This is a genomic window from Neobacillus vireti, from assembly GCF_001026695.1.
Lineage (GTDB): Bacteria > Bacillota > Bacilli > Bacillales > Cytobacillaceae > Neobacillus > Neobacillus vireti.
The window spans coordinates 286,560-344,230 of sequence record NZ_LDNB01000010.1 but is presented as its reverse complement, the minus strand read 5'-3'; the positions used below and the strand labels follow the sequence as shown (position 1 = coordinate 344,230).

Below are 57,671 nucleotides of genomic sequence, written 5' to 3'. Positions count from 1 at the left end.
TTAACAGCCATTCGGAGAAAGCTTCATAGTGAGCCTGAGTTATCCTGGGAAGAAGAAAACACAACCGCTTTTGTCTGCGACTATCTTGAAAATCTAGGAATCTCTTATCGAAGTGCTGTGCCCACAGGTGTCATTGCCACAATCGAAGGAGGAAAGTCAGGGAAAACAGTAGCCTTAAGAGGAGATATGGATGCCTTATCAGTGGAAGAATTGAATAAGGATCTGCCATATGCATCAAAAACTGAAGGGAAAATGCATGCATGCGGCCATGACGCCCATACAGCGATGCTCTTGATTGCTGCCAAAGCATTAAATGAAAGCAAGGAAGATCTACCCGGCAATGTCCGGTTATTGTTCCAGCCTGCTGAAGAGGTAGCAGAAGGAGCGAAAGCGTTCGTAAAGCAAGGGGCTGTTGAAGGGGTAGATAACGTCTTCGGTATTCATATTTGGTCGCAAATGCCGACAAACAAGGTTTCTTGTCCAGCGGGGCCATCCTTTGCGTCAGCTGATCTCTTTACGGTAACCTTCAAAGGAAGAGGCGGCCATGGAGCACTGCCGCATGCTTGTATTGATGCAGCGATTGTAGCCTCATCGTTTGTGATGAATGTGCAAACAATTGTTTCGAGAACGGTTGATACCCTTAATCCTGCTGTTCTAACCGTTGGAAAAATGACAGTCGGTACCCGCTTCAATGTTATTGCTGAAAATGCGGTAATTGAGGGAACTGTCCGCTGCTTTGACCCTGAAACAAGAGATCATATTGAAACACAGCTCAAGCATTATGCAGAACAGGTCGCGGCTATGTACGGTGCAACAGCAAAAGTGGACTATATCCGTGGTACCCAGGCTGTTAATAACGATGAGTACAGTGCTAAATTGGTTCAAAAGGTGGCTGCAGAGGCATTCGGCGCAGATGCTGTCTATTTTGAAAAGCCGACAATGGGCGGCGAGGATTTCAGCGAATATATGGCTGAAGTACCCGGTAGTTTCGCACTTGTGGGCAGCGGTAATCCTGAAAAGGATACAGAGTGGGCACACCATCATGGTAAATTCAACATCGACGAAGACGCACTCGTTACCGGTGCGGAATTATACGCACAATATGCTTGGGCTTATTTACATGAATAAGGCTGGTGCCTGACCCCAAGGCTTTAAACTATATGGAATCAGGCGGATATTTCCAAATCCGGGACGTGACTGGGCATTGGAACCCATTTTTAAAAGAGAAGTTAAAAGAAAACTTCTCTTTGTTTGGCAGATAGGAAAGTAAACTTTCCTATCTGGCATAAGTGCAACTGCGCCTTTGTTAAAATGCCTCCAAGAATGAGAAGAACCTTCAAGTGCTTACATTTAGAACCGTCCCCATGGGTCTATTTTGGGTGCTTATTAATATAAGTATCTCCAACTTTAAGTAATTTTTTTGTTCTTTGGTTGCCTTGCACCCTGAAAGATGTTGCCTGACCCTAGTGACTCAAAATCATTATTCAAAAAGGTACCTTATTACATCCAAGGCTTGATCAACCGTTTCGACAGTTACATTCGCTTTATTGGAAAGTTCTTTTAATGGATGAATTAATGATTCAGGTCTGATGATTATGGTAGGTTTATTCATTGCAATTGCTGTGCTAGCATCCATTGCTGTATTCCATTGCTTATATTTTTCGCCAAATAGGGCAATGACTATATCTGATTTTTGCATTAATACCTGTGTTCTGAAATTGTTAATATCGGAGGCGGCACCATCCTTATATAAATTTCCTGGTTGCTTCCCCAGAATTTCTTCGCCGATATTGTCTGAGCGTTCATGGTTTGTTTGAGGTGCGACAAATACTAACGGAAGATTTTTTTCCTTTGCCTTTTTCTTTACGTCTTCTCTCCAAGTATCGTGAATTTGTCCGGCTAAATAAACTGTTAATTCCATCATGATTCCTCCAAAATTAATTTGTTCTCACTCTATATTATAAAATTTTATAAGACTTTCAAAGGGAGCATTTGGTGGAGGATGCGGTTGAACTGGTGATTCATCGTTCGATCCATGCTGGCGGCCTGGCACCATTTAATTATGAAACCGTATATTTTGGCTGCAATCGAATCGTTCCTTGTCATTCACCTGTAGCAAAAAAAGGGCTGTTCTGAATCCAGTGAAAACTGGAATCAGGACAGCCCCGATATATAATTATTGAAAATTCTTCATCCAAGTCGTGAAGTTGTCAATCACAGTGTCTAAAAACTTCACTGTTCCTTCGTCTGTTAGGTTGCCTTCACTATCGAATTTCGTATGTGCCGCACCTACATATACTTCGTTGCCAATGAGTACAGGAGAAGCAACTCCGCCAGCAAATAAAATATCACGTAAATGCATTTGCGCTTTCACCGTTCCTAAATTTCCCATTGAAGCACCCATCACAATCGATGGTTTCCCAATCATCACTTTATCTACTCGAGATAACCAATCAATTGCGTTTACTAAAACGCCCGGAACTGTTCCGTTATATTCAGGTGTTACCCATAAAACAGCGTCCGCTGCTTTTACTTGTGCCTTGAAATCAACAACCTCTTGTGGTGGTTCATTTTCGATATCTTGATTGTACATAGGAATCTCATTTAAAGATAAAATTTCAAGATCGAATTTGTTAATATAGCGAGATTTAATATACTCAGCTAATTTTTTGTTTAATGATTCCTTGCGAATACTACCAATAATTGCTACCACTTTCATATATACTGCCTCCAAATGTTTTTGTTGAATTGCTTGGAATAATTTTTTTATTCTTTAAAGTAACACAGTATTTATAGTATCTCAAACGAATGAAATTATAAATTAATTTGCTCTTCCAATGCGTACCATGAAAAAAATTGAAGTAAAAGAGCAAAAAGTTATTAGGGTTAGGAGACGAATCCAATGAAAATTGTTATGCAGGAAGGGTTTACCAATTGTGACCAGGATGAGGAATCAGCATGGTTTGATAAATAAGCGGAGAAATTTCTCTTATTTAGGAAAAAGCACTGAAAATAGCTAAAATAGACGGAAGGATTCCGACTATTGACTTGAAAAACGTGAAAATGGGTAATTTTGCTTTGCTTAATCGGAAAACCTCCGCTTATTTTAAATATCACTGGTTACAAAATTAAGAATAAGACTTTATCTTAACGCATAACTCGCTATGCTTCATTATATAAAAAAACTGAAAAGGTAACAAAAAACTGGAGGTTCAGAATTACGATTTGAAGGATTTTGAAAAATAATAAAGCCTAATCCCACCGTACTTTTGGCAAGAAATTAGGCTTATGATCTTCCACATTCACCCCGATTACAATATAAAATTCCTGAAAGTAAAGCCCCAACATGTCAATAATTTACAATCATTGTCAATCCATGTTCCGTTAGTAATGTCCGATGTTTCAATTCATCTATTAGCCATAATTCCCGTACCTAATAACACCAAAAATTAATAACACCACTAATGCAAAAATGCATATTGTTCCGATTGAAGCTAAAATATTTAGGATTTTATTTGCTTTTGTACTAAACAGCTTACAAAATACAATATAAACCCCAACTCCAATCATTCCACCTAATGTATTTCCCATAAGGTCAGTAATATCGCTAGCTCCTATAGCAAAGATAAATTGCAATACTTCAAATAACAAACTAACTCCCGCTATCGGTATAATCTTTTTCAAGAAAGACTTACTTGGTTTAAGCATACTGATATAAATTCCAAATGGGATAAATGCAAATACGTTTAAGATAATTTCGCCAATATCTATTTGATCGTTTTTAATAACTGGACCAGCAAAAGGGATTAAGTTGATTTCCCTAAAATCCGCGAAATGACGCAAGTCTTGAAGTGAAAATTGCATTTTAAAGAGTATAATCCATGTTAATACAACTAAATATACGATCAACAAGCCAGCAGTTATTTTATTTTGATTATTTTTTGATCTTTCCATATAAATCCACCTACTTACAATCTAAGCTTTTATCCTACTTTACAATTGAATCCTAACATTTTTCTAGAAATAATAATATTTATTAGTGAATGTTTCTTTAAAAGAGAGATCGCTAATATTGTTCAATTCATATCAAATTAGAAAAATAAATGCTATTACACAAAAAGTGTTCTCTGAAGCAATGCTTCTTAACACGTTCAGTAATTAGCTGGTTTATTGTTATTAAAAACTAATTGACGGGTAGTTGGATGTCGCTCCAGCTGCTTACATCGCATTGGCCATATTCATTATCACCCACTGCAACTACCGTGCCGTCCGATTTGAGCCCGACAGTGTGGGCACACCCTGCTGCAATCGCCACGATATCGCCCCAACCATTTACATTACACTGGCCATACTTATTATCACCCACCGCAGCCACGGTACCATCCGATTTAAGACCGATTGTATGATAACTACCCGCCGCAATCGCCACAATACCGCGCCAGCCGCTTACATCACATTGGCCATGTTTATTCAAACCCACAGCAGTCACAGTACCGTCCGATTTAAGGGCAATTGTATGGAGGTAACCTGCTGCGACCCCTACAATATCGAACCAGCCGCTTACATTGCATTGGCGATATCGATTATTACCCACAGCCGTCACCGTGCCGTCTGATTTAAGGCCAATGGTATGCCAGTCACCCGCTGCGACCGCCACAATATCATGCCAGCCGCTTACATTGCATTGACCTTCATTATTTCGCCCCACTGCTACCACTGTGTCATCCGATTTAAGCCCAATGGTATGACGCCAACCCGCTGCAACTCCCACAATATCGCACCAGTCGTTTACATCGCATTGGTTATGCTTATTCCACCCCACTGCCGCCACAGTACTGTCAGATTTTAGTCCAATTGTATGAGCATTACCCGTGTTTGTTGCCATATGAACATTACCAGCTGCGACCGCCACCATATCACGCCAGCCGTTTACATCACATTGGCCATATTTATTATCACCCACAGCCGTTACCGTGCCGTTCGATTTAAGCCCAACTGTATGACGACGACCCGCCGCAATGGTATCTTTAGGCCACCGTTTCAACTCTAACACCCCGTCTTTCGGTGAATAGAAATCCATGTTTTACCTCCTTGAATATAAGCTTCTTTCCATTTATCTGACAAGTATATGCAACTTAATGATTGCTCGTCAAATGGAAGAACTGTATGGTTGTGATAAAGGAAGTTATTAAATTTTTCCTTTTAGTTTATTCCATATAATGAGTTAATCCAAAAATTGAATGAATTTCAACAATAGAAATGAGAGTGGAAGAAATGGCTATTTTGAAAAATGATTGGGCACCATTGCTTGAAGAAGAATTTGAGAAACCCTATTACCAGCGATTAAGGAAAATACTGCTCGAAGAATACCAAACAAAAGTGGTTTTTCCGGAGCAAAATGATATCTATAATGCACTGCATTTTACTTCATATAACGAAACCAAAGTAGTCATTATTGGTCAAGACCCTTATCATGGACCAGGACAGGCCCATGGATTAAGTTTTTCAGTTAAACCAGGTGTACGGATTCCTCCATCATTGAAAAATATTTTTAAGGAGCTGCAAACAGATTTGGGATGCCAGGTCCCTAATAATGGGTACCTGGTAAAATGGGCGAAGCAGGGAGTCATGATGTTGAATGCGGTTTTAACCGTGCGTGCAGGAAGTCCAAACTCACATAAAGGCCTCGGTTGGGAAGAGTTTACTGATAAAGTCATTGAAGAATTGAATCAAAGAGAGAAACCAGTTGTTTTTATCCTTTGGGGAAATTTCGCACAACAAAAACAACAACTCATCACTTCATCAAGGCATTTCATCATAAAGTCGCCACATCCCAGCCCATTTTCCGCCAATAAGGGCTTTTTTGGGAGTAAACCATTTTCCCGAACCAATGCGATTTTACGCGATTTAGGGATGGAGGAAATTGATTGGCAGATACCAAATTTATAGAATGGGCTTCATTCAACTTTCTTGATACTGGCTGCAACGATAAAACGTATCAGATAAAGTTTGAATACGATGGAAAAAAGGCAGAATCAGAGATTGCCATTTTTATAGGTGATCCTACTTGAATTACAACCATGCAGCTGAAGTAGGGACAGTTTCTTCTTTGTTGTTGTAGATAACGGACTTACAGTAAATAAAGTGTAGGTACAAAAACTGGGGGAATGCAGCCTCCAGTTTTTTTATATTTACTTTTATCTGCTCGATTAAACCTACTGTTCACATTTTAATCATATTTTTAACATTAATATGTAAAAAAACTGTGAAAGTCGTTGCCATTTGAATACAAACTGAGTATATTTAAAGTGTAGAGAAGATAGTGAAAAAGATCACAAACTTCACTACAAAAACCAGCTGGCTGATTATCCCCTCAACGAAAGGGAACACAAAAATTTTTTTCAATAAACTTGTGAAATATTTCACAAGTACTAATAGGAGATGATTGTGATGAGATGGTACAAAACCCCTCTAGCAGCAGTTGTGTGGACAGTTTTACGTATATGGCTTGGCTTACAATGGATTGAGGCAGGTATTCATAAAATAACAGGCGGATTTGATGCTGCTGGATTCCTAAAAGGTGCTCTTGCAAATGCAACAGGTGATCATCCAGCAGTACAAGGATGGTATGCTGAGTTCTTACAACAATTTGCAATGCCAAACGTTCATATCTTCAACGTATTAATACCTTGGGGAGAGTTGCTTGTTGGTATTGGTTTAATCGTCGGTCTAGCAACAATTCCAGCTTTAATTGCCGGAGCCTTCATGAACTTAAACTTTATGCTAGCAGGTACAACAAGCACTAATCCAATACTTTATACAGCAGCAATAATTCTCTTATTCGCAGGAGCCGGTGCTTATTACTTTGGACTTGACCGATTTACAGTTCCTTTTATCAAAGGCTATTTCAGAAAGGGTCATGGTAAAACTGCTGGAATTACTCGATAGCCGTTATGATTTCAAATAGCGTAACTTAATAATCATGAAAAATCAGGCAATCACTTAGACTGCCTGATTTTTATTTTACTATTATATAGACATCAGAAGAAAACCTCTTAGAAAATCAAGATAATGTAATTACTTCATATTTTGAGGCTAACTCAATAAATTGCGCCATCCCGCTGATTTTCCCAGCTGTGAGCTTATCATTTAGCTCATAATAGTCTACACATGTTTTACAAGCAAGAACATCAATACCCTTTTCTTCCAGTTCTTTTAATTGGAGAGAAACAAGCGAGTTTTCCGTTAATGTAAACACACCACGGTTCATGCAAAAAACAGCCACAGGCAGTTCTTCCTTTTGCTTAAGAATAGTAAAGAAGGTTTCTAATATTCCTTCTCCTAGTTCTGTGTCACCTTTGCCAAGCTGATCTGAAGCAAGTAAAATTACCTTGTTTTTCAATTACTCCACCTCACTGATTTCATAATGCTATTTAATAACCTTAATATAAAAATAAATATCCTGCCCGACTTTTTGTGGTTCTGTCAGAAGCTGGTAGCCATGTTTGACGGCTTCTTCCGGAACACTTCGAAAGGATTGCGGACAATCTGCGATGACTTGTAAGACTTCCCCGATTTTCATGGTTTTTAGCGCATCCAGCGCAAAAATGACAGGGTATGGTCATGGCTCGCCGCGAATATCCAGAGTGTAGTTGACATCGATCACCTGGGACATGTATTAAGCCTCCTTTGTAACGTGAGAAATTCGTTCCGTTTTTTGAAGATGAATTCCCTTTCCGTAACGGAACCGCTTTTGCCACCAATTTGATAGGAGGAACCAAGCAGCTAGCATGGCCAGCGTTCCGAACAGAGCTCCCATAGGCCCCCATTGTTCGATTAGGTTCACTTTTGGCCAATTCTCGACAAGGGCATGATAGATACCGAGATGATCCCAGCCATAGGCGAGAGCTGTAGCACCGACGATATTACCAGCGCCTACTACCCAGTATAGCAATTGGCCTTCCATTGCCCGATACATCATGCCCGTCTCACAGCCGCCGGCAAGGACAATGCCAAACCCGAATAGGAGTCCGCCGATTGCTGTGCTAGGAGCAGCCATTTTGATTATGGAGACAGAGCCATTTTGAATATAAATAAAGGTTACGATAACACTGATCATCATTCCAACAGCAATCGCTTTGGACATGACAGCCCTCCCGCTGACCCATAAATCGCGGAAAGCTGAAGTGAAACAAATTTGTCCTCGTTCAATTAGAATTCCAAACAGGGCTCCTGCTATACAGGCAACTGCTAGGAGTGATTTTCCTGTTGCGAAAAAGTAGAGAATAAGTGCAAGATACAAACAGGCAAAAATAAGACCTAACACCGGCTGAATATTCCTTTTTTTGATAGGCTGGGTGTTGACCGGTTTCATCGGGCCTCTCGTCAAGGTTGGTTTTCCCCGCCACCATTTGGTGTTCACGATTTTGACGCCAAAATAGGTTCCTATGGCAGTGGTCAACATAAAGATCCAGGAATGGAATGAGAACTGAGGCACACCCGTAAAAAAGGCCGCCAAATTGCATCCTAGAGCAAGGCGTGCACCAAATCCTGCAATGATTCCGCCAATAAATCCCTGAACTAAACGCCGTTTTTGTTTTGGTACGCGGATCTTAAAACTGTTGCTTAGTAAAATCGTAATCAGTGCGCCAACGAGCATTCCAATGACAATCCAGCCATCGGTCCTGCTGATGGGAGTCCCTTCGATGCCCACCAGTTGAAAATACGCCCAATGTGACACATCAACGCCAAACCATTGTAACATATGTCCGCCTAATCTGGTGAATTCCCCCGTAACCGCCCAAACTGTACCTGTAATTCCGAAGTACAAGGCACTGATCAGACCTGCAATACTGATGGCAATGTAGGGATTCCAGTATTCCTTGAAGATTTTACGGTAAACATTCATTTAAATAAATCTCCTCCTTTTTTTTCGCATAGCATCGGCCATGGTGGCCTGCCCTTTTTGCCAATAACTTGTAAAATACGCTTTAGAAAAAGTCCAAGAATGCTGTTGCATACAAAAATGCCCGGAGATATCCAGGGCATTCTTAGGGCTTCAATTACTCTCTAATATAGCGGTAAGCATGGCTATAACGCAATTCAAATTATCAATATAATAGATTAATAAATATCGAAATATTAGATAATGTGGATTATAGAGTAAAAGTCTCCTTCAATTTTTTTAATACTCTACATAACTTGGTATAAATCGTGCCAAAAGTCTTAGAAACCGAACGTCCCTTATAACGTATAGAAAATAACGGTATTTTTCTAGAAAGAGGGGAAGAGATGAATATTTTAAAAAGGGGCGCAATACTAGTGTGTATTTTGTCCTTAGTAGTAATCGCAGCTTGTGCAAAGGATCAAACACAAACGGAGAATCGAAAGTCCGCTAAAGCAACGAAAGCCGAGGAAACAGCGGAGGATAGGATTCCGACTGCCGCGAGAACAGTCGAAGAAATGGTTGATCAAAAAGCTGGTGTGTTGGTCGAAAAGCATATGGACCAGAAGTTGGAAACACTTGGGGGCTGGGACGGTCAGCAATACCTGGATTTTCTGGAGAATACGTTCAATCCCATTGCCGATAAGGAGTTTAAAGCTTATTTTACTAAGCATAAAAACCTAAGCGGTGAGCAAGTATATGATTTCCTTGTTCATAAGCTCGGTTCAGGAAATTATAAAAATTATTATGAGCAATTAGTTGCCTATGAACATGGGTTCGTGATGCCGGAATTGCCAAATGGTGAGGATGAGGTAACCACAAAACAAAAGAAAATGAATGTTCTAGTCTTAATGGATGCAAGCGGCAGTATGAAAGGGAGAATAGCCGGCAAAACAAAAATGGAGCTGGCGAAAGAGGCGATTGCCAAGTTCGTGGAGCAAATTCCCGATGACGCCAATGTCGCGTTGATCTCATATGGACATGTCGGTTCATCTGCCGATTCAGAAAGAATGGCATCCTGTTCGTCCGTGGACTCGGTGTACCCGCTATCAGCCTATCAAGCTGAAAACTTCACAAACTCGTTACGTTCTTTTCAGGCGAGCGGCTGGACTCCATTAGCCGGGGCAATCAATAAAGCGGGAGAAATCCTGCAGGCCTATCCTTCAGATGACTACTCGAATCTAGTTTATATAGTGAGTGACGGAGTGGAAACCTGTGATGGAGACCCCGTTGCTGCGGCGGCGCAGCTTCAAAGTCAAAATATCAAAGCAAAGGTCAATATTATTGGATTCAACGTAGATAACGAAGGTCAGCAACAACTAAAACAAGTGGCCGATTCGGGTGGGGGAGAGTATGTCACGGTAGAGGATCCCGCTGAACTTGAAGTTCAAATTACGAAAAAATGGCAGCCGACAATTGGACAGCTTGTTTGGACGCAGGGGGTGACGATGCAGCAAATGATCAAGGCGATGGAGCGAATGAATCAGATTTATAATCCTTTATTCACTGCCTCCGATGCAGAATGGAATCGCATCAAACATGCCGCCTATTTCTTGCATGATGAGAAATTGATAGCAGATGACGTCGAGAAACAAGTCCTGCAATTAGCGGATTCGCGCCATGAGTTGCGTAATCAACACTTCAAAGAAATAAAGAAGGACAAGGAGTCGGAAAGAGAGCAAACGGAGAAGGAAATTAATGCAAAGGTCGAAGAATGGCGTCAGCAATGGAAAAAGGAGTAAAGGAAAAGTCACTTTGTTCAAGGTGTGGTGCCCGGTCAGTTTTCTTCCCCAGCCGGGCCGCCATTTTTGCTTGATGTTCACGATGAATTTCGAGAATTTTTAGAAGGGGGAGCAGTAAATGTCGATAAAGCTAGAAAAGAAAAAGAAGAGAAAGCGCGGTTTCCGTCAGTGGAGAATAAAAGGGAAGCCATTGCTGTCGTAATCCTATTCATTGGCGTATTTTTTTTAATTTTAACGTTCATTTTGTGGGGTGTATCCAAGCTAACCGAAGGAAACTTCATTCTGTCGGAAATGATGGGTGCTTACTGTGCTGCCAGCATGTGTCTCTGCTTTGGGCTTATTTTTTTGGGGATGATGGTTGGCACAAGAAACTGGTTTGGCAAGATTGTTTGTTTACTCGTCGCAGCTGTGATGATGTCAGCGAGCTATCACTTTTTGGAAACCTCGATCCTTCTCTATAAAGATAAAGCGGCTTTTGAAAACAAGCAGTTTGAAAAGCTGGTCGCAATCCCAACCGGGGTGGAGTACGATGACCCCGATTACGGAACTGAATATGTAATGGAATTGGAATTTGACGATCTCACCATTGATATTTATAATTTGAATATTTCAAGAAACTATTATGCAGCCAACTTTTCCGGAAAACCGCTCGAAATTGCCTATCTCCCGAACAGCCACTTTGCTGTTAGTGTGAAGGAATATCTTGGGGAAGCGATGGAATAAGTTTTAATTCTATTTTCATGAATGAATAAGGCTTTCTTGAAAAACGAATCTTCGAAGATTGAACCGTGTTAAAGACCAAAAATGTAAAGAAAGAAGTTTTCCACTTTTTGATTCTTCTTATCATTTTGTTTGCATATGCAATTATTTCTTGAAATGAGTAAATACTTTGTATTCTATCAATCTATTTGATATAATGGGAACATGTGTTCCTTTTCGAGGAGGTGAAAAGATTGTATAGCACCTATAAAATACAAATCCATTCAGATCATAAATTATTCGATTATTGTGATTCTCTCTGTTTCAAAGCGAAAAATTTGTATAATATTACGAATTACTATGTTCGACAGGTATATACTGCTCTGAAGGCAGAAAAGAAAAATGAAAATCAGCTACAAGTACTGATGGATATAGAAACACATCTACCTATAATGAATGAAATTCGACTGAAACACTATGAAAAGGAAATGGAAAAGCCTAAGAAAGTAGATAAAAAGGGCAAGGAACTGGAACCGAAGCTAAAACTCTTTAATATGCCAACCAAAGAACAATCATTCATTGGGTATAGTTTTGTAGAGGCTCTATTTAAAGTCATGAAGCAGATTGATTACATTTCCATGCCGTCTCAGTCTAATCAACAAACGATGAAAAAAGTATTTGATGATTGGAAGAGTTTTTTCGAAGCGTCCAAAAAATACAAAATCAATCCAGGCTGCTTTTCGGGTAAACCAAAGATTCCTAAATATAAAACAAAAACAGGCAGAACAACGTGTTATTTAACGAATCAAATCACAGCAATCAAGGAAGGAAATGTACTTAAGTTGCCGGGAACTAGCCTTCAACTGAAATTAGGAAAGATAGACCTTTCTGAAGGGAAGCTGCAACAAGTCAGGATTGTACCTTTTTATGGTCGATATGTGGTGGAAATCGTTTTTAAAGCTGAACAGCAAGAAAAGGCGATTGTAAGAACAGCAGAACAAAACAATCATTTTATTTTCAAACCGAAAAAAGTAATGGGTATTGATTTAGGAGTAGATAACCTGGCAACTATTGTCGATAACTTAGGGCTTAAACCTCTGCTTATCAAGGGTACATGGTTAAAATCCATCAATCAATACTATAATAAATTACGAGCCAATTACATGGGTATCATTCGACACGGAAAGAGTCCAAAAGAAGGCGTATTTATGACGAACCGTTTGGTTGCGTTGGACCGAAAAAGAAACAATCGAGTGATGGATTTCTTACACAAGGCAAGTGTCAAAGTGGTAACTATTGCCGTAGAAAGAGACATTGACACCATCATTATTGGTAAAAACTCGGGGTGGAAATTAGACGTTAACATGAGAAAGTCAGCAAAACAAACCTTCATCCAAATCCCCTACACAACATTCATTGACATGATTCGCTACAAAGCCGAACGCAAAGGAATTCAGGTCATTATCCGCGAAGAAAGCTACACATCCAAGTCATGTTTTATAACAAAGGACCCGATTCCGACATTTGGTGAGGAACACCAAACAACTTTTAGCGGACAAAGAGTGAAAAGAGCCTTTTACAAAATCACAGGGTCAAAGATTCAAATACACGCTGATGTCAATGGGGCGTTCAATATTGTTAGGAAACATGTTGGTGGCGCCTTTGAAGGACTTGATAAAAAACAATTCCTTCAATCTCCTAAGAAAATCATCATCTTGAAAAGTAAGAAAAAAGCAAAACGGAAGAAAAAAGCAAAGCTGAAGGCTTCGGCCTGATGTATTAGCGGGACCTGTGGTGGCCCACGTAAAGACAATGGGGCTTTTTAGCCTATTCTTTCGAAACCCCTAGCTTTAGCTATGGGGATACTCATTCATACTCCTGGATGGTTCCCAGTGGTGGATTAATTGCAATGGGGGATTTAACACTAGAGTGCAAGCATCAAATAACATATTTACCTTCAAGGAATTATTGGAACCATAAATGTGGATAAGAAAAGGTTGGGTAAATCCCAACCTTTTCTTAAGATTACTTAAACATATTGGCCGTTAGGTCCGTTCACGTCCGACCTTTTTATAATTAGTGAAAGAGGAGGCAAAGAATCCTGTTGGCTTTTCCCAATGATAAGGAAGATTTGGTGTCTTTTGATTAAAAATTTGAATCAATTCATCAAAATCTTTCATTTGCCAAAGATCAAATGCAACACCTTCAGTTGTTGTCACTTTAAAATAACTGTTCGTGGTTTCGTTATCTATACCGGAATATCTTTCATAATAATGCGTGCTTGCCACGTCTTCCCATTTATATTCTTTAACAGAAGTGCTTTTTTGCTTGTTTGTCACTTTGACAGTAAAACCATTTTGGCTGCAGACAACTGTCGTGTCATATCTCACATTGCGCTTGAAAAAGAGTAAAAGGACTCCGACCATAACAGCCAGTATCCCCAATAGACCATTAACGAATAAAAGCACGATTCCGATTACAATAAAGATACCGCCAGTCATAAATGAGCTAGAAGAGGATGTCCTGTTTGAAAACTCTTTCCCCATCGAAAAATATCCCCTCTTTCATAATTTATTTAAGGAAAATACTCTCCCCACATTCCAATGTATTACTTTCGGCCTATTTTAGAACCTTGGTATAGGCGTACATAACCTCTTTTTTTGGGGGAGGAAAATCAGCTTGTTTATACGCAATAAACGTTGAATTCCATCATAGAAATAGACGTAGGCTATTTGGCTCATTCAGCTTTGGAAGGGGTGATTTGGTGGTATTGGCGGGTAAACAGGGTGACAAATTTCAAACGATCCAGCAGGTATTGGACGTCATGACAGAGAAACTTCTGGCTCTCCAGAGGAATGAAGATCACCGGGTGGTATTTCATCATGTCTATCTTTTAATGACAAAAGAAATGCAAAAACGTCTTTCATCCGGATTTTTCTTGGATTCAGATTGGATGGAACGTGTTCTAGTTGGATTTGCAAATTTTTATTTTCATGCTATCGATGCCTACGAGGCGGGATTACCCTGCCCTCCAGCATGGGATCTTGCCTTTCGTATCACATCTGAAAATAAAGGTTTAGTCTTGCTGGACGCATTACTGGGCATTAATGCTCATATCAACAGTGATTTGCCCGTGGTGATGTATGAGATTCTTAAAGAGGATCAGGCGTGGCCGGATGCTCGGATAATGCTGCGGCGCCATCAAGACCATAATCGAATAAACGACGTACTGAAGGATTTAATTGATATTGTTCAAGACGAGTTAGCCCTTCATTACGACCGTTTTATTCATCTGATTGACTTATTGATGGGGCGGCGAGATGAATCTTTTGCTTCCTTCGTTCTGAATCACTGCAGGACAAATGTTTGGTACAATACGGAGCTGTTACTTGATGCATCTGATGAGGATCAAAGGAATTTTCTAAGGCAGCAAATTGAAAACGATGCCCACACGATTGGTTTAAAGATTGCCGACTCCCGTCCCTTAAAATTTACAAAATACCTTTCATTTTTTACAAAAAAGAAGCGATGGCTCTAACCCAGTCCTATTCTAGTTCAAACGTTTATTAATAAATGATTTGAGATTCATTGGGGAGGATTACATGATAATGGGTGAAACACAAGTTTCTAAAAAAAGGTTACAATCCAATTTTCTTTTACTATTGAATCGACATCATCAATCTCTCTTTTTATATGGACTTATTCAGATTGCCGCAGCTGTGATCATTTCTTCTTTGTCATGGACAACAAAAGAACAGCTGATCCTTCCGGAAACGAAAGAAGTTTTTAGCCATCCTACTCTGATTGTTTTATTTATTGCACTGCTATTAATCAATGCAATGGTCTTTGCCTTAATCGGTGCTACTTACGGTGCCTTTTGGTTTCGGTTAGGCATTACTAGTATTGTTGCGATTCTCCTCCTAGTATTTGGTTGGAGAATCGGGGCATTTTCCTTCATAGTACTTCCAGTTTTATTCATTGTGGGGTATGTCATGTGGAGGGGTTCACGGCCGATCCCTGATCATCATACGGTAAAAGATCTTGTAATCCTCTATTCGATCATGATCATAGGGTGGTTTCTGGTTGTTGTCTTTGGAATTCGTGTCAAAGATATGTCCATTTTCGTTACCTTGTACTTTGGCATTTCTCAGTTACTAGTATTCGCTTCTATTCTTCCTATTCCCCAAATATTAATGTCTGGTGTGGATTTGGCGGATTTAACGCATACGGTTGTAGAAAGGATTACTTCCCTATGTGCCCGAATGGGGAACCATGGGGTTATTGTTGCTCTTCTTGCTACTTCAATGGTGAAAGTAGGTTTCATTGTTTGGAATGGCGGATTGAATTCGTTCAGCAGTTGGATTATGCCCGGCATATTTTTACTATGCTTCGTGTGTTTAGTCTTATTTTGTCCAAAACGATTACTCGATTTCAAACCTCAATTTAAACATTGGTTGTTTTTGACTGGATTTATTTTTCCGATTCCAATTGGATTCTTCCTTATCTTTGTTATGCTTGGCGGGAATGTATCCACCGATTCAGTTGGTTCAGTTCTAATTGCTGGAATCGGACCAATCGGTCTGATTTTATCTGGAGTGCTTGCCTTCTTTCCTAAAAAGCGCCCTTTTTCCATTTTTATTACGCTAATGGCTATATGGGCATTGCTTACTTTCAGTTTTGATCCACTTTGTAAATTTATTTTCGGTACAGGAATGAAAGGTTTGAATCTTTGGGATCTAGATGGAATTGCCGCGACTTTCTTCATTTTATGGAGCATTTGGCTGCTTTACCAGCGGAAATCATCAACTCTGCTTACAACTTCATTGAAATTTTCCCTGTTCTTAAGCGGCTGTTTTTTGCTTGACCAAATGTTGAACCAGCAATTTGCCATTGCTGAACTCTATTCGCTCTTCCAAATATTGACCTATCTTGCCATTTATCAGTTTATTGCGAGTCCCAAGCACCTAAGGTGGTCCCAGGTACTCTTGTGGTTCGTATCCATTGTCCTGTTGATTCATTGTATATGGATCAAGATTTTTCCGGATGGGCTAATCAATATAATTATGATTATGATCTTAATTATCTCCATGCTCTGGGATGTCCTCATAGCTGATGAAAAAATAACTGGAAATAGGGTCAATGGACCTAATCGTCCAGGTCTTCTTTTCCTTTATCTAGGAGTAGCCACCTGGACAATTGCTCAGATTGTATTTGCCAAAACAGGTAAAGGGACTGCTGTGTTGGAATGGGAGCCTCTTTTACTTTTGGGACTTTTTGTTGTTGGAATGCCGTGGGTTTTTTATAACTTTTTAATTGAAATCAAGACGAAACTGGGGGCAGATCCCCAATAAATTTAAAGATAAAGTGTGGGACGAGGGGACAGGAATGAACCTTGTCCCAATTACATATATTCTTGTACAGTTATATTAAGCAAATCCCAAAGGGGGCTTTTTGCAATTTTTTTCTAGAATGGTCAGTATTATTTAGAAGAAGTTTCTTCTATAATAGAATGTGTTTCAGCAGGGCGAGGGATATCCTTTACCCCTGATTTTAATTTGTTAAATATATCAAAAATAAAACTAGTTAAGATAATCAATCCTTATTGTTTTCGCACAATTGGAGTGGTTTTGAGAGAGAATAGTTATTTATCACCATCATCCAAAAAGTTCATATCTTATATTCGGAATTTCTATCTTCCAAAAAAATAAGAAAGACACGTATGCGATAATCAAGTATGGAAATGGAAGCTTTAATGAGTAGGAATGGGGAAAGAACCTTGAAAAAAAATGTACTGTTTATCAGCAGTTCCATAGGCCTTGGTCATGCAGCGAGGGATTTGGCAATTGCGAGAGAAATGAAAAAGAGAAACCCTGACATAGAAATTTCCTGGTTGGCCGGAGATCCAGCACTTACAGTGATAAAAGAGGCAGGCGAGAAACTGCTGCCGGAATGCGAGCTGCTGGGAAAGGACAGTTATTTAGCAGAAAAGGTGTCCAAAGGGTTTGGATTGAATGTAAATAAGTATTTGTTCACGGTACTATTAGAGTGGAGAAAAAGCATAATGGCCATAAGAAGGCTGACAAAAGAGAAAAAATTCGATTTAATTATTGCTGATGAAGCCTATGAATTGATATTAGCATTCTTATTCTTTCCAGGTATCAAGAGGAAAGCTCCTTTCGTGATGATTTATGATTTTTTTGGCTTCGATGCTACAACCAAAAGTCCCTTTGAGAAACTTGGTACCTATTTTTGGAATTTCGCCTGGATTACAGGGAATCGTACTCCATGGGTGGAAAATTTGTCTCTGTTTGTTGGGAATGCAGAGGATATTGCGGATAAATCCTATGGATTATTCTTGCCAAACGCCAGAAGACACGCTGAAAAGCATTATAAGTTTTTGGGTAACATTTTACCCTTTAACCCGCAGGATTATAGTAATACGGCAGAAGTTAAAAGCCGGCTGGGGTATGGAGCAGGCCCTCTTATTATATGTTCTGTAGGTGGAACTTCTATTGGAGCGGACCTTTTAAATCTATGCTCTCGCACCTACAGGATTTTAAAGGATAAGCTGCCTATGTTACAGATGGTGTTGATTTGCGGGCCAAGAATTGATCCTAAATCAATTACAGTTACTGAAGGAATTCAGATAAAGGGCTATGTGCCCAAATTATACGAGCATTTTGCCGCATGTGACCTTGCGATTGTCCAAGGTGGGGGAACGACAACGACAGAGTTAGTCGCTTTAAATAAGAACTTCCTGTACTTTCCTTTAGAAGAGCATTTTGAACAAAAGCTTGTCTCTGATAAACTGAAAAGGCTCGGTGCAGGAGTTAAAATGAGTTTTTCCGAAACAGACGAAATCACACTTTCAAAGGCTGTGTTAGAAAACTTGGGGAAGACAGTTGATTATCAGAAGTTGGATATTGACGGAGCAGTGAAAGCTGCAGAGATAATACAGCCATTCCTTTAAAATAAAGTAAATATAAGTATTTACTCTTTTTGAAATAACTTCATTTAGATTTATCGCGGTGAACCGTACCATAAATAGAGGCAAAAAAAGTCGAAGATAAGTTGGTGTTTTATCCCTTGAATCAGAAGTTGGAGCGGGAATTTCATTTGTATGTTCCGAATCAAGATACAGCATGTTGATAAGTGTAAATGTCTTGGACTGGTTTACTGCTGAAAAGTCAAAATCAAGTTCTATTTTATCAACGGTACGAGAACTACCGGCTGATTGTTTAATCGTTATCTTGTTTAGCAAAAGCTGAAAAAGTTGTTTTTTCTTTTCTCTTGAAGATTGTTGGAATACATGAACAAACCTTTCTAATAATTGTCCCACAACATCTGGAGGAATGACTTTTGCATCCGATGAACTTAGTTGAAGGCTAAGTTCATTTTTCTTTTGTTCTAAGTCGCTTTTCCACTTAGATACCTTCTGCAATCGTTCCTGTAATAATGAAACAGGGAAGAGATTTTGTTCATATGCCTCCATGTATTTTTCTTGTTTAGCAATGGTATCATTTAGTTCTGTTTCAATAATCCCTAACTGATCTTTTAATTGCACATTTGATTGAACCGTATCCTTATTAATATTTTCTATTGTTTGAATAAAGTTGGCTGAATCATATAAAAACTTTATTAAGCGGTTAATGACTGCATCTTCTGCATCGTAAGCCTTAATTGAATTCGCCTTACAGGCAGCAGATCCTTTGTTGTGGAAAACACCACATACATAATAGCGATGTTTTCGTTTGATGCCATCTTTTCGGGTATAGGTAGTGATGGACGGAACCATACCCTGACCACAATCGGGACATCGCATGAGGCTACTAATTAGGAAAGGATCTTGCGATTGACGTTGTTTAAATGACTTACTCTGTCTTCGGGCTTGTGTAAGATTCCAAAGCTCGTCTGAGATAATTGCTTTGTGTTTTCCATCAACTACAATGGGGTTCGGATTTTTGCCGCGCCTTCGCTTTATATCCCAGTTCTCAACTTGTAACCAACGAATTTTCCCTGCATAAACCTGGTTATCTAATATTGTAGCAATACCGTTGATTGAAAAGTGTTTATTACGCTTTGTCCTATAGCCTGCTTTGTTTAAATAATTAGTAATAGCTTTAAGTCCTTTACCTTCTACATATAAGGTAAAGACAAGTTGAACAATTTCTGCTTCTTGGGGGTTAATAACAAGCTCCTTTTCTACGGAATCATATCCGAAAATCACTCCACCATTCCAGTTGCCTTCCTTCGCTCTCTGTGTCATTCCTAGCTTCACATTTTCAGATAAAGTATTTCTCTCCATTTCGGCAATGGATGCTAGCAGCTGGATGACAAGTTTTCCGATTGGACTCGATGTATCAAAATTCTCAGAGTAGGAAATAAACTTTACATCATATTCCTCGAATTTGTCTAGCAGCATAAGGGTATCCAACATGTTACGTGAAAGACGTGATATTTTCCAGACAAGGATCGCTTGAAATTTTCCTTTTTCAACATCTGCAATAAGTCTTTGCATGGCATGCCGGCCTTTAATATCTTTACCACTTATACCCTCATCAACATATTCTTCTGAAATCTGCCATCCATAAAGGTTTGCATATTGACGTAAAGTTTGTAACTGGGCAGAAATACTGTAGCCTTCAGTGGCTTGAAAAAACAAATTATTTATATGGTTCAGTACCTAGATATTGAAGACCAGAATCTTTATAGTTAATACGATATTTGTACCTGATGAAAATCATGCAATTATCTCTTCTTTTTTTACTAAATTACATGTAGTTCTTGTTGCTTCTTTAAAGGGTAATATGAATGCAGCTTCTATAAGTCATTCGATCCTTCCCTACTGGAACGTGGTGTCCACCATCGGTAGGCTCAATATCAAATGTAGCTTCTAATATAAAGCCACGGAAGCCATTTACTCTTCTTGTTTCAATCACTTCAATTTTCCATGGATCTACTGCAGGTGAAAAGTCTTTTAAAATCTTCGGATAATAATAGTTATCCAAAACTTCGCTAATATAAGGAGCAAGCATGTTCATAAGCATGTCCTGTAATCTAAGTTCTTCAGAGTCTTGAGTTGGTTTAATTGATAAAACAGTTGTTGTTTGAAAGGAAACAATAAGAACAAGGGATAGTATAAAGTAAGCCCGAACTCAAACATTTTCATTCTTTGTGGTGAAGAGCTGTTTTTTAGCGACTCATGGGTGCTAACGGGGTGCTTTAACACTAAGAAATAAAATTAAAAGAGCCAAAAATATGCAAGTATTTATACACTACTTGCGTATTTTTGGCTTTTCCTGCATTTACAACAAATGTTGCCGTCAAAAAGAGGACATCTAATTTATCATCATTAGGACCAATTAACCTATCAGACTCACAATACTAAGCACTGTCTGGGTGCTCCCACATCATTAATGAATATCTTGAATGACTTTCTCCAGGAATTCGCCCATTCGCTTAACGGCTGGCTCTGAAAAATCAAAGCTGACCCCAGTTTCTTTATAAACCGCTGCGATGGATTGATTGTAGTTCGCACTGGCACCTTTTTTAAAGGATACGACGGCTTGCTCTGGGTTGTTTCGGTAATTTTCAAGAATTTGCAATGCACCAAGCATCGACATGGAGTATTCAATATTATAGAAAGGAACTTGGAAATAGTGAAGGGTGTCTGCCCAGCTCATCCCAATTTCTTTCTCAAGCCCAGACGTATCGACAGGGTTTAAGCCATACCGTTTTGAGATTTCAAAGAATTTTTCATCACGCTCTTTGGCCGTGTGTTGAGGATTCGTATACATCCAATGCTGAAAGAGGTCGCCTGATAATGGGCCAAATAACATTTTAAATGCCCGTCTCAGCTCTTCTCGCTGTGCACTCTTAAAATCTTCTTCTTCTGGATAAAAACGATCCAGCTTGTCTAATAAGAGCAATTCCATTCCATGAGAATACAGTTCACCAATTTCCATTCGGAGGTGATATTCTTCAGAAGGACCTTGCTCGGAAAACTCGAGGTACCCATTCACGGCATGGCCCATTTCATGAATTAGTGCGATAAGAGAGAAAAAGGATGGACTAAAGTTCGCGAAGACAAAGGTGTCCCCTGAAACAGGTAAGGAGGTACAGAAACCGCCGGGGCTTTTTCCTTTCCGATCTCCAAGATCTATTAACCCATGCTCTCTCATGTAATCAAAACGGTCTGCAAAGTATGGATCGGTTTTCCCTAACATCTCAGAAACGCCATTCATAAGATCTGACACATCGGAGTATGGCGGGTTTTTCATCAACTTAGCGGTGTTATCCCAAGGACGAAAGGTATCGACACCAAGCTCAGACTTAAAGACATTTGCCAGTCGGTTCCAAGCTGGGATAATATGTTTCTCTACATTTTCATGAAAGTCGTAACAATCTTGGACGCTATATTCACGATTTTTGACTACAAACATATAATCACGATAATTTTCAAAGCCTGCATTTAATGCAATTTGATGGCGAAGTTGAACCAGCTCATCCATGATGGCATCCATATCAGGCTTAATTTGACGGTGGGCTGACATCATTGCGCGATAAGCTTTTTCACGCACGGCTCTGTCTAGATGATCGAGTTGGGATTGGATAAATGGATAAGGCTTTTCTTCGTCATCCCATTCAACAGTTAATCCTCCCATAATTTCACTATACTTTGTATTAAGCTCTTGTTCTTTTACCATTAATGGAATGTTTTCTTCTCTGAACAGTTTCACCTTGGATTCGCGAAAGCGTCGCATTAAGCCATAACGGTTTTCATCTAATTTATTGAAATAAGGAGACTCACAGACTTTCTGATTCAATTTTGCTTCATATTTCATTAAAAGCGGCTGGATGACTTGCTGGTCATGTAGATACGTAGACTTGATATCCGCATCCTCTGTGTTCCGGTAGAAATCGACTTGGTGACCCGTCATTGCCTCCGCGATTTTCATCATTAAATCCTTTTCAGCTTGTAACCATTTTTCTAGGTCAGAAACGGATTCAATTTGAACATCAAGTAAACTTTGAATTTGAGCTTCGACCCCATCTACATCTTGTAAATCAATTAATTCTTTATAATAGTTCTGATTTAAATCCTGTGTCACAGATAACTCCCCTTTTTTTAATTATTTCAATTATCCCAATAGTTATATTATAGATTTCTAGGTAATAAATCTAGTTTTTTCATATGGTTCAACAAGTGATTACATTTTAATCGATAATAAAAATATGAGGAGGTCACGGAATCCCTCTCGGCTCCCGGATCGTTATTAATAATACGGCTTCCACAATGCTAAGACCACATTAACAAGAGCACCTATATGGACGATATCCAATCCGGTATAAAACTTAAATAAATACTTCCGGCTTTCTTCGATTAATAGCTCTTCCTTTACGAGGGAAGGGGTTAGTTTAGCTTTAAATCTATTCAATCTCGGAACAATATAACCTGCAAACAAGACAAGCATAACCGCAGCCAGTATTTGCTTAAGCACCAGCTTAAATTAGAGATTAATTTAAATCAGTAAACCCAATCTCCCACCTTTAAATGCACTATAACCAAAGAATTTACACTTAAATGAGAAAGTCTAGGGACGATTTACGAAGGAAAATTGCAGAGATATTGAAAGAAAGCAGGTGGATCGTGTATATTAACATGTTGTAAAATTACCTCTTTCTTATAATTATAAAAAAATAAGCGTACCTTAGGGTACGCATTACAAATAGCCGTAAATCTTGACTTTTTTAATCAAAATTACGGCTTATTACAGTTATTTGCTACATTCTGCCTTAATCATTTTTGACCAGGGCATGTATTGATCTAAAATTTCAGGGTTTTGATGGATTTCGAGATTCGGTAGATCCGTCAAAAGTTTCTTTAAATATGGATAGAAATCAACACCGTTACTTTTGGCAGTATCTGCGATACTCAAACAAATGGCATTCGCTTTTGCGCCGGCTGCACTAACACTAAAGAGCGAATTTTTTCTACCTAGCGTAACAAGATTATAAAACATTGCCATTTTCACGGATTCAAATGTCTATTGATAATGAACATAGCGACTCTTCTTATGGCGTCATAGAACAATTACTATGCTTTAGTTGAATAACATACTCCACAATCGGTCCCATTCTAGAATAAGCGTCTCTTTTCTTCTCAACTAATGAGCGTTTTAATCAACAAGGGTTTCGATAATAATGGTATCAAAAATAGAAAAAATCCACTTTTAGCTATTAGAGTGGATTTTTTCTATTGCCTCTATTTCTCAGCGGTTCCATTCAGCTGATGTAAAAGGCGCATGATTGTTTCGTTTATTTCATCCAATTCCTTTTTATTCATGCCAGTTGCGTCGAATAAGGATTGTGGAACACACGATGCCTTTTCCTGTAGGGCTTTACCAGCTTGCGTTATAAAAATGTTCATGACGCGTTCGTCCACTGTGTCACGGCGACGCTCGATGAGACCGGCAGCTTCCATACGTTTGAGTAGGGGAGTCAGTGTACCTGTATCAAGATTAAGCACTTCACCCAGCTCTTTAATTGTTCTTTGTGGCTTTTCCCACAAGGTAACTAAGACTAGATACTGAGGATAAGTGAGCTGAAGTTCATCTAGGTAAGGGCGATAAAGTCGTAAGATGGCCCGTGAACAGGCATACAATGAGAAACATAAGTGGTCCTCTAATTTAAGATTATGTGGGTTAGTTTCCATGGTTACACCTCTAATAATTAGTATTTCTCTCATTAATAATTTAACATACCTTCTGAATAAGAAAAAGTATTTTGCAAAATTTAATTGTTGACAACATTTTAAAATGAAGGTAAGATGAACTCGCAAATTAAGTTTTGCACAATACAATTTTGCGAAACTTAAAATAATAATAATGGAGGAATTTAAAATGAGTAAACTTACAGTAGGATTTGAAAATGGTGCACCGATTGAGCTTCACATTGAGGATGTAGGATCTGGAAAACCAGTAGTGTTAATCCATGGTTGGCCACTTAGTGGGGGATCTTGGGAAAAACAAGTACCAGCATTAGTTGAGGCTGGTTACCGAGTCATTACGTATGATCGTCGTGGATTCGGTCAGTCTTCACAGCCATGGAATGGGTATGAATATGATACATTTGCGGCAGACCTACACAAAATACTGGAGCATCTTGATCTTCGTGACGTAACATTGGTTGGCTTCTCGATGGGTGGAGGCGAGGTTTCTCGTTACATTGGTACTTACGGAACAGAGCGTGTATCAAGAGCTATACTAGCAGGGGCAGTACCTCCGTATCTTTACAAAACTGAGGATAATCCGGACGGCGGATTTGACGATGCATTAATCAAAGGCTTACAAGATGGAGTAAAGGCAGATCGAATTGCATTCCTCGATAACTTTACGACGAACTTCTTCGCATCTGGGGACAGAACGGATCTAGTGAGCGAAGAATTCCGATTATATAATCGTGACATTGCAGCATTTGCTTCACCAAAGGGCACACTTGACTGTATCGCAGCGTTTAGTAAAACAGACTTCCGTGGTGATTTAGATAAGTTCAACATACCAACACTAGTTATTCACGGTGATTCAGATGCCGTCGTTCCATTGGAAGTCAGCGGGCAAAAGGCGCATGAACGCATTCCGAACAGTCAGCTTGTGGTAATTAAAGGTGGTCCTCATGGGTTTAACGTGACGCACGCCAAGGAGTTCAACGCGGAACTGATTCAATTTTTGAATGCTACTGAATCAGATTCTATATAATAAATTTTAATATAAATAATGAAGGCATCAAATTGCGTGCCTTCATTTATATCAAAATCAGTGTTAACATACCTACTAAGTGGAGGTGAATGTAACATGAACTTGAATACTATTTTACTCATTACTTTAATGATATTGGTAATTCCCTTTATTATTTACTTTAAAAATACTGATAAGAAAGGGAAAATGCCTTTTATCTTCGCATGCTTTATTTATTTAATTATCGCTAGTCCTGTTATTTATGGAGTAATTAATCATAAAATAGTTCAATATGAAGATGCGGATATTGGTTTGGGTCTTTCATTTTTTACAACATGGTTTCTTACAATCTGTGCATTTTTAATCTCGATATATTTCTTAATTAAAGAGAGAAGTAAATAATATAGTTTGGAGGTTTCATGGTAAGTGGAATACATTCTCATAATCATAGCTTTTCTTATTATAATAAAATTATTGGCTAAGGTGGATAAATTAGAAGGTAGTATAAAAAGAATGCAATACACCTTAGACCAATTAACCCAACAATCGGGACTACCTAAAAATCCAATAAATGATGAACTACGTAAGCTAATAAAAGAGGGCGAAGACATAAAAGCAGTTAAAAAAGCAAGAGAAACTTTAGGTCTTTCACTGTTAGAAGGAAAAGAATATATTGATAGGTTAAAATCCGATAACAGATAATGCTTAGCTTATGCAAAAAGCACAAAACGAGAGACCTAATTAGAAAGATTGAGAAATGTGGTGCAGCTGCACTGCCTTAATAAAAAAGTCATTTGATGAACGTTTACGGCAAATGTTAAATGAGATGGAAGACATAGGTAGAGTAATTGGTGCCTATGCCTTCTTTTTGTTTTGAAAATGTACTTTATTACTCATTTTTCCTTCCTGTTATTCAATTTGGAAAATAAAGGACGTTGACAACTCTGTCCTACAAGCGTAGTCTTTATTGTAGATTACACTTGTAGGATGGAGGAGAAAGATGAAGAAAGCAGAGTGCAATATATCTGATGCAGAGTGGATTGTAATGAAGGTGCTATGGGAAGAAACTCCATCTCCATTAACTTCTGCGAAGATAGTAGAGGCTGTAAGTTCTAATAAGAAATGGAGTCCCAAAACAATTCATTCATTAATAAGTAGACTGGTAAAGAAAGGTGCTATAGGTGTAAATAAGGAGATGCCTCTTTATAAGTATTATCCTTTGGTAGATAAAAGAGACTGTGTACTGGAAGAAACAAGGTCGTTTATTCAAAAGGTATACGATGGTTCTATCCACCTTATGCTCGCCAATTTTATAAAAGAAGAGAAGATTTCTGAGAAGGAAATAGAAGAACTGGAAAGATTGCTTCATAAAAAAAATAACGATTAAAAGGCAGGTAATGGGACATGGTTTTATCTGCAGTATTTAAAGAAGTCTTATTACTGTCACTTATGGGTAGTATTCTAGCAGTGGGGATACTTGCCGTAAAGGCGATTTTTAGACAAAAGCTTAGTGCAAAGCTTCATTATTATATTTGGATTTTGCTTGTACTTAGGCTAATACTCCCCATAGACATTCAAAGTCATATAAGCTTTATGAATTTTATTACAATTGAACAGAAGGAACTTGATCCTCATTTTATAGCAGAGCAATATGTTCCTAACATAATAACAAACAGTACGATCGCAACCGGAAATATACCCTCTATAGAAGATCGTAACGTATTAAGTGATCCGGGTATTATAGGCGTTATTTTTAATTATGATACTGCAGCGGTGCTGTGGATAATAGGTGTTTCATCAATTTTACTGTATATTCTATGCGTAAATATCTTGATGATGGCTAAATTGAAAAAGTGTTCAGCCTGTGATAGAGAAGACCTACTTGAAATTTTAGAAGCAGAAAAAACAAGACTTAAAATAAATTCAAAGATAAAAATTATTTATAGTAATTACTCGAAATCACCTGCAGTTTTCGGGATCATCCGTCCTAAAATATTAATTTCAGAGGAGCTTATAGATAAATTAACCCTGGAAGAGTTTAGGTTTGTTTTCAGTCATGAGTTAAATCATATTAAGAACAAGGATTTAGTGGTAAACAACTTACTTATGATTGTTAAAGCAATTTATTGGTTCAATCCTTTAATCTGGTATTCACTTAATCAGGTAAAACAAGACTGTGAAGTTGCATGTGATGCTTCAGTCATCAACACTTTGAAGAAAGAAGAAGAAGTCAAAAAATACGGTCAGACTATGATCAATATGCTTAGATTATTCTCAGAGAAAAGAAGTACTACTGGGACATTAGGATATGCAAATAAATACAATAAACGGAGAATTGTTATGATTACACAATTTAAAAAAAGTTCGGCAATATGTGCAGTATTAGCTCTATCTCTTACAATTATGGTAGGGTGCTCAAGCACCATAAAACCAGGTAGTTCAGATGTTAGCCCAAATGAAACCAGTGATACAAATAGTTCTACTCTGTCAGTGGAAAAAAAATCTCAAGATGAACCATCACAAAGTAATACAACGCAAGGCAATATAAGCCAAGCATCACAAAGCAATACAACGCAAGGCAATATAAGCCAAGCATCACAAAGCAACACAACACAAGACAAAACAAGCAATGTATCACAAAGCAACACAACACAAGACAAAACAAGCAAAGCGACAGCATCGAATAACAATACCGCTGCTTCATCATCTAATGGGGATACTCAGAGAAAGCTTCTGTCAAGTATCATGCAATTGGCAAAGCAGGGTAAAATCATAAACTCAGAGTTTCCTGTTAAAACTACTGTTATAGAAGACGTAGAGAAAAAGCTAGGAAATCCGGATAAGGTTGATTGGGTACCTAATGCTAAGGGGAATTATGCTGTATTTTCGAAAGACAATGTGGTATTTGGATTCAATAAAGGGTCACGGATTTTTGAGGCGAGATCCTTTGATAAGAAATTAAATGAATTATCACTCTCTATGGTAAAGAAAGTATTTGGAACTCCGGCATATGACGTGAAAAGTAAGGATGAGGAAATTATAGGGTATGTTGCAAATTCGGAATACAAAATTTTGTTAGTATTTCCTAAGACTTCAAATAGTAATCCGGACCCGGTAATGGACCACTACTCCGTGCTTTACCCTAAGGGTACCGTTAATAATATGTCAAATGATCCGGGAAGACAATGGTGATAAAATATGAAACAAAAAAGCAACGACTGCGGATGAACTCTGTTATAGGTGCAAACATTATAATTAACAACTTAAATAGAGGATGAAATGATCATGATTTCATCCTCTTGATTGTTAAAGACTTTCAAGAATGGTTTAAAAACAAGAAATAAATAGCGGATGATGAACTCGAAAAAAACGTCATAAAAGCTAAAAACGAAATGTTAGAAAGGGGAATTGGAATATGAAAAGACAAAGGAAATCTCGAAGTAAATTACTTATTCTTACGATTCCACTTTTAATTTTAGCCTTAATCATTGGCGTTTATTATTATGCAATCAAAGAAAATAGCAGCGAACAGACTACCCAAGGTAAAGAAAGTCCAATTATTACTCAACCTTCCGGTAAAAATACAGTGGATTCGAAGAATAATCAGAATTCAAATCTTGAGAAATTAGTAGAAGAAACTTTTTCCTTATCTAAGGAAGGTAAGGTTCCGAATATTCCCTTTGTTTCCGGTAAAACAGAATGGAAGGAAGTAAACAAAGAGTGGGGAAAATCAGACCATATTTCGAAAACTGCTAAAGGCAGGTATGAGGAATACAAAAGTCATCATTCTACAATCGGCTATGCCGATCAGACTGTTAATGATATACGATCTTATGATTCTGAACTGCAAAATATCTCGTTAAATGAAATTGAGAAAACTGGTGGACAACCCGATGCCATTCGATACTATAAAGATTCAACTGTTGACCAAATGATACTTGTCTATCATGCAACGTCTTCTACGGATTTATTATGGGTTTTACCAGTAAAAACAGAGCAGGAGCCCAATCCTAAAGTTGACCATATTTCACTCTTTACACAGTTTGAAAAAACACCAAATCAACAAGCAAAAAAGCCGAATCATCAAGAAAACCAAACCATTTCAGAAGTAATTTCAAAAATGAGTTTAGACGATAAAATTGGGCAAATGATTCTTGCTGGGGTTTCCGGGACTACAATGGATGCAAGCGCAAAAAAATTAATAAGCCAAATCCATGTCGGAGGAATTATTTTTTACAAAAATAATTTTGAAACCTCTGCACAAGCCGTTCAATTTGTGAATCAACTGAAAGCTGGAAATAGTTCAAGTCTACCGCTTTTACTAGGTGTTGACCAAGAGGGTGGACGTGTGACAAGATTGCCGGGTGGACTTGTTAACTTTCCTCCAAATAAACAGATTGGACAAGTAAACAATCCTGATTTTTCTTTTAAAGTCGGTACACTTTTAGGGCGAGAATTAAAAGAATTTGGTTTAAATCTCGATTTTGCCCCTGTTCTCGATATTAACAGCAATCCAAATAACCCAGTAATCGGGGATCGATCATTTGGGAACAATGCGGAAATAGTAAGTAAACTTGGGGTTCAAACGATGAGAGGGATACAGTCTCAAAACGTCATCACGACAATTAAGCATTTTCCAGGTCACGGAGATACATCGGTTGATTCCCATCTGGACCTTCCAATTGTAAATAAAAGCCTTAAGGAACTTAAAGAACTAGAAATAATACCGTTTGAACGTGCGATTAATCAAGGTGCAGATGTTGTGATGGTCGCGCATATCTTATTGCCTCAATTAGATAAAACGAATCCAGGGACCATGTCAAAAGCTGTCATGACGGATCTTCTTAGAAAACAACTTGGTTTTACAGGAGTCATCATAACGGACGATATGACGATGGGAGCCATAACAGAACATTTTGATATTGGTAAAGCAGCCGTTGAATCAGTTAAGGCAGGAAGCGATATAATTTTAGTAGGACATGACTATAATAATGTTGTAAAGATTATCTCCTCTTTAAAAACAGCTGTTCAAAATGGGGAAATTTCAGAACAAAGATTAAATGAAAGTATAGAAAGAATTATACAACTAAAAAGAAACTATAGCATTAACGATACGAAAGTAGAAAGTCCTAAGATAAATGAAATAAATCACTCAATCAATAGTCTTATGAATAATTATTTACATTAATTATTCATATTGGTTTGTGGTTAACCTTATAATACGAAACCAGCTAATAGAAGTTACTCAGTTATTCCGTTATAGGGCGCTTTAATGGAGCCATGAAAATCCTAATTTCTCATTTTATGCTGAGAAATTAGGCAGTTTAATAACGTTGTTAATCTTTCCTGACCTATCCCTATAAGAGTTTATTGCGATGTACACTGAAAACTACAATACTAGGAGTAGATTTAATGAAGAAATGTTTTACCCTGATACCGATTTTGCTAATAATAGTTTTTATGGTAGGCTGTCAGGATCATACATCAACAACGAATATAGCGAAAATACACCCTCATTCTAGCCAAAAGGAACACCATGACAAAAAATCAAAGCCTAACAAGATACAGGAAGAGAAAAATCAAAAAGAACAACTGTTAGCACAGGCCAAGTTTTCAGCTAAACAATATGATTACCAAAAATCTATAACCCTATTAAAACAATCAGATATTTCTAAGGATGTAGACATTCTAAGTGCCATTGATACATACGAACGACAAATGAAAAATCTTGTGACATGGCCAGACAATAGCCAGATCTCTCATTTATTTTTTCACTCATTAATTGTCGATCCATCCAAGGCATTTGATGGAGATAATATGACTCAAGGTTATGAAGATTACATGGTGACTATCAATGAATTTAAAAAAATTATAAATCAATTATACGAGAGAGGATATGTCCTTTTGAATCTTCAGGACATTGCAAAACTCGATAAAAAGGGGAAAATGGTTTACCAGGACATTAAATTGCCGCCTGGTAAAAAACCATTGGTATTGTCGCAGGATGATGTTAGCTATTATGAATACATGAAAAATGATGGATTTGCCAAAAACCTAGCACTTGATGCCAATGGAAATGTCACAAATACCTATGTAAATGAGAAGGGAAAAGTCGTACAAGGAGCTTATGATCTAGTTCCTATCGTAGATAACTTTGTTAAAAAACATCCGGATTTTTCTTACAAGGGAGCCAAAGGGATTATTTCGTTAACCGGATATAACGGAGTACTAGGATATCGAACCTCAGAGAGTAGCTATGGTCCAAATAGTAATAAGCCTGATCCAAATTTCAAAAAGGATCAACAGCAAGCGAAAAAAGTAGCTAATGCGCTGAAAAAAGAGGGATGGATGTTTGCCTCTCATACTTGGGGACATCTTAATGCAAAGGATGTATCTTTGGATCTCTTAAAAAAAGATACATCTAAATGGAAAAAAGAAGTGGAACCAATTGTCGGACCAACAGACACAATTATTTTCGCTTTCGGTAGTGATATTGGACACTGGAAACAGTATTCCAATGATAAATATCACTATTTGAAAAGCCAGGGCTTTAATTACTATGCCAATGTGGACGCATCAAAGGCTTACTGGTCTCAATTAGGTCCAGATTACTTCCGACAAGCTCGTATTAATGTAGATGGTTTACGGATGCGCGAAGCATTAACCGGAGAAAACAATGTATTAAAACAATTTTTCGATGTTAAACAGACTTTTGACTCCTTACGACCAACTGCCAAGAAACTTATTCTGAAGGGGAGCAGAAACAACTCGTGATATATATGGCCATTTTGGCAATTCAGCTAATAATGTGCAATGATCTTCCACAATCGGGCGCAATCCTAGAATAAGGATAAGCGCTCATTTGGCAAGAAACAAGGAATTTGATACCATCCAAGTATTGCATAAGGCCATGGAGGTATTCGGTCATTATGGGTATGAAGGGACTTCACTGCCACTACTAATTAAAGGACTTGGGATTGGTCGGCAAAGTCTTTATGATACTTATGGTACAAAAAGGGATCTTTTCATTTCTGCAGTAAAACATTATATAAATGAAAAAACTGCTACGGTAATATCTTATTTGGAACGTCCAGGATCAGTTAAAGAAGCAATAAGTAAAGTTTTTTATGAGGTGTTAAACGTTTTAAAGGATGATGAAAAACGTAAAGAGTGCTTTATTTTGGATAGTGCAATCTCTCAAGTACCTCATGATACGGAAATTGCAGAGTTTTTCAATAGGGATATAAAAAGGTTAGAAGAAGCTTTTTATAATACACTAGTACGTGCGCAAGAAGAAGGGGAAATTGGGATGCAAAAAGATATAGATGCTCTAGCCAAGTATCAGAACCATTCTCGATATTCACTTACACAAGTTGCGAAATTATCATCTGATCCAAAGGTTTTAGATGATTTTGTTTATTGTATTATCCACATTGGACTAAGGTGAAGCATTTGTAAAAAAACAAAGAAACCCTCACTTAGATAGTGAGGGTTAACGTGGAAAGGAACAAATTTCAATCAAACCTTTTATAACTTACCCCACCGGTTCTGAATTATTTTAGAAGCAGGAGTAAGCTGATGAATACGAAAAATCGTCCTTATGGTGGAAGATCGGCAGTTTAGCAAAAGAAGGTATTTTATTCTCTACAATTAATGTAATAAAACAGGAGTGTTGACATGGGTAATACAAACTTTTTAATGTTTAAGCATAGTCAGATGGAAGGGGAGCGTATCATATTACGTCCGGTTTCACTTGACGATGTTGATGATATGTATGAGTATACATCTGATGAAGAAACTACACGTTACATTTATGACCAACATACAGATGTAAACCAAACGAAGAAAATGATAGCAAACTATTATATGAAAGAACCAATGGGTATGTATGCAATCGTGTTAAAAGATAGCAACAAAATGATTGGGACAATTGAGTTTAGAATACATGAATGGAATAATAGTGGAGAACTAGGCTTTACATTGAATAGACATTTTTGGGGTAAGGGCTACATGACGGAAGCAGGGAAATTAATACTCGAATTAGCCTTTCATAAACTAGGTTTAGACCGAGTGTTTGCGGGACATGATGTAAGGAATGGTGTTTCAGGAAAAGTATTGAGCCGCTTAGGTATGACATATGAAGGAACTCTTCGTAGAGACCAAATGGTAAAAGGTGTCCTAACAGATACTGCACATTACTCTATATTAAAAGAGGAATATTTAAATTCTGAAACAAGGTAGAATAATAGGGTAATTAATTAGCTTATTGGACGTGGAATTTAAGTGAAAGCCTATCATATTGAACAATATAAAAAAGTGAAGAACATTCTTTTGCTGAATTATACATTAATGATTTCAAAGACTTCGGATTAAAATTAATGGTTCAAAAATGTGATTTCTTAGAGGCCAGTTGGAAATAAAGTCTTTATGAATTTTGAAATATTATACTTAACTATCCAGGGCATTCCTTTAATATTAAGGGATGCTCTCTTCTTATTGAAGTAAAGGGGCAGCATTCCTGTTACAAAGAAAAGTTTGTGAATTAATACACTTAAACTCCCTCAGTTTAATACGATTTTCTTCCGAATACTCGCTTATTCGCAGGATTTCATACAACTTGATAACCGGTAATGATTAAATAATGGGAGGACAGATCCGTTACAGGCAAGTGAAGACATAGTTAAATAAAGGAGTGTTAATAAACTCCTTTATTTACCATATGATGTACATTCTCCACGCCGCCCTTGGAGGCTTTCCTTCCCTTGTCTCAACGGGTCATTTGCCCTTTCATTCCTTCGTCATGCCTATCCAAGAGGTGGAGCCCAGTTTTCTGTAACGGGATTAATATACATTTGTGATGCAGTAAAATCATCAATAAAATTAGGAACAGGGATGGCAAATTCAGAGGATGTCTTAACAAACTCTTGCCATGTACCTTCCCCACGTAGAGGTAACACACGTTTACCGATAAGATTTGTAGAAACGAAAGGACCTACTTCTTCTACAATACCTACTCCTTCATACCCTGGTATATTAGGTAAAGAAATTCGGTGAGAATAAGATCCCCTAATCGGTATTAAGTCAGAGGGATTGATAGGGCGAGCTAACATTCGAACAAGGACTTCATTATCTTTTGGTGGTTCAATACTTTTAGACTCAACGCTTAAAACATCTGTAGGACTACCGAATTCATAGAATTTAATACATTTTGCTTCCAAAATTATAAGTCTCCTTGGAATAAGTTAGATTTATTTATTTGTATCACTGGAATAAAGGGACATATTATTTAAAAGTCTCCTCGGAGGAATCATGGAGAAAAGAATAGCAAGGTCTACAGTGATGATTTTCGAAAAGTTGGTGGCTGCCAAAGTAAAGGGAAGCGGGCTCCTTCCCTCAAAGTTATCCGGTAGCAATGAAACGATGCTTGATTTATTTCGTGAATGGGTACCAAGCCCCCACAGGTTAATTGCAAACGATCACTTCTCTACTAAATAATCCTTTTTTAGCAACTCCCCGGTCAATAATCGAAAAACCCGCTTTTAATAGGATTTCATCGATGGGTTCAACGGTCACCACGACCACTTTGTCTGCGAACCCACGTGCACTTTGAAGCATTTCTAGTTGTTCCTCAGGGGTGATTACCGAACACAAATTATATGGCAAATCAATAATGGCTACATCATAATGATTGCTGATATCGCGAAGATCAGCTAATTTTATTTCCCCAGTAAGACCAAAGTGTGCCATGTTTTCCCGTGCTCCAGGGAGAATTAGCTGATTTCGGTCGCTTCCGACTATATCAATGCCCATTGACCGCGCTTCAATGAGGACAGTGCCAATTCCGCAGCAAGGATCAATGGCTTTAATCCCGTTTGGCTTGGGGATAGCGATATTCACCACCGCTCTAGCAACACGTGTGCTGAGGGCAGTGGAGTATCCATTAGGCTTCTTCTGATGTCGAAACCAAACCGACTCACTATTCACATACTCACCAAATACCCATCTTCCGTTTACATGCATGATGCCAAAAGATTGGTCTGGGAAACGAAGATCTGCTTTTCCGTTGATGTGTAATCCAATCGCTCGTTCAATGGCACGTCGTTTTTCGAATCCCTCGTCTTCACGTTTCGTCTGACCACTATTTTTTACATAAGTGACTTTAAATGTTTCACCGCTTAGTTGTAAAGCTTTCACCTGCTGATAAAGGTTGTCCAGGCTTTCCGCTTCATATATCACACTCATTCTTTCTTTAATAAAAGGGCTGCGACTTGGATCAATTTTTACGAAGCTTTCCAAGACCTTAGATTGGGACACCTTGCTGAATAATGAACGCATTTCCAACGCGCATAAAGAGCGTTCATCCTCAGAGCAGGCATAGGTATATATATAGGGCGATCCTTTTTGTGGAGAAAAATCTATGGTGGGATCAATCATTAATTTTTCTATTTTGTCTTCACCTCGGGAGTTATCTGAAAAACATTAAAATGATCAAATCAATTATGTCTCTGCTTAACTTACGGCTTTATTATACCAAGAAATGACCTACTGTTTAAGATGACCGATAAGTGGGTGCCTGACACCGATTCTCTTATTAAAAAATCGCATGGTTTCTTTTGAAAATCATTTTCAGAACAAATATTTAAAAGGACATATGCGATTATGGCCTTTATACATACATTTATTTCATGAAATCGCTAAGACTGTGGAGCTTGGGTTTAATAAGCAGTATGGGCGGTTTGTCTGTATAGGGAAGGGCACCTGAGCATGAGAAAATGGGAAAATGTGTTACATTGAGCGTTGAGGAGCTAAAGATATTTAGAGATTTGTTGAGTGGGATGGGACTGTAATGAGGAAAGGAGCTGATCACATAATCCATCAGCTCCTTTTTAATATACTGCAACTCTAACAGATAGAATTAAGCGCTCAATATATCAATAACGGATTCTCTTTTACTCCACAGAACTGGTTTAATTTCTTCAATATGAAAGGCATTTAGGATATTTTTATCAACTTCTTTTTCTTGATCATTAATAAAAACGTACAATTCGGTGTTGTAATTCTGTTTAATTCTTGCTTCCCTCGTATCGCTCCAAGAGAAAATAATATTAGATAATGTTCCTTTAGAAGGCACGTTCATTGTATGAATAACTCTTTCAGGAATATTTTTAAAATGTGGAACGAGGTAATGATAGTGGTGATTATAACCGCTTTTTCCCCCTAAGATGATATTTTCAGAAAAACGAATGTTATTTGATTCTAAAAAGGCCCCAACATCTTCAGTAAATAAACTCGTAACAGTTGACTTCGTCGTCATGAACATATCATTTACTGTCATCATAGCCTGTAAAAGCATATGCTTTTTTGTGGGGAAATTACTCGAATCAGCTATAACAAAAAGTTCATCCGAATCAGAATTGGAGGAAACGCCGTATCCGTTAATAATAGTCCTAAATAATTGTTTTCTTTTAGCTGAGCTGTTTAAATCTAATCCACTCATTTGAAGATCTGTAATTATATAGCCATCATCTGTAAGTTTAAAGTCCCCATTTTCTAGGGGTACCGCGTATATTTGTAAACGGTCATTGTGCCGATCAAGAAACGGTGTGGTAATTTCAATGGTTCCAGCATCTAAATCCTTATAAGCTAACTTTTTATTGATCCAATCTAAATATAACTTTTTTAAATTTTCCTTAGCTACCGTCAAGTAGATCACCACCTTGTATTATTAGTTCATGTCGGTTACTAATATGGTTATATGAAAAATAGTCTATTAATACTTGGATTAAATCTTCAGTATTCGTCGTTATTTCTTGCTCTAAAGGGAATGCCCATTTATCATCAAAACCTTCGCGATAGATATGAATGTGCGGACAAGGAATTTCCTCACCATCTGGATTGTCATGTGGCGGCCCCTCTATGTCAACACGTAATAAAATAGTAGATTTATGATGTCGTGTTTGATACGTTGCTTTTTGGGGCTTTTGCCGTCCCCGCGCAACATCTATAATATAGTTATTATTATTACCATCCTTGCATTGTAATACCATTTTTTCGCCCGGTTTTGGAAAATTTATTAGATTTTTCTTTACCAGTAGTTGTTTAAGTGAGGAAATTAACTGATCTGCTTCATATTGAGACAACATTATACAACCCCTTTAATCTTAAGAAGAGTATAACAATCTGCTTTATTTAATAATGTAGAATAATGTCGAAAATTTAAACTATTTATTTGCCTTTTATTATTTATCGTGGAGGGAAGAAGAGAGGAGGTCCCCACATGATTAAACAAGGTTTCTAAGAAGAAATCGGGAGGTACGGAATCTTTCTACGAAATCAGGTGCCTGACCCCCGGTGCGGTAAAGCTTTAATACATCGGGGGTCAGGCACCACTTTTGGTACCACTATTCAACTACCGTTTCCATACCTCTACAAGAGTATGCCTGAAAAGTAAATCTAGTTTGGGGGTAAAGTCGGGGATATCTATATTAAGCATGTTAGCATATTCTCGGAGACGTTCTATTTCCTCATTTAGAAATTTATTGATTAATTGGATTTTGGGTTCCTTATCCAGTTCTTCACCATCCAATTTTCTTTTTAATAGTGTGTTTATTTCATTCTTTAGTGAACCTTCTGGAACTAAATGATTCACTAATGTTGAAAATTCTAATGGAGGAAACTCATTATATTTTTCAATCCATCCTGCAGCCAAAACGGGCCTAAGTACATAAAAATATTTTTTGATTCTCACTTCTTCCCCTTGTAAATATTCTCTGAAATTATTGGTTTCCATATTAAGGTGATGATGTGAACAAGAGTTGGGAGCGAAAATGCTTTTGCTTAGCTCTTGCATCTGCTCAATGGTTGAAAAAGCTTGATAGTATACGATTCCTGATCGCAGCCATTCCATTAATGGGGGATTGGACTTTCTAAATAATCGTAAGGCTTTAGTCAATTCCCAACCTGAAATATCAAGTAAGTCATTTATCGGTAATTCAATTACATCCCGTTTCGATCCAATACCGATTGGGTCGATGGCTAGATACTCTTTCTTTTTATGCACATAGATAAATCGGACATCATAGTCACTATCTTTTGATGGGAACTGCCAAGCCCTGCTCCCAGATTCACAAGCAAAAAGAATTTTAATGTGAAAGTCTTCTTCAATTTTTTTAAATGCTGTTAATATGGTATCTCTCAATTGTTATCCCACCTTTTACCTTTAGTAAATTACAGCTTCTTTTTAGAAAGGAAGTTCATTGTCTGTAATAATTGCTACTGGCTTCGAAACTTCGATTGTTCCTTCGTCAACACTAAGTGCCACATTTTTCACAGCTGATAAAAGAATCAATTTAATAATACCATACATACCGTGGGTGCCTTCACGTGTCAATGTTGTGTAAACCAGTCAATTTGAATCTAACAAATGAGGAAGATAGAACCTTTTACTTTAAGCATTTGGACATTTGGACGGCAAGAAATGTCCAAGTTTCTACCATGCTTGCAATGAAATCAAATCTTTCAAAATTTCCACTTGACTTCCATTTCTAAAAAGGAGATTCTTGAAAAAAAGGGGAATTTTTGAGGTGACTAAATTTTGAGAGAAGCACTACATGTGATTGATAATGAAATAACTAGTCTCCCAGATTCAGCAACCAGAGAAGAAATAGATAACTTTAAGAAATTGGCGGAGAAAGGCCTTTTTCAATGCCCTTACTGTAAAGCAAAATTAATCATCAAGTATGGTGAAGAAAGAGGACAATATTTTTCCCATCAACACTCTGAAGCCTGTGAAGTGTCCAAGAAGATTGATCAGGCAGAAAAAAGGTATAGAAAACAGCTTGTTAGAGAAACAACGAATCATCATGCAATGCTTGCAATACTCCATGATGAACTGGCTAACCAGGCTAAAATCAATTCAATGATTCAGCTAGATTACGGCTATAAAGCAAAACCGGAGTTAAAAGAGTACCCGGATATTTGGATGAAGATTGGTGAAAAAGAGTATGGGCTGTCTATCGTCACGAGTGTTACATCTGCCGTGGATAGCAAACTAGCCGGTCAAATCACTAAAAGACAGCGATATTTCCTTGAGCACGGGATGGAACCGATTTGGTTTATCGAAAAAGAAGAACAATCAATTGAAATAAGTAAAAATGCCTTAGTACTGTGGGATGCAGAATTATCGATTTCTTCTAAAACCGATGAAGATAAAAAGTGGGATGCCATGCTTACTGAACTGGTCAAGGATAAGGACTTTTTTGCTTATTTCAATTACCCTGTTTCAATGGACTCACCAACGGTAGATGTAAGAAGTATGTATTACATTTATTCCAATGAGGACAGGACTGTTGTGAAGGTCATGCGGTTCTTAAAGGATGGGGAGGTAAAACCATACCGTGCCTTTCTATTAAATGAGGGCTATGAGATTCCTTTTGCTGATGCTTTAGTGGTGAAAAACGAAATCTTGTTGAGCCAGCCAAAGGTGGAAGAGGAAAATCGGAAGGAATTCATCAAGAAATTTCAGCGACTTCGAATCCAATTTCATGAGCAGCGAAGAATGCTAGAAGAGCAAAGGCGATTAGAGGCACAGAAGAGAGAACAATTAATGAAGGAAAAGATTGAACTGGAGCAGGAACGAAAAAAGTTATTATTGCAGCAAATGCTAGAACAAAAGCAACAAGCCAGCAATCATGCAGCAAGAAATATAAGCTACGGTGAACTCAAAACGCTTTTGCGGGAGAGAATCCATTTAACCCAGAAGGAGCAGATGGAATTATGGACACGGTTTATGCCACAGCTTGGTTTGGGTAATTCAAGCAGTGTAAGTGATGAGGAAGTTTTTGTTATGAAAAAAATTGACTTGGACTTCTTTGAAGAATAAAACCTACTTACACTATTACGGTAAACGGTATCGAATGTAATTTTAAAATTAAACGAAAGCTTTTATCATTTTGGTGATATTGATGCGGTAGTTTCAATATTTTAGACCATTTAAAGCATAGTAACTCTTATATTACATAGTAGACGTATACTCTGCAATAGAAAACGAAACTCCTCAATCGGGTACTATTGTAGAAGATTCTACCGGCTTAATCCACACTCTTTTGACGTTAATTGGCGAACACGTTGAACAAGGTTTGCATATCCAGAAAAAACTGGAATAAGTGGTGTACTCTTATGGCTGTAATTAATAGTTGCTTTCCTTTCTACAATTAATGGTTCACCGTCTGCATTGAATCAATCTATCGGAAATACACCAATCAAAACAAGTAAAGTTCAAATAATAACATTATTGATTTTGCTGTTACTGGTATTTGAAACCGTTTATTTGTTGAAAAGTTTCATTCAATTCACTTGACTATTCCCTCAGTGGATAGTTTATCATCTAGGTCAGGAGGCGATACAATATGAAAATAAGTGAAGTTATGAGAGAAACTAATCTTACAAAGAAAGCGATTTATTATTATGAAGAAGAAGGATTAATTACTCCTTGGAAAGACTCAGAAAATGGTTATCGCACATATTCTGAAGAAGATGTGAAAAAGCTGAATATAATCTATGGGCTGAGAAAACTAGATTTTTCGTTAAAAGATATTCAAGCTATTCTGTCACAGGGTAAAAATACAAAGGAAATCATAAACAAACAGTTAGACAGTATTAATAACGAAATTACATGTTTATTAAAGAACAAAGCTGTTTTAGAGCGTTTAAGTCAAAAAGATTCTGAATCCATTATTGGGGAATTTAAATCAGTCATAGCAGATTTGGATAAGGAATCTAAAAATATTGCAGGATATATGCTTAAAGAGTTAAATAGAGTTTTACCTGGTAATTTAGGTAAGATGTTTGCCATTCAGTATGGGCAGTTTTTAGATGAACCGTTAGATTCCCCAGAAAAAGAATTGGCATGGCAAAATATGATTTACATGCTGGATTCTTTGGAAGAAATTAATTATCCCGATGATATAAAAGACATCATTAATGAGAAATTTGAACGGCTTACAGATGATGATTTGGAAAAATTTAAAGAGAAGTTTATCAGCGAAACCAATAAAATATTAGCTCGGACAGAAGGACCCAGTAAAGAGGAACAAGACGAGATTCGGAAAAGGATTGAAGAGGTTGAAAAAAATCCTGCTTTTCAAAAAGAAAAGGAACTACAGCAATTTATGATAAACCATCTAAAGCCGATATTTCATGATGTTAATAAATATATGTACATTTTGAGCAGTAGATTCGAAAAGTTCAACCAGCTAATGCGTGAAATACTGAGTAATTAGGTCTCATTATCATTTAGTTCAGAAGTAGTAAACTAATATCAGTTTTCTTCATTGTGTTAGAGATCTGTCATTCCATAAAAATACCTCTCTTCTGGTTATTTAATAATCAAAAGGAGAATCCACCCATGAAACTTTATTAAAACAAATGTTCTAAACAAGAATAAGAAACCGAAAGTGCAATCATTGATGGAAGAAGACTGGAAAGGACTATCAAGGATTTATTATAAAGAAATTTATTAATTAGCAAATGAAATCTTCGAAAAAACCTTGAACCTCAACAACCCTGAACAATACTTTATTGTAAATGAGTAAACAGTAATTTGATAATTAGATACTGGTAAGAGCAACACTTTATTGTAATTTTCGTCAGAGGGAGTATTGAAAAAAGTCAGTATCATCAAGATATTTGAAAACAGTACTTTTTATAGTAATGTATCACTTATGTTCAGTGACATTATTGTTGGTTGCTGGACTATAAAGTTCGTAACTCTACACAATGAGTCTAGAATTGGTGGGGAAAATGCTGAGTCAGTCCCGATGAAACATCTTTATCGGGACTTTTTTTCAAATAGCTGGTGATCAAATGTCAACATTAGGGGAAAGAATTAAGGGAATAGAAAGACCAATCAATTAAACAAATTGACTTCGCGAATATGATCGAAAAAACATCATATCTAGTTACTGCACAGTACAACGATACTATTCAATAGAAAAATTGTATTTAATAAACGGGAGCAATTTTTGATTAATTATTAAATAAATAGGTAAACACCACTACATCAATATGTCTGGGACCAACACTCAAGCCATTTAGAGTATGGAAACACCTAAAAAAAGGCATTGATAAAGATCGGTGTTACCAATGCCATTTTTGCCGCTTAAATAACTACGGTGAACCGTTCCAAAAATAATACATAGGCAAGCTTTTTTCATCCAAACATACTTGGAAAAAATTCAACCCTCTATTTATTAAAATAGAGGATCTTTTTATTTCCCACCAACTATAGTACAATTTTACATATCCAATAAATAACAGTTCAGAGATAGATAGCTATAGTTAGGGGAAAACCAATGGAAGCAGTAGAAAAAAAACTAATCGTCAATTCCGATAAAGGCAACTTATTACGAGAACTAGTAAAATCGATGAATGAGTGCGTACGGTTTTATTTTAGCGTCGCATTTATTAACTTCAGCGGCTTACAGCTTCTGCTTGATTCTTTAAAGGAAGCGGAGCAAAAGGGCATCAAAGGGAAGATCATCACGTCAACCTATCTCAACTTTACCGATGCCAAGGCTTTGGAAAAAATTAAAGAGTTTCATAATGTTGACCTAAAGGTTTTTGTTACTGATAAAGAAATTGGCTTTCATACGAAGGCGTACATATTTGAGTACCAGGATAGCTATAAGGTCATTATCGGCTCGTCCAATATTACTCAAAGTGCACTGAAAAGTAATATTGAATGGAATGTCGAAATTATTACCAAAGAACATGGCCGCTTTATTCAGGATGTTTTAAAGGAATATGATGGGCTTTGGGATATGAGTACAGAAGCCGATCAGGATTTTATTAGTAGATATGAAGAGTTCCTGAAGAGTCTAAAGAATACGCAAAAAACACATCAATTGATTTACGAAAATAAGCAATATATTGTCCAAAATCGGATGCAGAAACGAGCAACCGAGAATCTAGAAAGGCTGAGAGGCTTTGGTGAGAAAAAGGCATTGGTCATTGCCGCTACTGGGACAGGAAAAACCTATATGTCGGCCTTTGATGTAAAAAATGTAAAGCCAAGGCGACTCCTGTTCATTGTCCATCGCGAAGAGATTCTCAAAAAAGCGAAGGATACCTTTGAGATGCTGTTTCCGAATGAAGGGATAACATTTGGTTTATTGACAGGGAACCATAAGCAGAAACAGGTTGATTATGTGTTTGCCACCATCCAAACTATCTCGAAGTGTTTCCATGAATTTGAAAGAGATGAATTTGATTATTTAATTATCGATGAGGCCCATCATGCCACAAGTCCAACCTATCAGACTATATTAGATTATTTTGAGCCTCTGTTTACTTTAGGGATGACGGCCACTCCTGAACGAAGTGACGGATATAATGTGTTTGATCTGTTTGATAATAATGTGGCCTTAGAGGTGCGCTTACATGAAGCGCTAGAGGATGAGCTTGTGATTCCCTTTCATTATTTTGGAATTACCGATATCGAAGGCATTGATTTAAGCAATGTGGATATTGACGATATCACTGAAATAACTAAACGGTTAAAGGTCAATGAACGAGTTGACTTTATTATTGAAAAAATGGATTTCTACGGTCATGATGGTGAGAAAAGAAAAGGCCTCGGTTTTTGCGTTAGTATTGAACATGCTCAATATATGGCAACTGAATTTATTAAAAGAGGATATAAGAGCGTTTGTTTATATGGGGCAGATTCGCCGGTTATCCGTGAGCAATATATTCAACGATTAGAAGATGACCAAGATGAGTTAGAATTTATTTTTACTGTAGATATTTTTAATGAAGGGGTCGACATTCCTTCTATTAATACAGTATTAATGTTGCGACCAACCAACTCACCGATTATCTTTATTCAACAACTCGGGAGAGGCTTGCGGAAGCATGCGGATAAAAGCTTCCTGACGGTGCTTGATTTTATAGGAAACCATCAGAAAACGTTCCTCATTGCATTGGCGTTAAATGGGAGTCGCTACTATGACAAAGAAAGCTTAAAGGTAGCGGTGTCAACGGGATTCGCGAATATTCCTGGTTGTACCCATATCCAAATGGATAAGATCTCACAGGATAGAATTTTGGCACAGATTGATAGTGAAAATTTCAATTCGATGAAGTATCTGAAGGAAGAGTATGGTGAATTTAAAAAACTCAATCAGGGTCGGATCCCGTATTTGTTGTTGGATTACCTGAAATATGATGGTGCGCCAGATCCTGTTAAATTTATTAATCGCGAAAAAACATACTTATCCTTTGTGGCCAAGGTAGAGAAGGATGATGATTTAAAGGAAATTTTACTAAATGAAGCCTTTGAAGCGACATTGAAGGAATTATCAAGCAAGCTACCACTTAAGCGGATTTATGAGTTTGTTATCCTGCGTTATTTGCTAAAGCATGAAGAGATTAATCTAGAAATGGCCAAGCTGCAAATTCTGAAAATGATTGATTATGTTGATGATGATAGCATTTTACATGCATTTGAGTGTCTAAATCAAAACTACTATGATAGTGGGCAGCTGAAGAGTAAACCAAAATTAGTGCGATATAGCAATGGTATTCTGACTAAGTCTGATATCTTTACAAAGCTATTAGAAAAAGAGGAATATCGGAAGTTTATTGAAGACATTATCACTTATGGTATTTTCCGATATGAGAAGGATTTTAAAAGAGAATACTACGGTGTCCCACATTTCAAATTGTATGAGCAATATCAAATGATCGATGCCGCATTGCTGTCGAACTATCGGAAAATCCATAGTTCCTTTAGAGGGTCGGGATTATTGGCGAATGGCAATGATTACTTTCTCTTTATTGATTTGCATAAAGAGGAGGACGTAAAGGAAAGTATCAACTATAAAGATAAATTTATTAATCCACATGAATTCCAATGGCAATCGGTTAATAATACGACACAACAATCTGATCGAGGGAAAAACATCATTTTTAATCAGCAGCATGGGATTCATCTTCATTTGTTTATTCGTAAGTATAAAGAAATGGATGGCAAGACGGAGCCTTATATTTATATTGGCAAAGGAAATTCTGTTGAATTTGAAGGGGACAAGCCGATTACGGTCCGAATGGAATTAGAGAATGAAGTTCCGGCAAATTTATATACGGAGTTTACAGAAAAAGTGTAGTCTTCTCATTACGAGAAGACTATTTTTTCGTGGATTAATTGTTCGACCGCCGGAACATCGGCAGGCGCCCATTTTAGGGAATCTAAATTTTCACGTTTTAACCAAATTAGCTTAGAATGTTCACTTTTTGAAGGAGTTCCTTCGACAACTCGACATTTAATGGAGATTAAGTTAATGATAAAGGTTTCGTATTCATGGGTATTGTCGTTAAATACTTCATCTGAAGTTTCTATTTTACAATCTAATTCTTCATCAATTTCTCTTTTTAATGCCGAGAAGATATCCTCATTGGCTTCAACTTTCCCACCAGGAAACTCCCACATATTTGGAATCGACATTTCAGGGGATCTTAGAGCACATAGAATTTCATTTTGATCATTTTCGATAATCGCTGCGACTACTTTGACGAGTTTTTTCATGATTGCCTCCAAAATTATTCTCCACCTAATGATAACATGTTTTGAGTAGATTCCTACTTTACCAAAATGATCTCAGGAATCAGATTATCAGTTCCCTATTGGAGAAATAATCTAAATATTCTATTATAAGATTAGATCAATATGACTATTAGTATGGAGGAAATTAATCAGAAGAGAAAACCGATTCTATTAATTGAAGATGAAGGAATGAGTGAACATCTATGAATAAAAGAGCATTCAAGGAAAATGTATTGTACTTATTGGAACAAGATGTAAGCGGACTTTCAACAGAAAAGAAAATTAAATTTATTAAAAAATGGTTGCCTTTAGAACAACAATTGTCTGACATTGTTTGCTTATCATAAAGGAGGAAAATACTCTTGACCCAATACATTTATCTAGCCTCACCTGTAAAGCTGCCGGAGGGCACTTATGGTTTAAACCCAGTGTCTCCTGAACAGCCCAATGTATTTGAAACTGAATTGGATTTTGCCCATTTATCCTTTGAAAATAATTATGATCGTGAATCCAAATCGAGGTTTTCCTATAGTCCACATTTTACTTTTCACTATCAAGTGGCTTGCAGTTATAATTTTCTGTTTTTAAAAGAAGGTTTGAAAGGAAATGCAACCGATGAAAAATGTTTGGGGCTGCTCCATTCATATATTAGCAATGCCCTTCAAGCTAGTGGCATTGTAGAATATTATACTAGTTGGAACGGTGAAGAAGCGCTGCCTATCACGAATAGACGAAGCATTCAATGGACGGATATTAAAACACCCTATGACCTCGTGCTAACAGATCGTGAATTTTAGGAAATAACTTTGTAGTTTGTTTGAAGAAAGGGGATATCTGTAGTAAAGGGGTGTTGAAAAAAATTGAAGAAATTATTAGCTCTATTTATACTTATGAGTTTCTTTCTATTGATAACGGGTTGTGGAACAGGAAATAAGTCATTAGGTTTGGATATCTCTAGTGATGTAGACTTTGGCAAGGACGATTATAAAAATATCATTCTCTTCAATAATAAATTGGGAATGGACTTGTTGTCGGAAGTAGAAGCAGATGGAAATGGTAATACCTTCATTTCTCCTATGAGTTTATTTATGGCATTGTCCATGATCTATAACGGAGCCGATGGGGGGACGAAAACAGAAATAGCAAAGGTTTTGCAGAATGAAGGAATGAATGTAACCGAGCTGAATAAAGCGAATGCATCAACGTTGTCAAAGCTTCATAGTAACGCCAAGAAGGTTCAGCTGAATGTTGCTAACTCGATTTGGTTAAACGAAAAGTATCATTTTCAGACCGATTTTTCCCAAAATAATAAAGATTATTTTAATGCTAATTTACAAGAAATTGATATAGCCGATAGTCAGTCTTCCAAAATGATCAATGATTGGGTTAAAAAATCGACGAATGACAAAATAGAAAAAATTGTTGATGCTCCTTTAGATTCCGATTTAGTGGCCATCCTCATTAATGCGATCTATTTTAAAGGAAATTGGAAGTATGAATTTGATAAAAAACACACAGAAAAACGCACTTTTTATTTAGATGACGGAACCACAAAAGATGTGCCGTTCATGTTTCTTAATGAAAAATTAGCTTATATGGGCAATGAAGACTTTCAGGCTGTTTCCCTCCCTTATGGCGATGGGGAAATGAGCATGAAAGTATTTCTTCCGAGAGAAAATTCCAGTTTAGGAAAGTTCCGAAAAATGCTCACAAATGATAATTGGGAGAAATGGAACTCAGAATTCTATGAAACTAAAGGAACGGTTCGGTTGCCGAAATTTCAACTGGATTACGAAGTATTGTTGAATGAACCATTAAAGAGGCTTGGTATGACTACAGCATTTAGTGAAAGTGCAAATTTCACAAAAATGATTAAAGAAAGTGATCCATTAATGATTAGTAAAGTGAAACAAAAAACATATATCGATGTGTTTGAAGAAGGCACAGAAGCAGCTGGGGCCACCTCCGTAGAGATGACTAAATCGTCGGCTCCCGTGGATGGACCATTCGAGATGGAGGTAAATCGACCATTTTTCTTTGCCATTACAGATGATGAAACGGGTTTAGTATTATTCATGGGTTCGATTTCCAATCCACAGCAAGGGAAGTAATCATTTACGTTAGAGAACTAACTCGAGAAAAGTTGTAACACGCTGGGGGTCCGGCACCTCCTTCAAAAGTGAAACAATTAAATAGATAAGGAGAATAGAAGAAACAGGGGAACAGTTCTTCTTATATAACTTAAGAAAGATAAACGTCTTCACACAAAAAAGCCTATAAGATCACCCGAAATTGAAAGAAACGCCTTCAAAAATCTAATTTGAAGGCGTTTTTTGACGTTTTGCTCTAAAAATGCCCTCCAAAATGAGTTATGTGTCCTCATTTTTATTTTTGCTAAAATTAATAAGAAATGAAACAAATGAGCGAGTTGTTCGACTAATGAGTAGTTAAAGAAGTGGGGAGTTTAGAATAATGTCCAACAGCAGGATAAGTGATTGGTTTTATCAATACAGCAATGATGTCTATCAGTTTTTAATTTATTACTTGGGCTCAGTCGATGTAGAGGATTTAGTCCAGGAGGTTTTTATCAGAGCTATTAAGAACGAAGATTCTTTTCGAGAAAGCTCCACCCCAAAAACTTGGCTTTTTAGTATCGCTAGGAATCTGGCTATTGATGAAATTCGAAGAAAACAAAGAAGAAGAATCAAAAATCTGCTTTTAAAAGAAAAGCAACAACCGTCTGACGATCAAACTCCCGAAAAAATTCTGGAACTAAATGAAACAAAGCAACAATTGTTCCAAGCTATTCAGAAATTAAATAGAAATTATCGGGATGTGATTGTTCTACGTGGAATAAAAGAACTGTCAATTAAGGAAACAGCGGAGATTTTAAACTGGAAAGAAGAGAAGGTCAGGCTCTCCTACCACCGGGCAATAAAGGCTTTACAAAATGATAAAGGGAGGTTTATGTAATGTCGGAGAAACACGCTGAAATCCAGCAACAGTTAAAAGAACTCCCCCACCCCGTCTTGACAGCTGAAAAACAAGAGCAAATGCTTAATCACATTCATATTTCGGGAAATAAATACAATAAACGAAAAAAGTGGGAGAGCGCTATGAAAAAAGTATATTTAGGTGCGGTAACAATAGCGGCAATAATCATTATTTCTGTTCTGACTTTTAATCAAATTCCTGATAAGAATTCTGGATCTGGAAGTATACCAAAACACACTACTCAATCAGAACCCGGTATTGTATCAAAATATATAGATCCTCCAGGTTTAACTGTTCACCAAGTGGCTCTAAATAATCTTTACGTGGAGATACCCTATCAAAAACAAGATGTAATAATTTCGAAGAGAGCAACAGACAAGTACATCATTATTGACATTAGGGACAAAAAAACAGGGAAAGCGTTGTACACTTATGGTGAATCAATAGGTCATGATAAGGAAAAGCTAGTTTTCCGTGAAGTTCAAACAAAAAAGGGCAAGGTTCTCCTACAAATGTTTGTAGAAATTGACCCTATTAAAGGTTTAATTACGAAGGTCAAAAAAACGGAAGCAGAATATAATCCACAGCCAAAGAAAATTGAAACGGAAATAATTAATACCGGTTCAAGGTCAGGGCAGTTTCCAGCTGAAAACGTTGAGTTATTGGCGAATATCGGTCTTAATTGGGGAAATGACGTTCAAAATTTGTATGAAGGCTATCTTATTGGTGTAATCAAAAACTGAGAGCTCAAATAAACAGAGTCCCAAAAACCACCTTGGGTATTTTTCCGGATATTACGGTCTTATTTATATTTGCCAGGCAAAGAAATGTTGAATGAACTAAACCGAAAAAAGAAAAAATCAAAGGGGAGACAAAATGTTCCTAGCCCAATAGAAAAGAAAAAACCGTCATTTGGAACTGTTGCCTTGGTGAAGGAGAAAGTTAAGAAGGAAAAAAGGGAACGAGGTCTATTTCATTACCTTATTCTCCTTTTTTCCATTGATAATAAAAGGTAGATGTACATTATTTAGTTTTTTACAATTTAATTACTTTTATGCAAGGCCAGTGGATCTGGCACGACTGTCAAAACAAAAAAGCTTGGGTTCTATGTACCAAGCTCATCTATACAAAAATGATGAAAAGAATATGTTTCTATTTGACCACTTGCATCATAATTTTGGTGACGTATTGTTCATTATGATTCATGACAACGGTATCATATATATATTCTTCAAAAACATATTCCCCTAAGGCTAAATTAAAGCGGTCCAACTCGGAAAAAAGACGCTTATATGTTTTATGTATGGTTTTCTCTTCCCCAATATGATAGCCAATGAGAAAATCACCCTTAACGCTTTTAAAATATGGATATCCTTCCTTTGGATGTGGCTGCTCGATATATAAATAGCTATAATTAGTGAATTCTCCCTTTATTAATTGCTGGCGTTTTCTTATAATTCCGATTGGATATCCTGTATCCAGCTGGGATACGTTCAATTCATTAATAAAATCTGAAAAGGCCTCTACATATTCTTCATCGGTTAAATTTTCAATATTTCTACTTAAATAAAGTGTTACTTCAGGTAATTGTTCAAGTGTAACCTGATGAAAATCAAGATGTGAAGCTTCTTCCATTAAAGCTATTTTTGCCTCAATCATTTTTTCCTTCATTTCAATCTCCTGCCGTTTTTTCACGATCTCTTCTTTTTTTTGATACATTAAAGACAAAAAACTTTCAGGCGATTTATGTTGTGTATAGTGGTGAATATCATTTAGCGACATACCAAGCTCCTTTAATAAATCAATCACAAAGAATAGCTCTATCTGGCGAATTGAATAATAACGGTAACCTTTTTCATTTTTTACAACCGGAGACAAAAGCCCAATCTGATCGTAATAAAAGAGTGTCTGTTTGTTTACTTTGCAAAGCTTCGCGAATTCCCCGGTCGTTAAATATTTTCCATTTTTTTTATTCATTTTTTACAGCTCCATGCTTGAGTATATAGTTACTATATACACTAGGATAGAAATAGTAAACACTATAAGGTTGTTGGTTTTATAAAGGGGATGTTAAAGATGAAAACACATAAAGTCTCATTAGGATTAGTTTTAATGAATTTATTTATAGCCTTTTTGGGAATTGGTCTGGTCATTCCGGTCTTACCTACATTAATGAATGAATTAGGCCTTAACGGAATGACAATTGGGTATTTAACAGCAGCATTTGCCATTGCTCAATTGATTGTTTCACCCTTTGCAGGGAAAGCAGCAGATACATTCGGCAGGAAAATTATGATTGTCATTGGCTTATTTATTTTCGGTCTTTCAGAATTTTTATTTGGGATAGGCAAAGAAATCGAGATCCTTTTTATTTCGCGTATTTTAGGTGGAATTAGTGCGGCGTTCATTATGCCGGCGGTTACCGCTTTTATTGCGGATATCACAAATTTGGATACTCGGCCGAAAGCACTTGGGTATATGTCAGCTGCCATTAGTACAGGATTTATTATTGGACCGGGTATTGGCGGATTCTTAGCCGAATTTGGTACACGGGTACCCTTCTACTTTGCAGGAGCACTTGGTACACTTTCGGGAATCCTCTCGCTTCTTTTATTATCTGAGCCGAATCGTAATGAAGATCATCATGAACAAGTCTCAGATGGGAAGAGCGGCTTCAAACGCATTTTTGCCTCAAAATACTTCCTTGCATTTATATTAATTTTTATTGCCTCATTTGGGTTAGCAGCTTTTGAATCGTTCTTTAGTCTATTTGTGGATCATAAATTTCAATTTGCTCCTTCCGATATAGCTATTGTGATCACAGGTGGTGCGATTTTTGGCGCCGTTTCACAAGTCATCTTATTTGATCGGCTAACACGAATGTGGGGTGAAATTAAACTGATTCGCTATTGCTTACTGTTATCTGCCGTACTTGTCTTTTTCATGACTGTTGTTCATACTTATTTCGCCATTTTATTGGTTACATTTCTTGTTTTTGTTGGATTCGATTTATTCCGGCCAGCGGTTACTTCCTACCTTTCAACTGTAGCTGGGAACGAACAAGGTTTCGTTGGTGGAATGAACTCAATGTTTACAAGTTTGGCGAACATAAGTGGACCCATTTTGGGGGGAATCTTATTTGATATCGAAATTAACTATCCTTATTATTTTGCGACTGTAATCCTAGTTCTGGGGATCATACTTACATTGTTCTGGCAGAAGCAAGCAAGTAATTCTTCCAAAAAAGTGAAGGCAAGTGTAGCTAATTAATCAAATATTAAGAAGGAAGTGAAAAATAATATTAACTGAGTTTAGTTAAATTAGAATCAATGGTAAAATATTGAGAATTAATGAAGCCTATGGGGATAGTCAGGTGTGATTTTAATAAAGGGGGTGTGAGAAGTTGAAATATCGTAAAGCAACTATCGATGATATTGACAAATTGGTCGAGTTAAGAAAAAAGCAATTAGTTGATGAGAGGATAGAACCTAATATAGATATTGATAGGGAACTATATGTTTTCTTTAAAAATAAACTAAGCGATGGTACTTTAATCCAATGGGTAGTGGAAGATAATCAAGAAATTATAGCTTGTGGTGCAGTCATTTTTTATGAATTCCCACCTAGTTACACCAATAAGACTGGAAAAAAGGCTTATATCGCAAATATGTATACTAATGAAAATTATCGTGGGCAAGGAATTGCATCAAAGCTGTTAACTAAATTAGTTGATGAAGTTAAGCTTGCAGGTGTTTCAAAAATATGGCTTGGGGCTTCAAAAATGGGTAGACCAGTGTATAAGAAGTTTGGGTTTACGGAAACGGATGAATTTCTAGAATTCTCCTTTTCTTGATACGTATGCAGCGTATAATCTTTTAATGTACAAAGAGCCAGACACATCAACAGGGGATATGCTAGACCAATGACATTTCACAAGGTTAATGGCCACCCCCCTTGATATGAATGGTTCTTTTTTGAGATTGTGTAAACTAGAAACATAAAACAAGAAATCACTTAATACTACTGGATATAAACATGGAGGCATCTTGATTCATAAAAATACTATTACCATGATGAAATGTCTTAATTTCGATTGATGTAAATCCAACCTCGGTTAATCTTTTTTTCAGTTCTTCATGTGAAAAACCGTTATGAACTTTCGGATGATTTATTTTTTCGTTTTTATCAAAATCAATAATTATCAGCTTGCCGCCATTAGTTAAAATGTTGAACAATTCATGTAAAATTTTTATGGGCGGATGGGTTATAGTCTTTTTCATTTTATTTGTTGTGCTTTATGGCTTTTACGCAATTAATTTATATCTTCCAAGAAAGAAAAATCTTAAATATGTAATCTCTCTCTGCTTCTTGATCGTAGGTTTACTAGGATGGCTGTATATTTGGATTGGTTCAGGCTGGTTAATAACAGGTATCGTTAGTACGGCCTTTTTAGCGTTATCGGCTATCTCTGTTTTAGTTGCTTTACTATTGGATTTAGGTTCAAAGATAAAAGACAAGCGCAAATCCACAATAAATTAACGTCTGAAATTTGGTGTCAAACCCCCAGCGCAGAAGTGGATTAACGTAGTGGGGTCAGGCACCTTTTTCAAAAGTGAAAAATTTAATGATAAGGAGAATAGAAGAAACAGGGGACAGTTCTTCTTATCTATCTTAAGAAAGATCAACGCCTTCACACAAAAAGACCTATAAAATCACCAAAATTACAAAAACGCCTTCAAAAATCTAATTTGAAGGTGTTTTTTTGACGTTTCACTCTAAAAATGCCCTCAAAAAATGAAAAATGGAGATTCGCTTTACTCCGCCTATCCCGATATCGTAGAAGTACTGAGAGGCGTCATATAATATTCATATTCTATTGAAAAACATATGACCATTTTCTTCATAAAACGATAAATCATATATGAAGAAATTTTTTAGTAGAAAGGCAGTGGTTGAAGATGGCAAAGTTTAGAATGGTACGTACTGATTTTTGGAAGAATCCAATTGTTTTAGAGGAGATGACCCCAGAGGACAAATTTTTCTATCTTTATCTTCTTACCAATCCACATACGACTCAAACGGGAATCTATAAAATTACGAAAAAACAAATGGCTTTCGATTTAGGCTATTCGATTGAAAGTGTTCATTCATTAATGGAACGATTTATCGAGCACCACAAGCTGATTCGTTACAATCCTGAAACGAGAGAACTCGCGATTAAAAACTGGGAGAAAGATAACCTGAATAAGGGCGGGAAACCGGTAATGGACTGTATTTATTCTGAGTTAAAAGATGTCGAGGATACCTCACTGATTACATATGTAGCGAAAGCGATTCAAAAACAGGAATTTCGCAGCCTCTATGAATCCTTTTGTGAACAAGAAGAAATGATTTACGGCAAGGAACTGAGAGGCCAAGAAGAAAAAAATACATATCTAGAACCAGAATGTGGAGAGCATGACGATACGTTGACGTATCGTGATACGAAAGGGGGACAAAAAGAAGAAGAAAATAAAAATAAAAATAAAAAAGAAAAACAACAAGAAGCTTTTAATCCAAAAATAGAGAACAATTCAGATACAGTCAATCATCAAAAAACAGTAGATGTAAAAGAAATCGTGGAGTTTTGGGACAACAATGGATTTGGATTTTCGAACGTGAATGCGAAACAGCAGCTGTTATCTTGGTTAGATGATTCTCTCTGTTTACAGCCGAAAGGTGTCATATTAAAAGCGATGAATATTGCTTGCGCTAATAACAAGCGAAGGCTGAGTTATGTGGTTGGGATTCTGAAAAACTGGGAAAATGACTCCTTACTGACCTTAGAAGAAATTGATACCTATTATAAGAATCAAAATTCAGCACCAAAGCAAAGGCAATCAACCGGACCGATTCCTGCCGGAAGAGCGATTCCAGGTGGATTTGTACTTGATCTTACGGCAGGCGAAGAGTGATTAATACAAAATTGATTGATTTTCAATAAGATCAGTCTTCAGTAATTAGCCAAGATTGTGGAGCAACTCCTTTAAGGAAAATTAGATAATTAAGCTAAATTTAAAGGGTATTGTGAAATTGTGTACTTAAAGTAACGGGGAGGTTAAAAGGATTTTTGATTGAAAGTGTAGAATTTTAAATAAAAACATCTAAAATTTTTAGAGGGTAAATTTAAAAATATTTTGATTCGGGTAGAGGTGAAAGATTATCAATCATCTTTCATTATTCATCAAACATTGTTTAATATTGGGGAGGTTGAAAATTATGAAATTTCTGCTCACATCTGCAGGGGTCAATAATAAAAGTATACATGACGCATTGGTTGACATGCTGGGCAAGCCGATCGCCGACTCCAACGCCCTGTGCATCCCCACCGCGATGTACGGACACCCCTGGGTCGGCCCCGGCGTCAAAACCTGGGAGTTCATCAGCGGGAAAGAAGATAATCGCATGGTCAACCTGGGTTGGAAGTCCGTCGGGGTGCTGGAGCTCACAGCGCTGCCAAGCATCGGCGAAGACCGCTGGGTGCCGCTGGTCCGGGAGACGGACGTCCTGCTGGTGTCGGGCGGCGACGCCCTCTACCTGTGCCACTGGATGCGGCAATCCGGGCTGTTAGACCTCTTGCCGTCGCTGCACGCAGTCTATGTGGGAATGAGTGCTGGGAGCATGGTGATGGCACCTAACATCGGGGAACTCTTCGTTGGCTGGACTCCACCCAACGGTGGTGATGAAACGCTGGGCCTGGTCGATTTTGCAATGTTTCCGCACCTGGGGATGCTGCCGTATAACACGATGGCTGCTGCAGAGAAATGGGCCGCCGGGATGCAGGGGCAGGCGTATGTAATTGATGATCAAACCGCCATCAAAGTGATCGATGGAGAGGTCGAAGTTGTATCCGAAGGGAATTGGAAACTGTTTTCGCCCTGATATTACTCCACTTGTAAAAAACATTGAAGAAGTAGTACATTCTAATGGCTGTAATCAGAACTCGAATCATTAGGTGGAATGTCGTACCTTTCCGAGCTGTTATCCGTTTCCGCACCTAGGCTAGTGGTGCCTGCGCCCGATCCGTTAAGGCTTTAACACGCCGGGGGTCTGGCACCACTTTTCGGAATGGTTCTTTTTTGAGATTGTGTGAACTAAGAAACAAAAAACAAGACTCACTTAATACTACTGGAAATAAACATGGAGGCATCTTGATTCATGAAAATACGATTACCATGATAGAATGTCTTAATTTCGATTGATGTAAATCCAATTTCGGTTAATCTTTTTTTCAGTTCTTCATGTGAAAAACCGTTATGAACTTTCGGATGATTTATTTTTTCGTTTTTATCAAAATCAATAATTAATAGCTTGCCACCATGAGTTAAAATGTTGAACAATTCTTGTAAAATTTTTTTAGTATCCGGAATATGAAGAAGGACTAATGACAGTAAAACGACGTCTGCCTTAAGTTCAGGAGTTTCTTGAGTAAAATCTGAATAAAGTACTTTTGCGTTGGTAATTCCTTGCTGAGAAATTTTAACTTTCGCAACCTCCAACATTTGTTTGGATGAGTCTACCAACAAAATGGAATCTACTAAGTCTGTTAATTCTAAACTAATTAGACCGGTACCACTCCCATAGTCAATTAAAGATTTTGATTTACTATTTCGTAACTCTAGTCTTACTTCCTTAGCTATTACTTTCGCTAATTTAATTCTATCCTCTGTATCATATCTTTTTGCGAGCTGTTCAAAAACGTTATTTTCCATCTTCGACTCCCCTATTTAATAAACATTTAAGCTGCATATTGGCCATTATAGCAAAAATCAAGTTGATAATATATTTCTGAAGATGATTAATAAGTAGCAGTATCTATTTTATGGATAAGACCCTTAAGGGGCTATTTTTTTTCGTAAAGATGTTCAAATGGGTAGGGGGCCATGCAAAATCAATAATAATGTAAGAAGGTATTTGTAAATCGAGTCACGAATATAATTTATATTGTTTGTACTTAAAAGTGGCAACTTACTTACAGCTTTAGCTAAGGGGAGATAAAATGAAACAGGCATTACTGATTATTGATGTTCAACAGGGTTTAGTCGAAGGTAATAGTGAAGAACAAGGGGTATTTGAGAAAGAGAAACTGATTCAAAATATTAATATTGTAATTGAAAGAGCAATAAATGAGAAAGTGCAGATTGTTTTTATAAGAGATTTAGATGTTTCGAATGGGGAGGGGCCCGGATTTCAGATACATAAGGATATTAATGTGCCCTCCACTGCTGTCATATTTGATAAAGCTGCTACAAATTCATTTTATGGAACACCATTAAATGAATATTTACATGATCAAACAATCGAACATCTTGTTATTATGGGCTGCAAGACGGAACATTGTATTGATACGGCAGTTAGAACAGCAACCGTTAATCACTATGATGTAACGTTGGTTGGAGATGGCCATTCTACGTCGGATTCAGAAATCTTATCTGCAGAGCAAATCATTCTTCATCATAATAAAACCCTTCATGGTCATTATAATGTGGACAATTTTTCAATAGTTAGAAATGCAAATGAAGAGTTGTTTAAACCTGTTCACAATCAATACCGGTAATTTTTAGGCAAACAAACTGGTAGTTGTTTTGGCTGGGAATTAAGCGAAACCCCTTAAGTAGACCTACGTTAATGTTTTAGCTAAAATTCTTGGGAAGTGTCCAAATCTTTGAAAGAAGATTAGTATTGCTGAAAAAGTGTTTTTAGGAAGCTTGATGAAGGCAGAGTACTTTTACTTCAGGATACGGTGATAGAACTTGAGCAACTGGAAAGTACATGGCATAAAAGAATTTGTTTCTTTAAGAAAAAATTCCTCTAATGAGTTGTTAAACAAATGAAGTTTTTTATTCTCCTGAAGATGAAGAATTTAGAAGCAACGTTAACCTAGAATATCAGAAAGAGCACTTTTTACATCTGTA

Annotated in this window: 52 protein-coding genes and 6 pseudogenes (2 of these 58 cut by a window edge); 34 read left to right on the top strand and 24 right to left on the bottom strand. The window is 37.3% G+C overall.

What is annotated here, in order from left to right:
* Nucleotides 1–1,128, top strand: the 3' portion of a protein-coding gene (locus AA980_RS12305; RefSeq protein WP_024027346.1) for an amidohydrolase. 48 nt of this gene lie to the left of the window's left edge; the window shows 1,128 of its 1,176 coding nt (coding positions 49–1,176); the start codon falls outside the window, past its left edge; it ends in the stop codon at nucleotides 1,126–1,128.
* Between the two features lie 352 nt (nucleotides 1,129–1,480).
* Here the strand turns inward: AA980_RS12305 and AA980_RS12300 are convergent, their stop codons facing one another.
* Nucleotides 1,481–1,921, bottom strand: coding sequence for a YtoQ family protein (locus AA980_RS12300; protein WP_024027347.1), 441 nt, complete (start codon nucleotides 1,919–1,921; stop codon nucleotides 1,481–1,483).
* A gap of 74 nt (nucleotides 1,922–1,995) precedes the next feature.
* On the opposite strand from AA980_RS12300, the gene AA980_RS27245 reads away from it, so the two are divergent.
* Nucleotides 1,996–2,136: a hypothetical protein gene (locus tag AA980_RS27245; RefSeq protein ID WP_156351164.1), complete on the top strand. Its 141-nt coding sequence runs from the start codon at nucleotides 1,996–1,998 to the stop codon at nucleotides 2,134–2,136.
* Nucleotides 2,137–2,176: 40 nt separating this feature from the next.
* Here AA980_RS27245 and AA980_RS12295 read toward each other — a convergent pair whose 3' ends face one another.
* From AA980_RS12295 to AA980_RS12285, 3 genes are all read right to left on the bottom strand, one after another.
* The gene (locus tag AA980_RS12295; protein ID WP_024027348.1) at nucleotides 2,177–2,719 is read right to left on the bottom strand and encodes an NADPH-dependent FMN reductase; all 543 of its coding nucleotides are present in this window, start codon (nucleotides 2,717–2,719) and stop codon (nucleotides 2,177–2,179) included.
* Between the two features lie 695 nt (nucleotides 2,720–3,414).
* Nucleotides 3,415–3,954: a VanZ family protein gene (locus AA980_RS12290; RefSeq protein WP_024027349.1), complete on the bottom strand. Its 540-nt coding sequence runs from the start codon at nucleotides 3,952–3,954 to the stop codon at nucleotides 3,415–3,417.
* 229 nt (nucleotides 3,955–4,183) lie between these two features.
* The gene (locus AA980_RS12285) at nucleotides 4,184–5,080 is read right to left on the bottom strand and encodes an RCC1 domain-containing protein (protein ID WP_024027350.1); all 897 of its coding nucleotides are present in this window, start codon (nucleotides 5,078–5,080) and stop codon (nucleotides 4,184–4,186) included.
* A 194-nt stretch (nucleotides 5,081–5,274) separates the two neighbouring features.
* On the opposite strand from AA980_RS12285, the gene AA980_RS12280 reads away from it, so the two are divergent.
* The 3 genes from AA980_RS12280 (at nucleotide 5,275) to AA980_RS12275 (ending at nucleotide 6,948) form a co-directional block, all read left to right on the top strand.
* Nucleotides 5,275–5,949 carry a uracil-DNA glycosylase gene (locus AA980_RS12280; protein WP_024027351.1) on the top strand — a complete coding sequence of 225 codons (675 nt, stop codon included), beginning with the start codon at nucleotides 5,275–5,277 and terminating at the stop codon, nucleotides 5,947–5,949.
* On the top strand, nucleotides 5,928–6,071 hold the full coding sequence (locus tag AA980_RS27240) for a hypothetical protein (RefSeq protein WP_156351165.1): 144 nt from the start codon (nucleotides 5,928–5,930) through the stop codon (nucleotides 6,069–6,071). Before AA980_RS12280 ends, AA980_RS27240 begins: the two co-directional genes overlap by 22 nt.
* Before the next feature lie 379 nt (nucleotides 6,072–6,450).
* Nucleotides 6,451–6,948 (top strand): DoxX family protein, encoded by a 498-nt coding sequence (locus tag AA980_RS12275; RefSeq protein WP_024027352.1) that lies wholly within the window; start codon nucleotides 6,451–6,453, stop codon nucleotides 6,946–6,948.
* A 115-nt stretch (nucleotides 6,949–7,063) separates the two neighbouring features.
* On the opposite strand, the gene AA980_RS12270 is transcribed toward AA980_RS12275, so the two are convergent.
* The 3 genes from AA980_RS12270 to yedE all read right to left on the bottom strand — a co-directional run bounded on the left by AA980_RS12270 (nucleotide 7,064) and on the right by yedE (nucleotide 8,908).
* Nucleotides 7,064–7,402 (bottom strand): DsrE family protein, encoded by a 339-nt coding sequence (locus AA980_RS12270; RefSeq protein WP_024027353.1) that lies wholly within the window; start codon nucleotides 7,400–7,402, stop codon nucleotides 7,064–7,066.
* Between the two features lie 27 nt (nucleotides 7,403–7,429).
* The gene (locus AA980_RS26330; protein ID WP_268926625.1) at nucleotides 7,430–7,609 is read right to left on the bottom strand and encodes a sulfurtransferase TusA family protein; all 180 of its coding nucleotides are present in this window, start codon (nucleotides 7,607–7,609) and stop codon (nucleotides 7,430–7,432) included.
* A gap of 69 nt (nucleotides 7,610–7,678) precedes the next feature.
* Nucleotides 7,679–8,908, bottom strand: a complete 1,230-nt coding sequence (yedE, locus tag AA980_RS12265; RefSeq protein ID WP_024027355.1) for a selenium metabolism membrane protein YedE/FdhT — start codon at nucleotides 8,906–8,908, stop codon at nucleotides 7,679–7,681.
* 383 nt (nucleotides 8,909–9,291) lie between these two features.
* On the opposite strand from yedE, the gene AA980_RS12260 reads away from it, so the two are divergent.
* From AA980_RS12260 to AA980_RS12250, 3 genes are all read left to right on the top strand, one after another.
* Entirely contained in the window at nucleotides 9,292–10,686 is a 1,395-nt protein-coding gene (locus AA980_RS12260) for a vWA domain-containing protein (protein ID WP_024027356.1), read from the top strand.
* Between the two features lie 27 nt (nucleotides 10,687–10,713).
* Nucleotides 10,714–11,409: a hypothetical protein gene (locus tag AA980_RS12255; RefSeq protein WP_024027357.1), complete on the top strand. Its 696-nt coding sequence runs from the start codon at nucleotides 10,714–10,716 to the stop codon at nucleotides 11,407–11,409.
* Between the two features lie 230 nt (nucleotides 11,410–11,639).
* Nucleotides 11,640–13,160: an RNA-guided endonuclease InsQ/TnpB family protein gene (locus tag AA980_RS12250; protein ID WP_024027358.1), complete on the top strand. Its 1,521-nt coding sequence runs from the start codon at nucleotides 11,640–11,642 to the stop codon at nucleotides 13,158–13,160.
* A 270-nt stretch (nucleotides 13,161–13,430) separates the two neighbouring features.
* On the opposite strand, the gene AA980_RS12245 is transcribed toward AA980_RS12250, so the two are convergent.
* Nucleotides 13,431–13,931 (bottom strand): hypothetical protein, encoded by a 501-nt coding sequence (locus AA980_RS12245; RefSeq protein WP_024027359.1) that lies wholly within the window; start codon nucleotides 13,929–13,931, stop codon nucleotides 13,431–13,433.
* A gap of 224 nt (nucleotides 13,932–14,155) precedes the next feature.
* Between AA980_RS12245 and AA980_RS25805 the strand changes: the two genes are divergently transcribed.
* The 4 genes and pseudogenes from AA980_RS25805 (at nucleotide 14,156) to AA980_RS26325 (ending at nucleotide 18,355) form a co-directional block, all read left to right on the top strand.
* Nucleotides 14,156–14,923 (top strand): DUF5995 family protein, encoded by a 768-nt coding sequence (locus tag AA980_RS25805; RefSeq protein ID WP_152681140.1) that lies wholly within the window; start codon nucleotides 14,156–14,158, stop codon nucleotides 14,921–14,923.
* Between the two features lie 70 nt (nucleotides 14,924–14,993).
* Nucleotides 14,994–16,736: a hypothetical protein gene (locus AA980_RS12235; protein ID WP_024027361.1), complete on the top strand. Its 1,743-nt coding sequence runs from the start codon at nucleotides 14,994–14,996 to the stop codon at nucleotides 16,734–16,736.
* A 135-nt stretch (nucleotides 16,737–16,871) separates the two neighbouring features.
* Nucleotides 16,872–17,093 (top strand): annotated as a pseudogene (locus AA980_RS28250) (LysR substrate-binding domain-containing protein); the annotation flags it as partial.
* 68 nt (nucleotides 17,094–17,161) lie between these two features.
* On the top strand, nucleotides 17,162–18,355 hold the full coding sequence (locus AA980_RS26325) for a glycosyltransferase (RefSeq protein WP_160310250.1): 1,194 nt from the start codon (nucleotides 17,162–17,164) through the stop codon (nucleotides 18,353–18,355).
* On the opposite strand, the gene AA980_RS26320 is transcribed toward AA980_RS26325, so the two are convergent.
* The 5 genes and pseudogenes from AA980_RS26320 to AA980_RS12200 form a co-directional block, all read right to left on the bottom strand.
* Entirely contained in the window at nucleotides 18,266–20,047 is a 1,782-nt protein-coding gene (locus tag AA980_RS26320) for a recombinase family protein (protein ID WP_024027363.1), read from the bottom strand. The genes AA980_RS26325 and AA980_RS26320 overlap by 90 nt on opposite strands.
* A gap of 160 nt (nucleotides 20,048–20,207) precedes the next feature.
* Nucleotides 20,208–20,525: pseudogene (locus AA980_RS12220) on the bottom strand (DUF3888 domain-containing protein); the annotation flags it as partial.
* Nucleotides 20,526–20,798: 273 nt separating this feature from the next.
* Entirely contained in the window at nucleotides 20,799–22,496 is a 1,698-nt protein-coding gene (locus AA980_RS12215) for a M3 family oligoendopeptidase (RefSeq protein WP_024027365.1), read from the bottom strand.
* Nucleotides 22,497–23,162: 666 nt separating this feature from the next.
* Nucleotides 23,163–23,387, bottom strand: a pseudogene (locus AA980_RS28370) (transposase domain-containing protein); the annotation flags it as partial.
* A gap of 263 nt (nucleotides 23,388–23,650) precedes the next feature.
* Complete coding sequence (locus AA980_RS12200; RefSeq protein WP_034723448.1) at nucleotides 23,651–24,100, bottom strand: MarR family winged helix-turn-helix transcriptional regulator; 450 nt, start codon at nucleotides 24,098–24,100, stop codon at nucleotides 23,651–23,653.
* A 187-nt stretch (nucleotides 24,101–24,287) separates the two neighbouring features.
* Between AA980_RS12200 and AA980_RS12195 the strand changes: the two genes are divergently transcribed.
* The 8 genes and pseudogenes from AA980_RS12195 to AA980_RS12155 all read left to right on the top strand — a co-directional run bounded on the left by AA980_RS12195 (nucleotide 24,288) and on the right by AA980_RS12155 (nucleotide 33,362).
* On the top strand, nucleotides 24,288–25,142 hold the full coding sequence (locus AA980_RS12195) for an alpha/beta fold hydrolase (protein ID WP_024027369.1): 855 nt from the start codon (nucleotides 24,288–24,290) through the stop codon (nucleotides 25,140–25,142).
* Between the two features lie 405 nt (nucleotides 25,143–25,547).
* Nucleotides 25,548–25,823 (top strand): hypothetical protein, encoded by a 276-nt coding sequence (locus AA980_RS12185; protein ID WP_024027371.1) that lies wholly within the window; start codon nucleotides 25,548–25,550, stop codon nucleotides 25,821–25,823.
* 298 nt (nucleotides 25,824–26,121) lie between these two features.
* Complete coding sequence (locus tag AA980_RS12180) at nucleotides 26,122–26,508, top strand: BlaI/MecI/CopY family transcriptional regulator (RefSeq protein ID WP_024027372.1); 387 nt, start codon at nucleotides 26,122–26,124, stop codon at nucleotides 26,506–26,508.
* Nucleotides 26,509–26,525: 17 nt separating this feature from the next.
* The gene (locus tag AA980_RS12175) at nucleotides 26,526–28,313 is read left to right on the top strand and encodes a M56 family metallopeptidase (protein WP_024027373.1); all 1,788 of its coding nucleotides are present in this window, start codon (nucleotides 26,526–26,528) and stop codon (nucleotides 28,311–28,313) included.
* A 223-nt stretch (nucleotides 28,314–28,536) separates the two neighbouring features.
* Nucleotides 28,537–30,309 (top strand): beta-N-acetylhexosaminidase, encoded by a 1,773-nt coding sequence (gene nagZ / locus AA980_RS12170; protein WP_024027374.1) that lies wholly within the window; start codon nucleotides 28,537–28,539, stop codon nucleotides 30,307–30,309.
* A gap of 224 nt (nucleotides 30,310–30,533) precedes the next feature.
* Nucleotides 30,534–31,895 carry a polysaccharide deacetylase family protein gene (locus tag AA980_RS12165; RefSeq protein WP_024027375.1) on the top strand — a complete coding sequence of 454 codons (1,362 nt, stop codon included), beginning with the start codon at nucleotides 30,534–30,536 and terminating at the stop codon, nucleotides 31,893–31,895.
* A gap of 88 nt (nucleotides 31,896–31,983) precedes the next feature.
* Nucleotides 31,984–32,563, top strand: a pseudogene (locus AA980_RS12160) (TetR/AcrR family transcriptional regulator).
* A 235-nt stretch (nucleotides 32,564–32,798) separates the two neighbouring features.
* Nucleotides 32,799–33,362 carry a GNAT family N-acetyltransferase gene (locus tag AA980_RS12155; RefSeq protein ID WP_024027377.1) on the top strand — a complete coding sequence of 188 codons (564 nt, stop codon included), beginning with the start codon at nucleotides 32,799–32,801 and terminating at the stop codon, nucleotides 33,360–33,362.
* Nucleotides 33,363–33,952: 590 nt separating this feature from the next.
* Here AA980_RS12155 and AA980_RS12150 read toward each other — a convergent pair.
* A pseudogene (locus tag AA980_RS12150) lies at nucleotides 33,953–34,339 on the bottom strand (alcohol dehydrogenase catalytic domain-containing protein); the annotation flags it as partial.
* A 91-nt stretch (nucleotides 34,340–34,430) separates the two neighbouring features.
* Between AA980_RS12150 and AA980_RS26920 the strand changes: the two are divergent.
* The gene (locus AA980_RS26920; RefSeq protein WP_034723452.1) at nucleotides 34,431–34,616 is read left to right on the top strand and encodes a hypothetical protein; all 186 of its coding nucleotides are present in this window, start codon (nucleotides 34,431–34,433) and stop codon (nucleotides 34,614–34,616) included.
* On the opposite strand, the gene AA980_RS12145 is transcribed toward AA980_RS26920, so the two are convergent.
* The 5 genes from AA980_RS12145 to AA980_RS28025 form a co-directional block, all read right to left on the bottom strand.
* The gene (locus AA980_RS12145) at nucleotides 34,584–35,555 is read right to left on the bottom strand and encodes a TRM11 family SAM-dependent methyltransferase (RefSeq protein ID WP_024027379.1); all 972 of its coding nucleotides are present in this window, start codon (nucleotides 35,553–35,555) and stop codon (nucleotides 34,584–34,586) included. The genes AA980_RS26920 and AA980_RS12145 overlap by 33 nt on opposite strands.
* Before the next feature lie 481 nt (nucleotides 35,556–36,036).
* Nucleotides 36,037–36,834: a DUF1828 domain-containing protein gene (locus AA980_RS12140; protein WP_407937459.1), complete on the bottom strand. Its 798-nt coding sequence runs from the start codon at nucleotides 36,832–36,834 to the stop codon at nucleotides 36,037–36,039.
* Nucleotides 36,812–37,264 (bottom strand): DUF6978 family protein, encoded by a 453-nt coding sequence (locus AA980_RS12135; protein ID WP_024027381.1) that lies wholly within the window; start codon nucleotides 37,262–37,264, stop codon nucleotides 36,812–36,814. Before AA980_RS12135 ends, AA980_RS12140 begins: the two co-directional genes overlap by 23 nt.
* A 266-nt stretch (nucleotides 37,265–37,530) precedes the next feature.
* A complete protein-coding gene (locus tag AA980_RS12130; protein WP_024027382.1) occupies nucleotides 37,531–38,319 on the bottom strand; it encodes a nucleotidyltransferase domain-containing protein in 789 nt (262 codons plus the stop codon).
* Nucleotides 38,320–38,361: 42 nt separating this feature from the next.
* Nucleotides 38,362–38,487, bottom strand: a complete 126-nt coding sequence (locus AA980_RS28025; RefSeq protein ID WP_268926624.1) for a hypothetical protein — start codon at nucleotides 38,485–38,487, stop codon at nucleotides 38,362–38,364.
* A gap of 228 nt (nucleotides 38,488–38,715) precedes the next feature.
* Between AA980_RS28025 and AA980_RS12125 the strand changes: the two genes are divergently transcribed.
* From AA980_RS12125 to AA980_RS12115, 3 genes are all read left to right on the top strand, one after another.
* On the top strand, nucleotides 38,716–40,002 hold the full coding sequence (locus AA980_RS12125) for a competence protein CoiA family protein (RefSeq protein ID WP_024027383.1): 1,287 nt from the start codon (nucleotides 38,716–38,718) through the stop codon (nucleotides 40,000–40,002).
* Nucleotides 40,003–40,528: 526 nt separating this feature from the next.
* Nucleotides 40,529–41,401: a helix-turn-helix domain-containing protein gene (locus AA980_RS12120; RefSeq protein ID WP_024027384.1), complete on the top strand. Its 873-nt coding sequence runs from the start codon at nucleotides 40,529–40,531 to the stop codon at nucleotides 41,399–41,401.
* Nucleotides 41,402–42,472: 1,071 nt separating this feature from the next.
* Nucleotides 42,473–45,286, top strand: coding sequence for a DEAD/DEAH box helicase (locus AA980_RS12115; RefSeq protein WP_024027385.1), 2,814 nt, complete (start codon nucleotides 42,473–42,475; stop codon nucleotides 45,284–45,286).
* An 8-nt stretch (nucleotides 45,287–45,294) separates the two neighbouring features.
* On the opposite strand, the gene AA980_RS12110 is transcribed toward AA980_RS12115, so the two are convergent.
* Nucleotides 45,295–45,705, bottom strand: coding sequence for a (deoxy)nucleoside triphosphate pyrophosphohydrolase (locus tag AA980_RS12110; RefSeq protein WP_024027386.1), 411 nt, complete (start codon nucleotides 45,703–45,705; stop codon nucleotides 45,295–45,297).
* 221 nt (nucleotides 45,706–45,926) lie between these two features.
* On the opposite strand from AA980_RS12110, the gene AA980_RS27230 reads away from it, so the two are divergent.
* The 5 genes from AA980_RS27230 to AA980_RS12090 all read left to right on the top strand — a co-directional run bounded on the left by AA980_RS27230 (nucleotide 45,927) and on the right by AA980_RS12090 (nucleotide 49,460).
* The gene (locus tag AA980_RS27230) at nucleotides 45,927–46,070 is read left to right on the top strand and encodes a hypothetical protein (protein ID WP_156351166.1); all 144 of its coding nucleotides are present in this window, start codon (nucleotides 45,927–45,929) and stop codon (nucleotides 46,068–46,070) included.
* 15 nt (nucleotides 46,071–46,085) lie between these two features.
* On the top strand, nucleotides 46,086–46,520 hold the full coding sequence (locus AA980_RS12105; RefSeq protein WP_024027387.1) for a hypothetical protein: 435 nt from the start codon (nucleotides 46,086–46,088) through the stop codon (nucleotides 46,518–46,520).
* Nucleotides 46,521–46,583: 63 nt separating this feature from the next.
* Nucleotides 46,584–47,834: a serpin family protein gene (locus tag AA980_RS12100; protein ID WP_024027388.1), complete on the top strand. Its 1,251-nt coding sequence runs from the start codon at nucleotides 46,584–46,586 to the stop codon at nucleotides 47,832–47,834.
* Nucleotides 47,835–48,195: 361 nt separating this feature from the next.
* Nucleotides 48,196–48,696, top strand: a complete 501-nt coding sequence (locus AA980_RS12095; RefSeq protein WP_024027389.1) for an RNA polymerase sigma factor — start codon at nucleotides 48,196–48,198, stop codon at nucleotides 48,694–48,696.
* Nucleotides 48,697–48,839: 143 nt separating this feature from the next.
* Entirely contained in the window at nucleotides 48,840–49,460 is a 621-nt protein-coding gene (locus AA980_RS12090) for a hypothetical protein (RefSeq protein WP_156351167.1), read from the top strand.
* Nucleotides 49,461–49,869: 409 nt separating this feature from the next.
* Here AA980_RS12090 and AA980_RS12080 read toward each other — a convergent pair whose 3' ends face one another.
* Nucleotides 49,870–50,694, bottom strand: a complete 825-nt coding sequence (locus tag AA980_RS12080) for a MerR family transcriptional regulator (protein ID WP_024027392.1) — start codon at nucleotides 50,692–50,694, stop codon at nucleotides 49,870–49,872.
* Nucleotides 50,695–50,793: 99 nt separating this feature from the next.
* Between AA980_RS12080 and norA the strand changes: the two genes are divergently transcribed.
* Both norA and AA980_RS12070 read left to right on the top strand, forming a co-directional pair.
* Nucleotides 50,794–51,987: a multidrug efflux MFS transporter NorA gene (gene norA, locus AA980_RS12075; protein ID WP_024027393.1), complete on the top strand. Its 1,194-nt coding sequence runs from the start codon at nucleotides 50,794–50,796 to the stop codon at nucleotides 51,985–51,987.
* Nucleotides 51,988–52,120: 133 nt separating this feature from the next.
* Nucleotides 52,121–52,570: a GNAT family N-acetyltransferase gene (locus tag AA980_RS12070; protein ID WP_024027394.1), complete on the top strand. Its 450-nt coding sequence runs from the start codon at nucleotides 52,121–52,123 to the stop codon at nucleotides 52,568–52,570.
* 157 nt (nucleotides 52,571–52,727) lie between these two features.
* On the opposite strand, the pseudogene AA980_RS12065 reads toward AA980_RS12070, so the two are convergent.
* Nucleotides 52,728–52,967, bottom strand: a pseudogene (locus AA980_RS12065) (hypothetical protein); the annotation flags it as partial.
* Nucleotides 52,968–53,675: 708 nt separating this feature from the next.
* On the opposite strand from AA980_RS12065, the gene AA980_RS12055 reads away from it, so the two are divergent.
* Complete coding sequence (locus AA980_RS12055; protein WP_024027397.1) at nucleotides 53,676–54,671, top strand: DnaD domain protein; 996 nt, start codon at nucleotides 53,676–53,678, stop codon at nucleotides 54,669–54,671.
* Nucleotides 54,672–54,975: 304 nt separating this feature from the next.
* Nucleotides 54,976–55,638 (top strand): Type 1 glutamine amidotransferase-like domain-containing protein, encoded by a 663-nt coding sequence (locus AA980_RS12050; protein WP_024027398.1) that lies wholly within the window; start codon nucleotides 54,976–54,978, stop codon nucleotides 55,636–55,638.
* A gap of 233 nt (nucleotides 55,639–55,871) precedes the next feature.
* Here AA980_RS12050 and AA980_RS12045 read toward each other — a convergent pair whose 3' ends face one another.
* Nucleotides 55,872–56,468: a class I SAM-dependent methyltransferase gene (locus tag AA980_RS12045; protein ID WP_047771604.1), complete on the bottom strand. Its 597-nt coding sequence runs from the start codon at nucleotides 56,466–56,468 to the stop codon at nucleotides 55,872–55,874.
* A 287-nt stretch (nucleotides 56,469–56,755) separates the two neighbouring features.
* Here AA980_RS12045 and AA980_RS12040 point away from each other — a divergent pair, with 287 nt between their 5' ends.
* A complete protein-coding gene (locus AA980_RS12040; protein WP_024026750.1) occupies nucleotides 56,756–57,313 on the top strand; it encodes a cysteine hydrolase family protein in 558 nt (185 codons plus the stop codon).
* A 318-nt stretch (nucleotides 57,314–57,631) separates the two neighbouring features.
* On the opposite strand, the gene AA980_RS12035 is transcribed toward AA980_RS12040, so the two are convergent.
* Nucleotides 57,632–57,671 carry the 3' portion of a TIGR01777 family oxidoreductase gene (locus AA980_RS12035; RefSeq protein WP_024026749.1) on the bottom strand. Its footprint extends 866 nt past the window's final position, so the window shows 40 of its 906 coding nt (coding positions 867–906); its start codon lies beyond the right edge, outside the window; it ends in the stop codon at nucleotides 57,632–57,634.

Excerpts from the sequence above, each read along its gene's own strand:
- AA980_RS12300 (WP_024027347.1), bottom strand. The coding sequence starts at position 1,921 with ATGGAATTAACAGTTTATTTAGCCGGACAAATTCACGATACTTGGAGA.
- AA980_RS12295 (WP_024027348.1), bottom strand. The coding sequence starts at position 2,719 with ATGAAAGTGGTAGCAATTATTGGTAGTATTCGCAAGGAATCATTAAAC.
- AA980_RS12290 (WP_024027349.1), bottom strand. The coding sequence starts at position 3,954 with ATGGAAAGATCAAAAAATAATCAAAATAAAATAACTGCTGGCTTGTTG.
- AA980_RS12285 (WP_024027350.1), bottom strand. The coding sequence starts at position 5,080 with ATGGATTTCTATTCACCGAAAGACGGGGTGTTAGAGTTGAAACGGTGG.
- AA980_RS12280 (WP_024027351.1), top strand. The coding sequence starts at position 5,275 with ATGGCTATTTTGAAAAATGATTGGGCACCATTGCTTGAAGAAGAATTT.
- AA980_RS12275 (WP_024027352.1), top strand. The coding sequence starts at position 6,451 with ATGAGATGGTACAAAACCCCTCTAGCAGCAGTTGTGTGGACAGTTTTA.
- yedE (WP_024027355.1), bottom strand. The coding sequence starts at position 8,908 with ATGAATGTTTACCGTAAAATCTTCAAGGAATACTGGAATCCCTACATT.
- AA980_RS12260 (WP_024027356.1), top strand. The coding sequence starts at position 9,292 with ATGAATATTTTAAAAAGGGGCGCAATACTAGTGTGTATTTTGTCCTTA.
- AA980_RS12245 (WP_024027359.1), bottom strand. The coding sequence starts at position 13,931 with ATGGGGAAAGAGTTTTCAAACAGGACATCCTCTTCTAGCTCATTTATG.
- AA980_RS12235 (WP_024027361.1), top strand. The coding sequence starts at position 14,994 with ATGGGTGAAACACAAGTTTCTAAAAAAAGGTTACAATCCAATTTTCTT.
- AA980_RS12200 (WP_034723448.1), bottom strand. The coding sequence starts at position 24,100 with ATGGAAACTAACCCACATAATCTTAAATTAGAGGACCACTTATGTTTC.
- AA980_RS12195 (WP_024027369.1), top strand. The coding sequence starts at position 24,288 with ATGAGTAAACTTACAGTAGGATTTGAAAATGGTGCACCGATTGAGCTT.
- AA980_RS12180 (WP_024027372.1), top strand. The coding sequence starts at position 26,122 with ATGAAGAAAGCAGAGTGCAATATATCTGATGCAGAGTGGATTGTAATG.
- AA980_RS12175 (WP_024027373.1), top strand. The coding sequence starts at position 26,526 with ATGGTTTTATCTGCAGTATTTAAAGAAGTCTTATTACTGTCACTTATG.
- nagZ (WP_024027374.1), top strand. The coding sequence starts at position 28,537 with ATGAAAAGACAAAGGAAATCTCGAAGTAAATTACTTATTCTTACGATT.
- AA980_RS12165 (WP_024027375.1), top strand. The coding sequence starts at position 30,534 with ATGAAGAAATGTTTTACCCTGATACCGATTTTGCTAATAATAGTTTTT.
- AA980_RS12155 (WP_024027377.1), top strand. The coding sequence starts at position 32,799 with ATGGGTAATACAAACTTTTTAATGTTTAAGCATAGTCAGATGGAAGGG.
- AA980_RS26920 (WP_034723452.1), top strand. The coding sequence starts at position 34,431 with ATGGAGAAAAGAATAGCAAGGTCTACAGTGATGATTTTCGAAAAGTTG.
- AA980_RS12145 (WP_024027379.1), bottom strand. The coding sequence starts at position 35,555 with ATGATTGATCCCACCATAGATTTTTCTCCACAAAAAGGATCGCCCTAT.
- AA980_RS12135 (WP_024027381.1), bottom strand. The coding sequence starts at position 37,264 with ATGTTGTCTCAATATGAAGCAGATCAGTTAATTTCCTCACTTAAACAA.
- AA980_RS28025 (WP_268926624.1), bottom strand. The coding sequence starts at position 38,487 with ATGTATGGTATTATTAAATTGATTCTTTTATCAGCTGTGAAAAATGTG.
- AA980_RS12120 (WP_024027384.1), top strand. The coding sequence starts at position 40,529 with ATGAAAATAAGTGAAGTTATGAGAGAAACTAATCTTACAAAGAAAGCG.
- AA980_RS12115 (WP_024027385.1), top strand. The coding sequence starts at position 42,473 with ATGGAAGCAGTAGAAAAAAAACTAATCGTCAATTCCGATAAAGGCAAC.
- AA980_RS12110 (WP_024027386.1), bottom strand. The coding sequence starts at position 45,705 with ATGAAAAAACTCGTCAAAGTAGTCGCAGCGATTATCGAAAATGATCAA.
- AA980_RS27230 (WP_156351166.1), top strand. The coding sequence starts at position 45,927 with ATGAATAAAAGAGCATTCAAGGAAAATGTATTGTACTTATTGGAACAA.
- AA980_RS12095 (WP_024027389.1), top strand. The coding sequence starts at position 48,196 with ATGTCCAACAGCAGGATAAGTGATTGGTTTTATCAATACAGCAATGAT.
- AA980_RS12090 (WP_156351167.1), top strand. The coding sequence starts at position 48,840 with ATGAAAAAAGTATATTTAGGTGCGGTAACAATAGCGGCAATAATCATT.
- AA980_RS12080 (WP_024027392.1), bottom strand. The coding sequence starts at position 50,694 with ATGAATAAAAAAAATGGAAAATATTTAACGACCGGGGAATTCGCGAAG.
- norA (WP_024027393.1), top strand. The coding sequence starts at position 50,794 with ATGAAAACACATAAAGTCTCATTAGGATTAGTTTTAATGAATTTATTT.
- AA980_RS12055 (WP_024027397.1), top strand. The coding sequence starts at position 53,676 with ATGGCAAAGTTTAGAATGGTACGTACTGATTTTTGGAAGAATCCAATT.
- AA980_RS12050 (WP_024027398.1), top strand. The coding sequence starts at position 54,976 with ATGAAATTTCTGCTCACATCTGCAGGGGTCAATAATAAAAGTATACAT.
- AA980_RS12045 (WP_047771604.1), bottom strand. The coding sequence starts at position 56,468 with ATGGAAAATAACGTTTTTGAACAGCTCGCAAAAAGATATGATACAGAG.
- AA980_RS12040 (WP_024026750.1), top strand. The coding sequence starts at position 56,756 with ATGAAACAGGCATTACTGATTATTGATGTTCAACAGGGTTTAGTCGAA.